The organism is Kitasatospora sp. NPDC023118, assembly GCF_055560875.1.
In genome coordinates this window covers 1-54,874 of sequence record NZ_JBVHHW010000042.1, presented here as the reverse complement: position 1 = coordinate 54,874, position 54,874 = coordinate 1, and the positions used below count along the sequence as shown (strand labels likewise).

Here is a 54,874-nt window from a genome sequence, read left to right as displayed (position 1 = left end):
GGTGCAGCTCGGTGGGCACCAGGGGTCGGGAATGTGCTGATGAGCTGACGGTTGAGCAGGTCGAGTCATGGTCCGAGGGCATAGCCGGGTTTCATGCCCGGTTCGCCCAAAGGCCAGGAGCCTCCGTGTGGCGGCTTTCGCGCCGGGTACCCGTCGACGACGTGCCGGGGCAGGGGTGTTCACGTTGTCTCGGGTGGGTCGGTGGGGAGAAGGCGGTGGAGGGCGTGACGGAGAGCTGCGAGAAGGGTGGCGGTGGTGAGGAAGGCGAGGACGACGCCAGTGTTGCGCAGGAGGAAGTAGGAGATCACCTGCACCCAGAGGCCGGGCGGGGCGAGCAGGTGGTACGAGGCTGGGGGGAGCGTGGCCGTCCAGGGGAGGACTGCCAGAGCGATGCCAGTGGCGCGCAGGCGGTCGGGCCGCCGGGCGCCGAGGTGGAGGAGCATGGCGAGGCTCATGACGGCGGCGGGCCAGGCGACGGTTGCGTCGAGCAGGTTCACTTCGGTGCGCGAGAAGGGAGCGATGGTGGGGCCTTCAGTCCGGAAGGGCGGGCGGCCCTTGGGTTCAAACAGAGGACGGTCGGATCACGAGAGCCTTCGGAACTGCGCATCGCAGCCCGCTGGATGACGCTGTCCCGGACATCGAGCGGTTGGTCGACGCCCGCACCGGCAGCGAGTACTGCCGGGCCCCCTCAAGGCCCGGGCCGACGTGGAGCTGCAGCACGCTCACCACGGCGACCCGGCCGGCGTCGAGATGGCCGACCGGGCTGTATGGGCACTGGCGTGGTGGGTTCGCCTCCTGTTACGAGGACCCACCGCTGAACGCGGGCCGCACCGGCCTCCGCACCACAGTTCCTCGTCCGCCTCGACCGTCTCCGGCTCGTCCGGCTCCGGACAGGCCCGTGTGAGGACCCCGGGCGGCGCTGTCGGCCGCCCGGGGTGGGATGGCGAGGGTGGGTTACTTGTCGTACAGGGTCCAGACCTGGTTGGCCGCCGTGCTGGCGGCCGGCACCAGCGTCACGGCCGTGTCGCTTCCGTTGCCCTGGAGGACCTCGGCGGGGTGCTTCGCACTGGCGATGGTGGTCGCCGGCTGGCCGAAATCGACGACCCAGCGCTGTGCGAGATTGGTGCCGTCGCAGGTCTGCTGTTTCACGGCGGAGCCCACGCCGGCGTCCTGGAGGCAGGTGCCGTAGGTGGTGCTGCTGATGGTGTAGATGCCGGTGCCCGTGAAGGTGGTGCCGACCTGCGTGAAGGTCCATACCTGGAAGTTCATGCTGGAGTCGCGGGTCCACACCTGCTGTCCGTAGTAGGCGTCGAGGTTGGTGTTGTCGGCGTAGTTCTGGACGGACTTGGTGATCGCGGTGCTGGCGTGCGCCGGGGCGGCGAACAGCGTCATGCCGGCCAGCGCGCTGGCCACGGCGGCGAGGGACGCCGCCTTACGTCCGATGGTCATGACTGCACTCCTGTTCAACTCTCAGGGAGAGTGGTCGATTGACTACGATGACTGCGTGTCCCCGGGCCAGATCGCCGACCAGCTGGTGCTGGCCATCGAATAGGTCCCGGAGTCCTAGTCCAGACACCCGCCGCAAAGTACGTCGCGGGTGCCGGACCGTTCACCTCGGAGTAGCGCAGGGCGATCACCGCCTTCCTGCCCATGTCCAGCTTCACCGGAGCGGGGCTGCCCTTGCCGGCCCCATGGGCCCGCGACCCCTTGTCCATGCGGATGTGGGGGCCGGAGTTGACGGCGACGAGCTGGGCGGTCACTGGGTCCATCGTGCTGGCGTCCAGGTCGACGCGGCGGGTGAGTGTCCATTTCAGGCCCTGCGTACGGCACTTGCTGACCTGGTCCCGAGCCGGCGAGCCGCCCGGGACCGCAGATGCCGCGGCCTGGGTGCCGGCGAGGCCCCGGCGGTCCGGCTCACGACCGGTGGGGCCCTACCGTCCTTCGGCGCACTGGCCGTGGAGCTGGAACTGCAGGCCGTCAGGCCGAGCCCGGCCAGCAGCGCGGATATGGAAACAGTCACCAGAAAGCGCGAGCGCACGGATCCCCCCGGATTGTTCAGGACAGCCCATGGGCAACCTCTGCCCAGCCGGACGTGTGCATGACAGCGGAAAGCTGACTACCCGGCGTGAACCGCCATGCGAGAAGCCTAGCTAACCAATCGACATATCTCAATCATCAATCTAAGATCGTCATATGGCAGACCGTCACCTCCAGGAGCCGACCCGGCTCGTACTCACCGCACTGGCCGACGCCCCCCGGCACGGCTACGCGATCCTCCAGGAAGTCCAGGCCATCTCCGGCGGCCGGACCAAGCTGCTCACCGGCACCCTCTACACCGCCCTGGACCGCCTCCTCCAGCAAGGGCTCATCCAGGTCGACCACGAGGAGATCGTCGCCGGAAAGCTGCGCCGCTCCTTCGCCCTCACCGACCACGGCCGTGACGTCCTCACCGCGGAAACGCAGCGCCTACGCACGGGCCTGGCCGAAGCAGAACGTCGGCTCAAGCTCGGCCGGCCCCAGCCGAACGGAGGAACGGCATGACCACCCCTCCCCCGACCGAGCCCGCGAACATTGCGCTGCCCGTACGGCGCCCTCTCGCGGCCAGGCTCCCGCTGCTCGGTCTCTACCCCGCCAAATACCGTGCCGCGCACGGCGAGGAGATCGCCGCCGTCTTCGCCGAAACCGTTCAGGACACAGGGCCCGGTACCGCCCTGCGCGAGTGGACCGCGCTCGCCGCACACGCCCTGCGGCTGCGCACCCGGCTCAGCTCCACCGACCCCCTCGGCCGGATCGCGGCCGGCGCCGCGCCGTTCATCCTCGCCAGCGCGGCGGGCCTGAGCATGGTCCGCTTATTGACGGGACTCTTCCTGCTCGACCACTTCGAGTCGGAAGACTGGGGGCTCCCCGTCTCCTTCCGGGCCCTGATGGTGGCGCAGGCCTGCCCCTGGGTCCTCGCCCTGCTCTGCGCCTCCCTCGGTCGGTGGACGCCGGCCCGGCTCCTGGTCCTGCTGGGAATCCTCGGGCGGATCGGCTCCGAGCTGGCGTCCACACACTCTCCCCGGTGGGCCTTTGCCCTCTTTCTCCTCCTGCTGCTGCCGGCTGGGCTCGTGTCCGGCACGCTGCTGCTGATCACCCCGCCCGATGCCATCGACCTCTCTGCGCGCGGCCGCGGCAGGCTCGTGCTCGCCTTTCTCGCCCTTGCGGTCCCGATGAGCGCCCTCGCCGTCTGCTGGCCCCGGCCCGACCCGATCGACATCTTCTTCGGCCCCACGGGCATCTCGCCCGTCGTCCAGAACCTGCTCGATGCATGCGCCGCCTGGCCCGTCGCCGTGATGAGCCTGGCCCTGCTTCTCCACCTCGGCGCCCCCCGGCCCGACCGCCTGCACGCCGCGGGCATCGCGGTGGCAGTCCTCCCCTGGACGGCCATGCTCGCCCCGCCCTACTACTTGGTGCCCTCGCAAAACTCCCATGACCTCCTGCGCAACGCCGGCGTCGTCCTCGCCTTCCTCGCCACCGCCACCCTCCTGGCCCACCTCCGTCACACCCTTCGTCGCTCCCGCCCCACCGACCCACCCACGACGACGTGAACACCTGAGCCTCAGTGGCTTTGTTCATGAGAACGGACAGCAGATGTTCACCACTTCGGGAGGCACCAGAGCGCGTTGAGGATTCGAACGGTGATGCTTCACGCCGTGGCGGTGCTCGGCTCAACAGGGATGAATAAACATGTTGGCCGGTCCACCTCGAAGCTGCGACGATGCTCTGCTGCTTCTCTGGCGGAGGACCTGAACTCCCTCATGGAGCGATGGATACAGACCTGCCGCCGAGAGCTACTGGACCGCACTCTGATCTGGAACGAGCGGCATCTACTCCACGCCCTGCGCGAGTTCGAGAAGTTCTACAACGAGCACCGGCCGCACCAGGGCATCGCGAACGCCCGACCCCTCTGCGCCCTTCCCGAGCCGATCGACAACCCGGAGCGAATCGCTCGCCTCGACATACGCCGAACCGACCGACTCGGCGGCCTCCTCCACGAATACCGACATGCAGCCTGATCAGCCTGGATGAGGTTCTCGGCAAGGGCAAGGCCGGTGAAACGTCCGGCGGGGGTGCGGTGCAGCCAGCCCCGGTCCGCCAGGCGCCGGAGCTTGTCGCGGACCGGCTCGACCTGCCCAGGTCCGGTTCCCCTGCCGAGCTCGACGCTGACGTCCTTGGCCGGAACCGGCTCCGACACCGCGGTCACGATTCTCGTGATCGCCTGGTAGTCCGCGGGCAGTACGCTCGCGTCCATGGCGTCCTCGCGGTGCGGGACCAGCAGCATCCTGCCCGCCCCCGGCGAGGCCGTGACCCGCTCGAACTCCTCGGCCATGGCCGGGTCGTCGGCTTTCCCGGCCCGCCGGGCGTCGGTGAACTGCCCGAACACCACCTCCGCGGCCTCCAGCCGGGCGACTTCGGCGTCGATCCCGGCGAGCTCCTTGCGCAGCCGCTCCGCCCGGTCGGACAACACCACCCGCCGCTGCATCACCCACACCAGCACATCCACCAGCAACCCCTCCCGGTACCTCCCACGGAGCCTACGAGCCGGGCACGACCGCCACCGCGATTCCCGTGAACCGGCCACACGACAGACAGATGATCACCTGCTAACGATCACGCCCCCGACCGGCACGAGCACCCCAGCCCCGCCCCACGCCAGCCCCGTGACCTGCAACTTCAGGATGAAAACTTCTCATTGGCGCAGCGCCGGACGTCGTTCACGCCGGCGATCTTGCGCCTCTCGCTCTTGGCGTTGAAGTTGATCGTGTTGTGGACGACGATCGGGTTCTTCATCGTCATGGAGCCGTAGGTGACGTCCTGGTGCCAGTCCCAGCCGCCATTTCCGTCGGGTGTCTAGGTCTCGGTGAGCCCGGGGGGGCAGTTGGCGACGGGCATGGTCACGATACGAATAACCCCCCTGTCCACCGGCGCCCCGGCCCGCCATCATGATCAACCGTGTCCACCTACCCCGAGCCGCCCGCCGCGGCGTCCGCCGACAGGCCTGTCCACGGTTCGCCGTGCCCGCGCTGCGTCGCCCCCCTGACCGACGACCCACGCTTCCACGTCTGGTGCCCGGCCTGCGACTGGAACCTCGTGCCCGGCGAGGACGCCGCCCCCGGGCCCACCCGCACCCGGCGCGAGCGGGCCGCGGCCGCCCGCACCGACCGGCTCTACGAGGAGCAGGCCGCCGGGGGCGACTCCCCCACCGCCCGCCGGGACTGGCTGCTGGCCTCCGCCGCGGCCGGGGTGATCCACCTCGTCACCGTCGGCACCTTCGCCCTGGCGCTCTGGCTGCTGATCACCGGGACCGTCGTGCAGCGCTGCGTCGGCGCGGTGGTGCTGGTGATCGCGGTGACCCTGCGGCCCCGGCTCGGCCGGCTGCCGAAGGACGCGGGCGTGCTCGACCGTGCCGGGGCGCCGGCCCTGTACGGTCTGGCCGACCGGGTGGCCGCCGAGGTCGGCGCCCGCCCGGTGGACGTCATCCAGGTCACCGACGAGTTCAACGCCTCGTACAGGCTGGTCGGGCTGCGCCGCCGGTCGGTGCTGCGGCTCGGCCTGCCGCTCTGGGAGGTACTGGACGACCGGGAGCGGACAGCCCTGCTCGGCCACGAGTTCGGCCACCGGGTCAACGGCGACCGCCGGCGCTCGTTCTGGCTGTACAGCGCCGTCTCGGCGCTCTGGGCCTGGTATGACATGGCCCGCCCGGGCCACGACGGGTCGGTCGTGGGCCGGGACGAGGTCTCGGTGCTGGTGCGGCTCGGCGCGGTGTTCGGCCGGCTGGTGCTGCGGGGCGTCGCCTGGGTGCTGTACCGGGGGCTGGTGCTGTTCGACCGGCTCACTTCCCGGGCCGGCCAGCAGGCCGAGTACCACTCGGACGTGCTCGCCGTCCGGGTAGCGGGCGGCGAGGCGGCCCGGGGCATGCTCGCTGCGCTGCTGCTGCCCGGCTCGGTGGACACCGCGATCCACCGGATCCGGGCCGAGGAGCGCGGACGGCCCCGGATCGGCCGCGCCCGGAGCCGCCGGACCGAGGACGCGCCCGCACCGCCCGCGCCGGACCTGCTCTGGGAGCGGGTGCGCGAGCACCTCGCCTCCGTCCCCGCCATCGAGCGGGAGCGCCTGCTGCGGCTCAGTGCCCGTGACCGGTCCGCCGTGGACGGCTCCCACCCACCGACCCACCTGCGGATCGCCCTGGCCGCCCGCGCCGGGGACGGGGACGCCGCCGTCACCGTCACCGCCGCCGAAAGCGCCTCGATCACCACCGAGCTGGCACCGCACCGCGCCCGGATCGCTGCCGAGCTGCTGGCCGGCTGACGCCGCCGGCCGGCGGTGCCGGCCGCGGGTCCGGGGCGGTGCGCCTCGGGGTTCCGTACGGGGTTCGGCAGGGGGTTCGGCACGCAGTTCCGTACAGGGGCCGGTACAGCCACCGCCGCCCCGCCGTCCGGACGCCCCTCTGCCCACCTCAGGGCCGGTGAGTTTCCAACCTCACCACCCGGACTTACCTCTCCGGGGCCCTGCTGCCGGGGTTGGTGGGGTGTGGGCGGTGGCTGGTCGGGCGCGGTTCGGTGTCCGGGCGCTGCGCTGCGCCCTCTCTTCCTCGCGTCCGGCTGGTGCCGGTCGCGCGTGGTGGTGGGGGCTCTACAGCGCCGCTACCGGCCTCACCTGGCCGTGCGTCAAGGCGTCGCCTGACGTCGGGGTGGTGTCGCTCACCGCCCCGGCGCGCCCTTGGCCATCCGGGCCGGGATTCGCCCCGGAACCCCGACCGCGCGGCCCCAGCCGCGACACCGCGCCCCATCTCGTGCTTCCAGAGCCCCGCCACCAGCCCGGCCACAACGGCACGCCAGCCGGACACTCACCCCATCACCACACCGCCCCGGACGTCATACCGATGACATTCCCGCTGGTCACCGCACTGCGGCCCCCAAATCGCCGCCCCAGAACACCGCAGCCGCCCCGATGACCCGTCTCATCGAAGTTTGACGAGTCTCAGCGAAGTTTGACTGTCGTGGGTTTGTCTCAGCGAAGTTTGACCGGGGATGAGTAGAGCTGGTGTCCCGTCCGGGTGCACCTGGCCTTGTCCGGCTCAAGTTGTCCAGATTCGCCGATCCGTCCGGCTCTAGATGACTGATTCCAATGGATAGTGTCCCGTCTCGCTGAGCTTGGATGAGTCTCACTGATCCGGGCTGGGCGGCCTCGGTTCTCAGGTCTGGTGGCTGCCGTCGAGAGTGCTGTCACTCTCTGGGGTGACTTCCGTCCCGTTCTGGGTGGCTTGTCTCACGGAATCCGTGATGGTCGTGCTCATGGGTGGGCCACGAGCGTTGAAGGGCGGCGCTCCGCCGCAGGTGTCGGATTTCGGTCTGGCCTGGCTGGAGCACGGAGTCGAGGTACGGAAGCCTCTGGACCATGCGGCCGAGGTGGCCTTCGAGAAGGCGACTCCGGTTCGGGACTTCCCGTCGTACCGAGGGCAGCGGCACTTTCCCGGGCTGTACTGGGCGGCAACGACCGGGCGGCATGTCGGGTTCGAGTCGTGGTTGGAGCGCGATCACGCGATCCTCTTGGACTTCGATCCGCAGGTCGTGGGGTTCGCTTCACAGCCGTTCTGGTTGTTCTGGCGTGATGAGGCGTCGGGCCGTGGCCGCTCGCACGTGCCGGACTACTTCGCACGGGCGGACAACGGGACGGGCCTGGTGCTGGACTGCCGTCCGAAGGATCGTGTCGATGCCCGGTCCGCCGCATCGTTCGCCGCGATGCGCCTCGCGTGTTCACAACTGGGCTGGGCCTACCGGCTGGCCGGCTGCGGTCGAGGACCTGCTGACGCGGGCCGGGTCCGGACCCGACAGGCGGGTCGCCGCACGAACCCGGGCCGCGTCCGCGGTCCCCGTCCGCCCGGCCGCCGAGCCTCCCCGGGATGAGGTCGAAGAGGCCGAACCGGACGAGGACGAGGTGATCGGCAAGGTCATCCCCTTCGGCGTGTTCGACGCCATCACTGACGGGAGCCGCTGATGACGCACGTCCTGGAGCCGGACAGGACCGAGCACCCTCTGACGACGAAGGAAGGCTGTTCCGCCTTCGTCCAGGAGAGCATCGCACCGCCGGTCGCCCTGCCGCCGGCCGTTCTACAGCGGCTGAGCGAGCCCGAACGGGCGGACTACGACCAGGCCCGCGAGGACTACCACGCCCAGCTGGTGATCGTCTCGACTCCGACGATCCGCCATGTCGCAGCGACCGGCCGCAAGCGCATCCTGCTCAACCGGCACCAGCACTCGGCCCGCCGGGGACTGATCGTCTCCGGTCTCGCCGGGACCGGGAAGACCACCGCTATCACCCAACTGGGCAAGAACTACGAACAACTGGGGCGACGTCGGGGAGAGATCCCCCCGAAGGCCCTGCCGGTCGTCTACGTCACGGTCCCGCCGGCCGCGACCCCGAAGATGCTGGCCATCGAGTTCGCCCGGTTCATCGGACTGCCGCTGCCGTCCCGCTACAGCTCCGAAGCCGTTGTTCTCACAGGATTGTTCGTCTCACCGCACTGGCGAGACCATCCCCAGTTGCCCGCAGAAGCGGCACGGCGTCTCGGCATCTCTCCGCGGCAGCTGCCACCTGACGTGACCAGGAAACCGTTACTTCAATGAGAACCCTGACGCGGCCGTCTCAGACCTCTCTCGGGGGGTGCTCAAGGCGATCCGGGCGTTTCAAGGTGCAAAGTCATGAAGCGTCAAGCTCAGACCGAGTCGTCCAGATGGTGGAAGGCTCCTTCGAACTCTCCGGACGCGAGCAGCTCGGCGATCACGCTCACCATCCCTCGGATGCCGGGATCCCGAACGATCAGCCCGTCCAAGCACCAGAAGCACCGGCCGCCTGCGGCTTCTCCCGTCTCCTCCCACCTCTTCATCAACCGGCTGACCTCGGCGACTGTGAAGATCGTCGCACTCCAGCGTGAGCCATTTGGGAGGCGAACCTCAGCATCGACGTTGCAGACCTGGTCGAGTACCTCACCAGGGTTCGGGAGGAAGAAAGCCTCGAAGCCATCGGTTCGGACGCGATAGTAAGGGCCGTCCCATCCGGCCTCGGAACGCAGTTCCGTGCTCATGCTGGTCACCTGGGGAGGATCCCAGCCCGCGACGCCGGGCACAACTGGCTTGCGGGCAGCTGATCACACGGGTGACACCCCGGCTAGTGAGCAGGTAGTTTGCGGGACGACAGAGAGAAGAGTTCGCATGGACTCCCGGATCATCCGCATCCGACGCAAACTAGCCAAGGTGCCCTACGCCGCGCTGCGAAGCCACTCCTTCGGTGAAGAGAAGCACCGGTTCCGCCTCGAATCCCCGCTGCCGGACACGAAGGTCGCCGAGTTCGAGGCCGACCACCATATCGAGCTGCCCGATCCCTACCGCAGCTTCCTGACCACACTGGGCGGGGGCGGAGCATCGCCTTTCTACGGCCTGCTGCCGTTGCAGTCATGCCGACCGTTCACGATGGACCCCCAAGGCGAGCCCAGCCGCCCTCGGGGGTTCACGTTCGCCAGCTGCCCGCCTCACCGAGGTGACATGTTCCTGCACATCATCGAGGCGGGGTGCACCGACCTGGTGCTTCTCGGTATCACCGGTCCCCTGACGGGCCGCGTCGTCACCGGAAACGCTGACGGCTTCTGGGGCCCCAACGTCTCGTCGGCCACTGACTTCCTGGCCTGGTACGAACGCTGGCTCGACCACATGCTCGCTGGGCGCGACAACCGTGACCTGGAACTGACCTCACCAGCCCTGCGAGCGCCAGTCGACCGCATCCTGAGGCAGCACCGGAACTGCACCCGAAGGGTCCATGCCGCATAGAACGCCAGCATCACTTCGATCGCGCCAACGATCATGGAGTAGCCCATGGGTGCGCTACCGCGATGTCCCGCGCGTGTCAGGACCCACAAACGCAGCCATCCGTTGCTTGGAGCGCGATCGACTGATACCCGGGATCGTCGCCACGGCCGTGAGCGTGTGGTCCGCCCGAGTCCACGGGACCCAGCGACGTTGGAAGCCATGGGAGGCCGAATTCACCTGCGCCTGCTGCGGCGAAGGCTGGGCCCGCGACAAGCTCGAAGAGACTATCTTCCTGCTTCCGCCCCGAGCCTCAGGCGAACTACGAGCACGGGTCGATGGTCTGGACTCGGTGTTGCTGCGGCGGACCCATCACGAACCACAGGCAGCTTCCGAACTGGCCTGGTGGCACCGCAGGTTCTGATCACGGGAGCTCGCGCTCGTCGCTCCTGGAAAATGCCATCTTCAATGAGACTCTCGCCACCGACGTCCCAGCAAAAATGACAAGTCGCAGGCCAGGGCCCCCTTGTCAGACCGTGATCGACGGGATGGCCATCCCCTCCTGACCAGGCACACCACCAAGGCGTCGGGCCTACCCGCCTCGAATCCCAATCAGACCTGACAATACGCAGGTTAAGTAGACATCTACATGTCGCGATGAATGAGACGGGACAGCTGGGCTCTCGGTAGCGCCGATGGTGATCACCGGATGCCCGGTGAAAGCGTTGCTGCAGGTGGTAGCTAGGCTCGCGCCATGTCTGACGATCTCGGCTTCACATGCTCTTGCTGCGGCGAACATCACGCAGAGATTCCCATGGGCTACTCAACCATGGCGCCCGATGTCTGGGACCCCGGCTTCGAGACTGATGCGGACAGCATGCTGTCGTCTGACCAGTGCATCATCAAGGGCCAGCACTTCTTCGTCAGGGGCTTGATCGAGATACCGGTGATCGGCAGTGAGGACGTCTTCTCCTGGGGTGTCTGGGTCTCTTTGAGCAGGGACAACTTCGCCCGCGCGCTTGAAGTGTGGAACACGGAGGGGCGAGAGACCGAGAAGCCGTACTTCGGCTGGCTCAGCACCGAGCTCGCGCTCTACTCGCCCAGCACCATCAATCTGAAGACCAACGCTCACACGCGGCCGGTCGGCAAGCGCCCTTTCATCGAGTTGGAGCCCACTGATCACCCGCTCGCTGTGGAACAGCGCACCGGGATCACGCGCGACCGCGTGCGTGAGATCGCCATGACCGTGCTGCATCCGGCCTGACCGCCCCACCGAGGGTTGACCACTGGGTCAGGGCACGTCGTCCTCGATGGCGTTGGGGTTCTCGTAGAGGGCGAGTTCGGCCTGTGCTGCGCGGATGTTCCTGGCGTGGCAGCGCCTTGAACAGGTGGCGCGTGGTCGGCTGGCGGCGACGACGACCGCGGTTCCGCAGCCGGGGCAGGTGATGATCGTTCGCTGGCCAGGAAGGACGCTGTGGCTTGAGGGGGCGGTGGCCAGCAAGGTGCTGCGCCGCTGGCAGCGGGTTGAGCACCACCACGGTCCCGGCTCTGGAGAGGTCTGCGGTTTCGGGGGACGTCCGCAGTATTCGCAGGTCGGATGGCCCGGTGACGGCGGTGGCGTGCGTTCCAGAAGCTCTTGGAGTTTGTCGGGGTCCCTGCCGCTGGCGACGGCGAGGCTGGACCAGCTGAGGGTGCCGGCTTCCGTGGGTGGGTCACTGAGGCGGGCAGCGACCCGGCCAAGGAACGAGGAGATCGTCTCCCCGGCGAACGGAGACACACGGAAGATCCCGGGAACCATGACCCCGGCCTCGCGGACAACAGCAGAACCCGAAGGCAGTTCCCTCCTTCTGCCCCGATCCCGGTTCCACCTGGTTCCACGACGTCGCCCGGGACCTGGCCGTGGCGGCGCTGCGCCCCGACGGCCAGGGAATCGCCGTCCTGGCCGCCACGGATACCGACTGACGGACAGCCACCTGACCCAGCACGCAAGCGGCCACCAAGGCGACCGCGGCGGTCACGACCAGGAGCACGTCGCCGTTCACGCGGGTTCCTACGCCCATCCGACGCCGTGCTCGGCGAGCTGCGCGAGCCTCCTCGCTGAGCTTGGCCCGGCGGGCTTTGGTGTTGTTGAGCCAGGCCCCCAGGGACAGCCCTTCGGCGGTCTTGAAGGCACGCGGCACCTTCGGGTGGCCTTCCCGCTCGACGAAGGCGGCGAGCGCCGCGAGATGGAGCTGGAAGCGGTCCGCGCGGGACACCTTCGGCTTCGCCTCGGCCGCGGCCTTCGCCGACACCAGGTCCTGATCCTCCTCGATCCCGATCGCCGACAGCAGGTCCCGCTGATCCGCCTCCAGGCCCGGCCGGCCGGCCCGCTGCGCCTGCACCCAGCGTCCGAGTTGCTCGCCTTCGAACACGGTGTCGGCGGGCAGCGCGGCCCAGTCGACCCGGCCGTCACACGCCAGCCACCACTGCCGCGCCGTCGCATACGTCCGCTGCCAGGTGATCGGCCAGGTGGGGCACCACCACGGGTCGATCTCCTCCAGCGCGGCCCGCCGCTCCGGCGCCAGCGCACCCGGCTGGCCGTCCGACACCTGGGCCGCGGCCCGCAGCTCCGACAACCACGCGCCAATCGGATAAGAACCGATCGAGGCCCGGGCCGGCGCCGCCAGAGACGAACCGTGCTCCTTCGCCCAGACGCGGGCCCAGTCGAGACCGGCCTCGAAGCGGGCGTCGGAGACGGACCAGATCATCCCGAGCTGGTCGAGCATGTCGACCCGGTGGCGCGCCAATTCACCATTCGAATGCTCGACACGCCGGTCCGACAGCCATTTACCGAGAGGAAACTTCCCCTCCTCCCCGACCATCGCGGAATAGGGCACGTCGAGCCCACCAGTCTCCTCATGCCACCGCCTGGCGTGGTTGATGCCCTCACGCCAGTACTGGTTCTCACCCGTCAGTACCCGGGAAGCGATGAACAGCGCTAGCACGTTCTCGTCCACCGGCGCCTGGAACCGCACCGGCAGCGTGAACGCACCCGAACCATGTGAAGGTGGACTTATTTGTCGTCAGATGTGGCGGTTTTCTGTCTTGGGGTACGGAGGTGTTTCTGCTGCTCAGTAGCGGTGGTGGCTGGTTGCGCGTCAGTTTCGTGCAGCTTTCGGCGTCATCGAGATGACGTCTTCCCTGGTCAAGTTCGTGCAGTTTTCTTAGCGCCGATGACATGTCCGGCTTGTACCAGATAGTCCTGCCGAGTGTCATCGGAATGCGGTTTCGGGCGTCGTCGTGGTGCGGCCGCTGTCTTCCTGGAAGGGCAGAAGACGGGCTCGGTCGTTGGCGGGGCTGTCGGACGGGCCGGGAGGGCGTGGATGGCGGACGGCGGCGGGAGCGACGCGGTAGGGTCCGGCGATTCGGCGCCGGTGGTGCGTGAGCAGGTGGTGTTCCGGCTCCTGGCTCTGGAGGAACGCGGTGTTCTGACTCCCGGTCATGTGCGGTTGGCGGCCTTCTCGGCGGGCCGGTCGGTGCGGACGGTGCAGCGTTGGTTACAGGTGGCTCGCGAGGAGGGTCGGACGGCGCGCAGGTCCCGGCCGCGGTTCACGGTCACGGACGAGGTCCACGCGCGGTTGGCGTTATGGTGCGGGAACGCGGCGGCGGTCCACCGGGAGCTTCTCGCGCAGGCCCGCGTGTCGGCGGACGACTTCGTGGACGGGGAAGCCGGTAGGGAGCCAGCCGCAGGCGCCGGGGGTGGCGGGGGAGTGGGTGTGCCATCGTTGGCGACGTTTCAGCGGGCGGTGCGCCGGGATCTGAACGCGGGGCAGCGTGCCGCGCTCAAGGGCGGGGAGAAGGCCCGGCGGGCGCACGCTGTGCATCTGGCCCGTCCGGTGAAGTGGCGCAACGCCTGCTGGGAGGGCGATCACAAGCACCTGCCCGTCGAGGTCGAGCTGGACGGGCAGGCGGTGCGTCCTTGGGTGACGTGGTTCATCGACTGCGCGAGGAACGCGATCACGAGTGCGGCCGTCACCCCGCACCAGCCGTCCCGGGACGCGGTGCTGGCGGCGTTGCGGATCGCCTTGTCGCGGGACGAGCCGGGCGGCCCGTACGGGCCGATCGGAGGGCTGCCGGAACTGGTGCGGGTCGACCGCGGCAAGGAGTTCCTGTGCGCCACGGTGACCCGGGCGCTGGGCGCGCTCGCGGTTCCGGTACAGGATCTACCGGCGCGCAGGCCGGAGTTGAAGGGCACGGTGGAGAACCTCAACCGCTGCGTCGTCGACATGTTCCTGGTCGCGCAGCCCGGATACCTCCACGCCCCCACCGCCACCACCGGCCCGCGGGCGCGGCGCGGCGATCCGGACGGGCTGCTGTCGTTCACCGAGTTCACCGCACGGCTTCTGGGATGGGTGCGGTGGTGGAACACCGAGCACCGCCCGCAGCCGCTCGGCGGCCGCACACCGCTCCAGGCGTGGCAGGACGACCCCACCCCGATCGAGGACGTCCCGCCCGCCCTGCTGCGCTCCTTCACCCTCGAGGACGCGGGAGGTGCCAGGGTCCTGTCCACGAAGGGCGTGTACTGGCGGGGGCGTTACTACGTCGGCCCCTGGATGCACGGCATGGACGGCACCCGGGTACGGGTGCGGTTCGTCCCCCACCACGACCACGAAATCGAGGTGTTCGACGCCGCCACCGGCACCCACCTCGGGCCGGCGCACCTCGCGGACGCCGCCACCGCGGCCCAGCGGGCCGCGCTGCGCCGGGCCATGGACGCCCAGCGGCGCACGATGGTGCGGGCGCTGGCCTCCGCGGACCGCCAGCGCCGCCGACTGGGCCGCTACGGCGCGGTCACCGGCCCGGGGCGGCCCGAGCCGCTGGCGGCGCTGACCGCAGCCGAGGCCGAGGAGCAACTCGCCGCGTCCGCCGGGAGTGACTTGGCGAAGCGGGCGCTGCCGGACCTGATCCCGCCGCGCGAGGCACCCGCGTCGTGGGCCCGCCCGATCCGCCGCCCCCGCCGGCGACACCCGGCACCGGCACCGATGCCGGCCCGACGGCGCCCGGGGCGGCACACGCCCCGGGCGGCGGTGGCGCCGTGGACGGGGCGGGCGAAGAAGAAGCAGAAGAGGGAGGACGCCCGTGACGACCGCGGACCGACTGGGCCGGCTGCCGGCCGAACGCGAAGACCACTACATGCGCCTGCGTGGCGCCCAAGTGGTCGGCACCCGCGCCCTGCTGGCAGTTCGGGAGAACATCCGCGCCGCGATCGAAGCCAGGGCGATGATCTGCATCTACGGCAGAGCCGGGCACGGGAAGTCGTTCGCGGTGAACGCCTCGCTGCGCGATCTCGCCCCGCAGATCACCCATCGCATCCAGTTCCGCGCCCGCCCCTCGACCCGGGACCTGCGCCACGAATTGTTCTACGCCCTGGGGCTTCCGGGACGTCCGCCCTCCCACGCGATCGAGTTCGACCGCATGCTGCGCGGGGCGCTCGAGGAGATCCGGGCGCTGGTGTGCGACGAGGCGCAGTGGCTGTCGAAGCTGTGCTTCGAGTACCTGCGCTACCTGTGGGACGACACCGGTACCGACCTGACGATCGTCTTCACCGGCGGCAACGGCTGCTTCGAGATGCTGCAGAGCGAGCCGATGCTCGAGTCGAGGGTCTACTGCTGGCAGGAGATCGACCCCCTGACGCTGGAGGAGGTTCTGGACACCATCCCGGCCTTCCACCCGATCTGGGCCGACGCCGACCCCGAACTGATCGCCCCGTGCGACCGCGAGGCCGCCCACGGCAACTTCCGGGCCTGGGCGAAGATCACCCACCACCTGGCCGCCGGCATGAAGGAGTCCGGGCGCGCCGAGGTGGACGAGGACCTGGTGCGCTGGGCCTACAGCAAACTCGGCCACGACAGGCAGGCGCACCATGCTGACCTGCCCCGACCCGCCGCCGGTCACCGTCGTCCTCGATCCCCACGACGACCTGCCCCACACCCGCGCCGCCCAGGCCGCCCACAGCCCCACCACAGGCCGGGCCACCGTCCACCCCACCGTCGGCACCGACTCCACGATCTGCCTCGCCTACGACATCCTCGCCGCCCTCGGCAAACCCGTCCCCGTCGATCTGGCCCTTCAGCAACGCCCACTACCGCTACCCCTGGGCCGTCACCGAGTACATGCGAGGCTGCCCGCCCCCGCCTGCCTGGCGCAGGTAGCCAGCCCCGAACCGGCCGCCCGACATCCTGGGCGCGGCTACCGGCGAGGCCTAGCAGTCCGCCCCGCCACCAAGATCAGGGAACGGTGGCGGGGTGATCCCTGCTGAGCGTCCCGGGTCATCAACGAGATCGACTTGATGCTCGCACCACCCACCACGCTGCGCACACGCAGGACAGTGCGCCGCAGCACCTCCTGCGTGATCACACTCGGGGTGCCGGAGACGGTGTGCAGCTGCGATCCCGCAGTCCGTGCCCGCCAGGCTGCGGTTGCTGAAGGGCGCGATCCGGCTGCTCGCCGCCGAGCTCGGCGTCTCGCAGCGGACTGTGCAGCGCTGCCTCAAGGGGGACCAGCAGCCCGGGGGCGGTTGCGGCGGCCGGCATCGAGCGAGCGGGTGCGGGCCGCCTGGCAGCCGCGCGTCCGACAGCGGGTGCGGCGCCAGGCCGAGCAGCAGGGCTTCGTGCTCCATGTCCAGGCCCGCTTCGGCTATACATCTGCGGCCGACTCCACCGACGACCCCCGCGAACGCCTGATCACCCAGAACCTGCCCGGCGACGTCGCCCGCGAGCTGTACGCCGCCCGTGGCGCCGGCGCTTCGGAGGCCGAGCAGCAGCGGATCCTCGCCGCCGGACTCCAGGAGCACTACTTCCGCGACCGTGGCCGCCGCGCGGACGGCCTCGACGTCGAGCTGACCGACCTCGGGTGGCTGGAGCTGGAGGTCTGACCGACCCGGCGGTTCGCGGGGCGGGCCGGGCCGGGGAACGGCTGCGGCGGCCGGACGGCGGACCCCCTGTCTCCAGGGGTCCGCCGTCCCGGCCGCCGCGGGTGTGGGAGCCCACCGAGGTGGGCCGGATACATGAAAACGGCCAGACCTTGGGGGTCTGCCCGTTGAGGGTTCCGACCGGTGTCGGCCGGTCTACTTACTTCTGGTTGTGCGTGCGGGCCGCGCGATAGATCAGCGCGATCCCGCGGATCATGACCACCGCCCCGAAAGCGACGCCGGCGATGCCGCAGGCCACGGCGCCCAGCCCGACCGCGTACCCGACGCCCGCCGCGCCGCTCGCCAGGCGTGGTGGTGGCGCGGGCGGTGGGATCAGGGCGTCGATGCCGCGGGGGAGGTGCTGACTGCCGGTCATCTGATCACTGTCCCGGTTCCGGCCGGTGGTGATCACCACGGTCGGTCGGTGGCGGGGAGCGGGGCGGGGCCGCGGTGGTGGTGGCGGGCGATGGCCTCCAGCAGCGCCTGGCGGGCCTGGCGGAGCCGGAACTCCTCGGTGCGTCCGGCGTCGGCGGCCCAGCCGGGCAGCGGTCGGCCTTCGGTCGCCGTGGTGAGGGCGCGGGCGAGATCGGCGAGGGCCCGGTCCCAGTCGGTGAGCTGCTCGATCAGGTCGGTCACCAGCTGGTCGACGGCGGCGGCCGGGTCGCGGCGGTAGATGCGGGCCCCGGTGGCGGCCTCGGCCCGGACCGTGCCGCGTTCCACGGGTTGGCGTCCGCCGTCATGCCCGTCAGCCGGGCGTCGACCGTGGCGTGGGTGCGCGGCCCTGATCGCCCGCGAGGCCGGCGCCGTCGTCACCGACGGCACCGGCTCGCGCTGGACTTCCACCTCCGACAGCTTCGTCGCCGCGGCCCCGAGCCTGCCCGGCGACCTGCCGACTGTCCTTGGTGAGGTGGGACACCCGGGTCAGTTGTAGATCGGGCCCGCCTCGACGTCGCCGTACGGGACGCCGTTGTTCATGGTCCAGGTCTTGGAGTAGTAGCGGCAGGGGCTGCACGGAGTCACACCGTCGCTCGGAAGGGTGTAGACGTAGCCGCCGCCGGGGTAGATGTGCGAGCGGTTGGTGGTCTGGGACATCCACTGCACCGGCCCGCCGTTGTAGCTGTACCCGAGCTCCACGTAGAGGTAGACGTCCGTGGTGCCGCCGGTCGCGGTGGCCTTTCCGTGCATCCGGCCGCTGCTGTCCTGGTAGAGGCACGGCAGGACGTCGTAGTTGCCGGCGGAGCCGCTGAGGTTCACCGAGGCGTACCGGCAGACGTAGTCACCGGTGTACGCCTGGGCGGTCCCAGCGCCGAGCAGGGTGGAGCCGGCGACGAGGCCGAGGGCCGCCGCAGCGAGACCGAGGGACTTGAGCTTGCGCATGGATGTGCTTCCTCTCCAGCGGTTGACTGAGCACAGTCACGCTCGCATTCGCCCGGGCCGCCCCACCAACTATTCAGCGCAGGACCTAATAGTTCAGAACTCACCCGGAACGGCTCGGCAGCGCGGCATGATCAGCTGTGCTCGAAATCGGCTTCGGGGTCGCGGACCTGGCACGCGTTCGGTTCGCCGTCTCCCCCATGGACCACGTCCTGGGCGGCGTGGCAGGGGCGCAGCACCACTGTGTCGGCGGCTCGGTCAACCGGGACCGCTGGTGGCGCCGGGTGAAGGGCCGCGTCCCGCAGCGCGCCATGCCCCTGCTCGATCTGGTCAATGCCAGCGCCGCCGGGGTGCCGGACTTCCTCGCCGGCGACACCACGACCACCCTCGCTGTCCTCACGGACGAGCTCGACGCCATGCTGGCCCTCCCCGAGGCCGAGCTCCGGCAGGACCTCGCGTTCTACGGCACGGGCCCCCGACTGCCCCGTATCGTCGACGAACTGCGCGACGGCGGCACCCGCCGGCTGCGCCGGATCACCGACGCCGCGTGGGCGCTCTTCCGCAGCTGCCTCGCCCCGGACTGGCCCGACATCCGGCGAGCGCTGCAGGCCGAGATCGCACACCGCTCACGCACCGTCGCCGACGCGGGGATCGGCGCGCTGCTGGACCGGCTCCACCCGGACCTGACCTGGCACGACGAGGGCGTCCTGCGGTACGCCGGGCCGGGGTGGAATTGCGCGTTCGACCTCGGCGGGCGGGGGCTGGAGCTGCGACCGAACCACTTCCTCCTCAGCCCCACCGCCCTGCTCACCGACCGCCGGCCGCCGGTCCTGATGTACCCGAGCGGCGCCGCACCGGCCCGCAGCGTCGACGGACTCGCCCGGCTGCTCGGCCCCGCCCGAACCCGGGCTCTCCGAGCGATCGCCCAGGGTCCCTGCACCACTGGACAGTTGGCCGAACGCCTCGGCGTCTCCGCACCGGCCGCCTCGACCCACGCCACCACCCTGCGGGACGCCGGCGCCATCACCACCGAACGCCTGGGCCGCCAGGTCCGGCACAGCCTCACCCGCCTCGGGCACGACCTCCTCTTCACCCAGGGACCGTCATAGGCCGAGCCCGGCAATTCCCGCCGGGCTTCTGCGCCGACGGCGGCTACGCTCTCGGCCTCAAGCTCTCGGCCCCAGCGCCACCGTCTACAGCTCCGTCCAACCGCATGGCCGCCGACCGCCGTCGCGGAGCGGGTGCCAGATCGGGGCGGAAGGGGCCGCGCTGCACCAGGTTCTCGATCCGGGCGGCCCCGGCCGGGAGGGCGGCCAGCATGTCGGCGGTGGCCGGGTTCTCCTCGGCGGCCAGCCGCAGATCCGCCACCGCCGAACGCACCCCCGCCGCGCCGGTGCCGACCAGGACCACCAGCAGCCGCGGGAACGCCCGCCAGCGCCGCTCCCACGTCCGGCCCCGGCCGTTCGGGCCCGCCTGCTCCCACAGCTGGGCGCAGGCCGCCAGCTGCGCCGCGGTCTCCTCGGCGCCGACACTGGGGCGGTGCCGTTCGACGAACGCCCGCAGGCGGTGCCGCTCGTCGCCGGTGCCGGCGGTGTAGGTGAGTTCGGCGGCGGGCCGGTACACCCCGCCGCTGGCGACCGACAGCTCCGGGTGGGGGAGGAGGTCGAGCGGGCCGCAGGCCTCGCCCCGGGCGCGGGCCTCGGTGACGAAGGCGGCGTGGATCCGGCCGACGTCGAGCAGGTGCTCGCGCCCGTGCCGCACGGCGAGCTGCTCGCCGTCCAGCACCTGGGCGGTCGGGCGCAGGGCCTCGGGGAAGGTGGCCGTGACGGCGGAGCCGGCCGCGGTGAGGTGCCAGGCCTTCGCCCGGCCGGCCTGCGGCAGGGTCACGAAATAGGTCAGGCCATCGGTGTGCAGGCGGGTCAGCCGCTTCTGGGTCTGCTTGATCAGGGCGGTGCCGCCATGCAGTTGGTGGAGTTGCTCGGCGGTCGCCAGCGTGAAGCAATGTCCCTCAGTCCGAAGCGCGGGCTTATCCCGTGCTCGGAGAATGGAACCCAACGAAACTCACCGGATTTCTCACCATCAAGGTTGGTAGTTCATAACGATCTGATAACTTCCACTGTCAAGGTATCTCGCGTTCTTATCGGTCCGAAATGCGGTCCGTAATCCCGTCCGCCAACCCGTCCCAACCTCAGAGCCCCCGTCGGCCCGGTCGGCACGTCTCTGACCTGCTGGGATGGCCATCAAGGTGCCTTGGTGAGTTTCCTTGATGGCCTATCAAGGAAACTCACCAAGGCACCTTGGTGGGCCTGGTGAGTTTGCCGGAACGCTTCCGTTGCCCCTGCCGTTTCCCCCTCCGATGCCCCTACCGGCCACCTCGCGCCCGAGGGGCGAATCCGCCCAGCTCAGCGCCCGAATCCGGGCCGCCGACGCATTCCGACAACCCTCTTCTCTCGTCTTTCTGCTTTTGGTTTTGGTTTGTGGTTGTGGCGTTGCCGGTTGGTCGGTTCGGGTTGTTGCACCTGCGGTGGGCTTTTCCTTTTCTCGCGTCCGGCTGGTGCCGGCCGCTCGCTGGTCGGGGGGTGGCGGTGGGGGCCGGAGAGGGGTGGTTGGAGGGGGCGCGGCGCGCGGGCCCGAAACGGGCTTGGCCGCTGTCAGGAACGCCGGATATCCCTCGAAGGCAGCAGCCGACCACGACCACCGGGAGACGCCCGTGAGCACCCGTCAGCGCCTTGCCCAGCCCGACGACAACGACGACCAGGCCTACGTCGTCGAACCGCCGCAGCCGTCCCGGCCGGGCCGTACCGCGTACCGGCGCGGCGCCGCCAACCCCAACGGCTCGACCAACGCCCTGCGCTCCGACGTCCTCGCCGCGCTCGGCGTCCAAGGTCGCCACCGCCGACCAGCTCCAGCGCCTGCTGCGCCCCGGCGCGGCGTCGAACACCGCGATCCGGCAGGCGTTGCGCGATCTCGCGCTGCACGGCCTGGTCGCCTCCGACGGCAACACCAAGGACCGGCACAAGACGTGGCGGCTGGAAGGCGCTGCCGGGCTGGACGCGGCCGCTTCGGTGCTCGGGATGGTCCGCTCGGAAATGGGAGGCACGGCTCGGGGCGCCGGACGCTCCGGTGCCCAGCACGCGATGGCGGTCAACGAGACCGTGCTCGCGTTCGTCCTCGGCGGCACCGCGCCTGGGGCCGCGGGCGGGGTGGGCACGGTGCGCTCCTGGTCGACTGAGACCGAGTTCCTGTTGCCGGGCGGGCGGCGGAAGGTGCGCCCGGACGGCGTGTGGCAGGCCCCGGAGATCGGGGTGCCGGTGCTGATGGTGGAGGTCGATCGCTCGACGATGTCGCCGGAGCGGGTGGCCGCGAAGTTCACCGCCTACCGCGAGCTGTTCCGCACCAAGGTGAAGAGCACCGACCCGGCGCTGGCCGACGAGGAGCCGGCCGACCGGATGGTCCACTGGTGGTGCAGGGCCTGGCCCGGCCCCCACACCCGGCCCGGGTACCCGCCCGTCGCCCTGGTCGTCACCGGCGCCGGACCGGTGGCGCTGGCGGGCCGGCAGCGGGTGGTGGCGGACCTGGCGCGCGATACCTGGGGCGGCTCCTGGTGGACCGTCACGCGGCACGACAACGACGGGGACGGCTGGCGCGAGTACGACGACGCTGTACCGGTCATCGCCACCACCCTGGAGCTCCTGGCCGAGCACGGCCCCCTCGGGCCCGTCTGGTGGCGCTACGGCCGTGAAGGCCGGCGCTCCCTGCTGGACGCGCTGGAGAGCCCGGACACCCGCGAGGCGTACGACGAGCGCCAGAAGGCCCGGGACAAGAAGGCCGAGCAGGCCCACCGAGAGCTGATGCGGACCCTGGCCTGCGCCGACTGCGGGAACGTGCCGAAGCAGGCCAGCAGCTGCGAGTACGGCCCCAAGGGACGGATGGAGTGGACCCGCCGCCCGGGCGGCCTCTGCTGGCCCTGCCACGAGAAGCACCAGCAACGGCAGGAAGAGGAGCGAGAGGCCAAGGCCCGGCTGGAGGCGGCCCGCACGGCCAACGCCACGCTGCGCCCGTGCTGGACGTGCCGGGGCTCCATCGGCGGCCAGGAGGGCTCGCTGCTGGAGCTGACCGAGAAGGCCGGCCCCGACCGGCTGGAGTGCCCGCGGTGCGAACGGGACCGCGCCGAGAAGGACTTGGGCCCGCTGGTGCTGCCGGCCCCGACCAAGCGCGAGCAGGTTGTCGCGCTGGTCTCCACCCCGGATGACCCGTGGTGGGAGGACCGGGTGTTGCACGCCAAGCTCTACCCGGCGAAGGACCGCCGGGTGTGACCAGCTGGCCGTCTCGGCCGCCGTCGCTTCTCCTGGTCGTCCGTTGGCCGTCCGTACGTCCGGGCGTCGCTGGGCGGCGTTCGGCCGGGCCCGCTGGCACTGGCGCGAGCTATTCGCGTACCGGCGGGACCGGACAGGTGTGGTCCGTGGCTGATCAGCGGGCGCTGGGACGGTGCGGTGCTCGCGTCGGGCCGCGTACGGGGCCGGCTCGGGACGGTGGTTCAGCACTGCCAGAGGAGGGCTGCCTGGGCGCTGGGCTCGCTGGGCTCTGCTGCCCGTGGAGGCACTCAAGGACAAAACGGCCTGCGGGGACACTCCCCGCGGGCCGCTCCGATTCCCCGCTGGTGGGACCCCGAGCGGTCGTCATTCCTGGAAGGGACTCGGCTCCCAGGCATTCCCGCCGTTCGGGAACGTGTACAGCGGCCGGCCCTTGACCGCGCTGGTGCGGAACGGCGCGCCGGCACCGGGGCCGACGGTCAGCGTGCCCTTGCGGTCGCCGCTGGACCACTCCAGTTCCAGGTACCAGCTGACGTCGTGGGAGGTGGTCTCGGCGCTGACCTCGATGACCTCCGGGTCCCGCTCGCTCACCTTGACCGGCAGGCCGGTACTGCCCTCGCTCACGACCAGGCGGGGGCGGGCCGCGTCCAGGTCGAGGTCGTAGGAGTGGAGGTCGACTCCGCCGCCGCAGCCCCCGCCCATGGAGTAGGCGTTCCAGGCCAGCGGGGCCGCGCTCCGCACGACGCGGACGTCGAGGGCGGTCAGCACCACGGTGTCGCTGCCGGTGCCCTGCACGGCGAACTCGATGGACTGGTAGTGGCCGGGGACCGCGCCGACCTGGGAGGCCCAGGCGGGGACGTCCACCAGCGCGGGCGGCCGGGGTACCTGCGACGGCGGGCGGTCGACCAGGTACTGCTCACACCCGTCCTCCCGGCCAGGCCAACGGACCGCGACGGTGATCGGGGCACTCGCACCCTGGTCCGCGGCACCGGTTGGCCCCGACGGGGTCGCGCCGGCGGACGGCCCGGCGTCCGCCGCCGGGGCGGGAACGGACCCGGGGTCACCGCCCGGATGGGTCTTGACACCTGTGGCCACAGCCCCGATGGCGGCGAGCACCGCGGCAGCCGCGACAGCGGCGAGTACACCCCGGCGCACGCGCCGCCGCGTCGGAGGTACGCGCGGGGGTGGCCGTCCCGTCCTCCGCGACGCCTCCCGCGGCCGGCCGCGCTTCCGGTTCGGCTACCGCTTCAACTTCCGGTTCCGGTTCCGTGAGGGGCTCCGGTGCCGCAGAGGGCTCCGGTGCCGCGGGGGCGGGGGCGGACGCCTGCCGGTTCCCCCGCGCCGCGTGGGCGGTGACCCACAACCGGTAGAGCTCGGTGCGTTCCTCCGGTGTCGCCCGGCACAGCCGCGCGAGGCGCTCCAGTGGGGCGAACTCCACCGGCATCACATCGCCGTTGCAGTAGCGGTGCAGGGCCGACGTGCTCACGTGCAGCCGCTTCGCCAGCGCACCGTAACTGAGCCCCGACCGGCTCTTCAGCTCCTGGAGCAGCCGCGCGACCTCGTCCGCCCCCCTCGACTCCCCGATCCCCTCTGACACTGATCCTCCCCCCGCTCGTGCCCCCGTCATCGCACCCCCGGCTCCGGCCGTCACCGACAGCCGGATCACCGGGACGCGGGCCGACGTGACCTCCGGCAGACAAGCACGCGGCAGACTGCCCCACGGTTCCCCTCAAGGGGACCGGCGGCACCGGCCGCGCCCTCCCAGCGCCCCGCTGGCGCGTCCCAGGAAGGTTACGTCTTCCCAGCTCAAACAGGGTAAAGGTGTCCCAGCATCCCTGATCGCCGGCCCACCGTTGCGGCCGGGACGAACCGGCACACAAGCTGACGGCGAACACCGAGAGGGAGCAACTGTGACGATCCGACGAGTTCAGCACCGGTCGGGTCGCGCGACTGATCGAACCCGGACCGGTGCTGCGCACAGACGGGGCTGCTCCGACTTCATGCCCGTTCGTGTGCGACAAGACTCGTTTGACTATCCATCAGTACCTGCCCACTACCTGGTAACCGGACCTCAGCCGGACCACACCACCAACACACAGACGGGGAAAGCCACATGAGCTTCAAGTCCAGGATCGTCAAGGGCGGCATGGCCGTCGCCATGGCAGGCACCGCCCTCATGGGCTTCACGACCGCCGCCAATGCCAGCCCGAGCGCCGGATACATCGGCGCCGGCTACACCAACAACTCCCACGGCGTCTGGTGCGCCCAGCACAACATCTCCTACTGGTTCCACACCTCTGGCTCCGACCACCGCCTGCCCGCCGAGGACGGCATCTTCGGTCCCGAGACCAAGCAGGCCATCAAGGACTTCCAGGAGGAGATGGGCCTCCCGCAGGACGGCGTCCTCGGCCCCCAGACCGGCAACGCCCTCATGGCCCACGGCGACCCGGCCTACACCGGCTCGGACATGCCCTACCGCGCGGGCGGCGGCACTAGCACCTCCTACTGCTACACGTACCTGCCCACCACCTGGTAACCACCCGGCACGGCACTGACACGGCCGCCCCCGCCCTCCACGCGCGGGGTCGGCGGTCCGCCGACCCGATCGCCATCGCCGATGGCGGGCGGCTGAGCCGTAGGATGCGGACCGCGTCCGCGTGTTCCAGGGATGGTCCTGGATCGGCTGCCCGGCCCGGTGCCACTCCTGCCCTGGCATGGGCAGCAGTCCCACGGGCGCTGTCACGTTGACCGAGAAGTGGGATGATCTTCGGGGCGGTCGTGGCTGGGAGGGCCTGTCGTGGGTGTCGTGTCACCGGCGTACAAGAGACACCGGTACCCGGTCGAGGTCATCTCCCACTGCGTGTGGCTGTACTTCCGCTTCCCGCTCTCGTTCCGGGAGGTCGAGGAGCTGATGCTGCAGCGCGGCGTGATCGTCTCGCACGAGACGGTGCGCCGCTGGTGCGCCAAGTTCGGCCAGGCCTACGCGGGGGGCTGCACCGCCGACGGCCCACGGCGGGCGACAAATGGCATCTCGACGAGGTCTTCATCAAGATCAACGGGGTACGGCAGTACCTGTGGCGGGCTGTCGACCAGTACGGCAACGTCCTGGACATCCTGGTCCAGTCCCGCCGGGACGCGAAGGCCGCCAAGCGCTTCATGGCCAAGCTGATGAAGAAGCAGCACCGGGTCCCGCGGGCGCTGGTCACCGACAAGCTCCGCTCCTACGGTGTCGCCCACCGCGAGCTCATGCCCTCGGTCGAGCGCCGCTCGCACAAGGGGCTGAACAACCGGGCCGAGAACTCCCACCAGCCGACAAGGCAGCGCGAGCGCGCGATGAAAGGCTTCCGCTCCGTGGGTGCGGCACAGCGGTTCCTGTCCGCGTTCAGCGGCATCTCACCCCACTTCCGCACCCGACGACATCTGCGCACCGCCGCCGAACACCGGCTTGAGATGACCATCCGCTTCACCATCTGGGACCACGTCACCGGGAACACCGGCCTGCCCGCCGCAGCCTGACCCAAGCCCCGAGACCGGCCCCACCACACCCCGATACAGCATCAGATGATCAAGCACCCGTTAACGTGACAGCACCATCGTTGGTTCTGCTCAGATGGGCTGATCCATGTCCACCCGCCGCCCGCCGGCGGATCCCCCCTGGAGGAACCTTGCGTTCTCTCATCATCTCACGGACCCGGCACCGGATACCTGCGCGGGCCCGTCGCGCGGTCGCGCTGCTCCTCGTCTCGGCCGCCCTCGGCTTCGGCTCGGTGACCGGGGCCGCCGCGGCTACCACCCCGCCGCCCGCGCTCAACCTCAACTACCCCTCGTGCCCCTCGGTCCTGTCCGCCGGCGAGTCCGACGGCTGTGTGACCGAGCTGCAGCACCAGCTCAACCTGCGCGGTGCGAACCTGACCGTCGACGGTTCCTTCGGCCCGGCCACCACCACCGCGGTGCGGAACTTCCAGACCTCCGCCCGGCTGAACGTCGACGGCCAGGTCGGGCCGGCCACCAAGAGCGCGCTGTACGCGCTCTCGCTGACGCCGGTCACGCTGACCTCACTCCGGTGCCCGGTGACGATCCACGCGGGCCAGCAGGACGGCTGCGTGACCGAGCTGCAGAACCTGCTCAACGCGCACGGTGCGAACCTGACCGCCGACGGGTCCTTCGGCCCGGCCACCACCACGGCCGTGAAGAACTACCAGGCCTCCGCCGGACTCGCCGCCGACGGCTACGTCGGCCCCGCGACCAAGGCCTCGCTGTACAACCTCCCCGCCCCGGCGACCCCGCCCTCCCAGGGCACCGGCCTGTACGCGGCGGTCGTCAGCCTCGCACAGGACGCCACCCACCAGTACATCCCCTACGCCTGGGACGGCGGCAAGGACTCGAATCCCGGGCCCACCTACGGCAACTGCGCCCTCTACACCGGCGCGATCAACCCGTGCCCGGCCGGCAACACCGTAGGCCTGGACTGCTCGGGATTCACTCGCTGGATCTACTGGCAGGCCGGCGCCGGCGACATCGGTCTGGCGACGGACAACCAGATCGCCAACCCCCGGTTCCACGTGGTCAACCAGTCCCAGGCCGTCCCCGGCGACCTGGTGTTCTTCGGCGCCAACGCGAGCTCCCCGGAGCACGTCGGCATCTACACCGGGAGCGTCAACGGAGCGCCGATGATGATCAACGCGCCCTTCACCGGCGCCTACACGCGCTCGGACCCGGTCAGCATGGCATCCAATCTGATCGGCTACTACCACTACGCACTCTGACGGCAGACCTCCTCAGGTTCCTGTGAACCCTGCCAGACGTTCGGACGGGCTGTCACCGCACTGTCGTCGGTGACAACACTCGCCCGGCCGCGCATCGCCCGGCAGTCGCGCTACCGGTACGACGCGGCGATGGCACTGAAGGCGGCTGGCTCCGGGCAAAGTGCTGGGTTGATGAGTCCTGCGGTCAGGAGCGCAGCAGCCGCCGGACGAACACATCGGGCGCCTGGTGGGTGTCGCCCTTGCCGAGGGCGCCGTTCTCCGACGTGAACACCACCGTGGTACCGGGCATAGCGACGAACGACCTGGTGGACACCCCGGGGGCCTGCGAACCGCCTGCCGTCACGCTCACCCGCTCGGTGCGGCCGGTCGACGGGTCGTACCGGAAGACGTCCTGCACCTTGTGGGTGTCGCCAGGCACCAGGTTTCCGCCGAGGGACGTGAAGTACACCCAGCGATCGTCCGCCATCATCGAAACCGGCACCGACTCCTACCGCTCCGCCGCTACCCGCGCCCGAGCCGAACACGCCGCCGCCAGCTGATCCCGGCAGGCTCATCCGGGCAGCCCGGGCAGCCCGGGCAGCCCGGGCAGCCCGGGCGCCGGCGTCCGGGCGACCCCAAGTCAGCACATCGAACGGCAGAAGGGCCACGCGCGGGAGCGACCAGCCATGACGGACCTTTGCGGCCCGCATGGACTTCGATCTCGCCCCGCCCACCAGCGTCGGCCCCTGCGAACACCATCTCGTCATTCACCACAGCGCAACTGAGTTCCTTGACCGGACCTGGCATGGCCAGGCACTGGTCCGGCTGAGATCTCAGTCTGAGACATCTCCACTTTCACATCTATCGCCGTCCCAAACCCAGGTCATCGACGTGAGACACCCTCGCCGACCCCTGGAAACAGCTCCGATTTGTCATCAACCTTCCTTTGGCTGTGTACGGTTGCGGTGCGCCGACGACTCAGTTGCGGCGCGAATTTCCATCAGGCGCATTGAGAGAAGAAAATGAAACTGAACGTGAAGTCGGTGGTTCGCGGTGGAATGGTGGCCGCTAGCGCCGCTGTTCTCATCGCTGCGAACGCAACTTCGGCGGCTGCGGTTGGAACCTACAGTAACCTTCCCTACATCAGCGGTAGTGGCGATATCTCGGACGACTGGAAGGACGAAGGCATCCTTTCGGTCAACCCGTACAACGGCCATGCCCGGTCCAATGCCACGTGCCTGTGGCAGAAGATCCTTTGGGCAGACGGTTACCTCTCCAGCACCAAGGACATCGACGGGATCTTCGGAGACGGAACCCTCAATGCGACCAAGGCCTGGCAGCGTGACCTCGGTCTGGACGCAGACGGGGCGGTTGGCCAGGGAACCTTCGGCACGGCCAATGCCGTTCTTAGTGGCACCCCTAATGCTCCGTCTGATGGTAACGACCACCTGAGGTACTACGGGAAGGTCCACGTCTTCGACATGATTCGCGAGTCCAGCACGGGACATTACCTGTTCTGGGACGCCGCGGGCAATCAGCGGGCAGCCGGCTACGACTACCTGTCCTGCACGGCAATCTAAGCGGCTGGTCCTGGCGGACGGACGCCGCACGGGCCGGGCGTGCCCAGGCCGCACGCTGCAAGGAGACCGTTCAGTTCGTCCGGCGTGCCTAGCCGCCGCCCATGCCGGTCAGCCCCCACGTCCGGGAAGGGCGTGGGGGCTGTCGCAACTTGCCTTTACTTACTCAAGCGGCGGCGCCTTCGCGCCGCCGGGCGGTCCCAGCCGCCTCGGCCGGGCTGCGGCCTGCCGGCCGGTCCCGGCCGGGCGTCTGGCCGCGGGCCGACGAGAACGACACCACATTCGAGGGTCTCTACCCGGCGGCGGCGGTCCGCTCGGCCGCCGCCGCCATCGCCGGGGTGGGCGTGCGCGACCGCTCCCCCGAGATTCGCGAGGCGCACCTGAACGACATCATCAAGCAGCGGACGGCCGTGGACTCCTCCGCCGATGAGACGCTCGTGGTGATCGGCGACGAGGTGGTGGAGCTCTTCGACTACGCGGCCGAGCGCATGCCCGGGTGGTCCGGGATCGTCACGGGCGAGCTGAGCGTCGGCGAGTTCCGCCAGCAGTACCTTCACTCCGCGGCGGCCGGCCTGCACGTCATCGCGAACACCATCGCGGCGGCGAAGATCGCCGGTGTCTCCCCGCGCAAGGTGGTGGACGCGCTGGCCGAGCTCCCGTGGCGGCGCGACGACCTCCAGATCGACGCCGCGGCCGAGGACGGTTCCCTGGACCTGGAGAACCGCGCCGCTACCGCCACGCACCTGCTGTTCGAGGGCACCCTGGCCAAGACGGCCTGGGACGAGCGCGGCGGGCGCTGGCGCTCCAGCGCCTCCGGGGCGACCCGCGCCGGATACGAGGCCGCCATCAACACGGTGCTGCACCGCATCGCCCTGGAATGCCCGGAGATCGCGGCCATCGCTTCCGACACCACGTTCACCGAGCTCGGCCTGATCGCCCGCAAGCGCGGCCCCGGTCGGCCGAAGAAGGTCACCACTGCCGTGGAGAGCGCTAAGTAGTCCACCCCCCGTCCGGCCTGGCCCCCGCACCCACAGTGCGGGGGCCTTCACCGTCCCCGGGTGGCGCAGCGGGTTCGGACGGGGCGGCATCACGTAGGCGGCTTGACCCGCGAGGGCGCCAGCCTGCTCCGGTCCGACGCGAAGCTCGAGGCGCTGCGCCCCGAGCGCGACGGCCCAGGCACCGCCTGGTTCGGCCGCTGCAGCTGGCACACCCTAGACCAAGCGCTGGCCAACCCGGCCGTAGGGAGAACGCCGGCCCCGACTGGCTGGGGTGCCCCGAGTGCGTGCAGGCCCGCGTCGCACAGGATCTGGGCCCGTTGGTGTTGCCGGTCCCGACCAAGCGCGAGCTGGTGGCCGCGCTGGTCTCCGCCCCGATGACACCCCGCACCACCCAAGAACACATCCTCACCCTGCTGAAGCACTACGCCCACGGCCAGGGGCGCGTCGTTCTTGCGGATTGCCCGGGTTGATCACATGATGCCCAGGGCGGTGAGCGGTCGGTTGGCATCGCGTGCGTGGTGGCGGAGTCCGGCGGCGACGTTGCCGCGGCCTGTCAGCCGAAGAGCACCACTGGCCGGGTTCCGCAGTGCAGCCAACACGCGGGGAGCGTTGCCGGTGCGAGCACGGGAGGCGTCCTCGGGGAAGGTGCGTTCCTGACGTGGTGGATCTTGTTCTCGGTATCCCCAGAGCTCGCGGATGCGGCGGGCGCTCTCGGGCACGGTGGCCTGGTGCATGGTCAGGCTGGTAGCCGACATAGGGGCACCCCCGATAGGTAGGCCGGCCATCTGCGAGTATTCCTGACCATGAGCACCCTCGTCCGCCGATCAGCGGGAACCCAGACCATGTCCGACGTGCTGCTTTCCTGGCTGCGCATCCGGCGGCTGACCACAGAGAAGGACCTCGCCGACCTGGCCGCGGGCACCACGCTGAAGGTGGTCTGCTCGAGCCCGACGTTGGGCACGGTCAGGACGGCCCCGATCGGCAAAAGCCGCACCATCCCGATCGCGGCCATGGGCTACCTGTACCTGACGTCGGAGCAGGTCCGCTGGCAGAACCGTCGGACCAAGGAGACCGTCACCGTCCAAGGACCGTGCACGCTGACCCCCTCGGAGAGGAAAGCCGGGCACTGGAAGATGGCCCGCCTGGACCTGCTGGCGGACGGTCGACAGCACGTGATTGTGATCCCCAAGGCCGACGTCCCGCTGGTCACCCGGGTGCTGGAGCGGGCTGAGCAATAGTGCCGCAGGCCCGCTGGAGGGCCATCGAGGGTCCGCGCGGAGGGCGACGGCGAGTTCATGCGGGGCGATGATCGGGCAGGCACGGTCTTCCGTCGTGGTGATCAGGGACTCGACACCTCGTGATCACCCGGAGGCCGTGCCTGCCTCCGCTCCAGCCCGGCCCCCGAACTGGCTCAGCCATGTCAGCTGCCTGAAGCGGCATCAAAATGGACACTTCGACTGAACGACGCCGCCCTGTCGGGCAGCCGGGCCTCGCCGACCGGGACGGCCTGCTCCTGGTGCCGCCGCTCGCCCACACCCTCCCCCTGCCCGCCGGCATCCGCCCGAACCCGGCGCCGGCCTGTGTCATGCCTGTAGGGCCTGTAGGGGTTGTGTCATTGACCGGCCATTTCTCCAGGTGGGAGTGATTCACAGAAAGGCTGTGTTGCCTGTGTTCGGGCAGGCGGCCCGGCTGGCTGACCCGTCTCACCGGAGTTTGACCAGTCTCAGCGAAGTTTGATCGCCTGCCGGATTCCGATGGCAGGCGTGCCTGTGCTCGAATGCAGCCACGCGGGGATCTCCGGCCCACGAGGGGGTCGCGAGGGCGTGAGCTGGACAAGGGAGTCCTGGTGACTGGCCAGACGGTGAAGATCGCGTCGCTCTGCGAGTGCGGCGACATGGCGGTGCGGCATGTGAACCAGTTCATCGACTACGGCGAGCTGTGGTGGGATGCCGAGTTCTACTGCGATAGCTGTGGTGCCTATCGGTGCGAGCACTCCGGGCCGGGGGCGGCACCGGACGATGAGTGGCGACGGGCGCTGCTGGTGGCGAACGGACCCACCCGGCTGCGGCTGGCCGGGCCGGTACCCAGCCTTGTCCCGGCGCTGAAGGTCTTCCGTGAGGTCTCGGGCGTGTCGTTGCTCCAGGCCCGAAGGCTCGTCGAAGAGCTGAGCAGCGACGGTGTGGTGGGCACCCTGGCAGAGATGGAGTTCTTGAGGGCGCGGCTGCAGCTCCGCGGGCTTCCGGTAGATATCGACAGGTAGCGGGGCCGGTAGACCGCCCGGTCAAGCTTCGGCTGAGACTGGTCAAACTCCGGTGACAATCACGGCGGCGTCCATCGTGGCGGCCAGGGCGGGCAGCTCGCGTTCCAGCTCGCCGAGCACTGCGCGGGGCATCGCTGCGGCGAGCGGCGCAGACCGCGACCAGTGCGATCCGTTCGCCCATCGCCAGCTCCGGCAGCGCCTGGGCGTACGGGCTGCCGGTGACGACGTAGGCCGCCAGGTCGTAGGCCAGCTCCTCGTCCAGCTGCCCGCCGCCGCCCGGACCACCTCCCGGCCGGCAGCCTGCTCGACGGCGTCGGCAGCCCGCTCCAGCACCATGCGGTGCCTGCCCTCCGCCTGCCGGGCCGCGAGCTCGCGCACCCACCCGCCCGCCCGTCGGCCCGCCTCGCCCGCCTCGGCGAGCAACACGTTCACCGCGTGCTGCTGCTCCCGCTGCTCCTGGTCCTCGTCCTCGGCCACTGGCTCGCCCACCACCGGCAGGACGGTCACGTTCGTCATGCCCGGTGAACTCGCTAGCACCAGCAAGGTCACGCACGGTCGGTGAGTTTCGCCCCGCCAAACCTTTCGCCGGCGGGTCCTGCCAGCCTGTGTCACGTGAGCGGGGGGCGCCGGTTGCATTGAGACTGCCCAGGGTCGCCTAGGACTTGTCCGGGCGATCACGTACGAAGCCAGATGATGAGGGTTGCTGCTGTGACGGTGCCGAGGTAGACGTAGCCGCGCTTGATGCCCCTATGGATGTCAAGCCTCCAGGGATCGGGTTTGTGAGCCTGTATTGGGGCTGGCGATGAGTCGGTGGACCTCGCGAGCGACGTATCGCTTGAGGCACCGGAGCGCTTCGCGTCGGGTCTTGCCCTCGGCAATGCGTCGTTCGATGTAGCCGCGGGTGCGGGGGTCCCAGCGGAGACGGGCGAGAACGATCGTGTAGAGGGCAGAGTTGGCCTGCCGGTTACCGCCACGGTTGAGTCGCCTTCGCTGGGTCTTGCCGGAAGACGCCTCGACTGGGCTGACGCCGCAGAGGGCGGCGAATGAGGCTTCGCTGTCCAACCGTTCGGGGTTGTCGCCTGCGGCGATCAGCAAGGTCGCGGCGGTGTCGGGCCCGACGCCGTAGCAGGCGAGAAGCTGCGGGTTGTGCTGCGTGATCACGTGCGTGATCCGCTCGGACAGGTCCTCGATCTCCGCGGTGAGGTGCTGGATCCGTCGGGCGAGGATCTTCAGGGTGTGGGCGGCGGCTCCGGCGGTGCCTGGTGCCGTGTCGTCGAGCTCGGCGCATGCGCGGATCAGCTTGGAGTTGCTCAGGCCGGTCAGCGACTCGCGCAGTCGGGGGTCGGTGGCGACGAGAACGGCCTTGAGCTGATTGATGGCCTGGGCGCGGGACTTGGTTGCGGATGTCTTGGCCATCTTGAAGAGCCTGAGTGTTTCCACGGGCCCGTCGCCGGCCTTGGCGCTGGCGGTCGCCCGGCCGGTGATGACTGCGCGGGCGGCGGCCTCGGCGTCGATGGTGTCGGTCTTGCCGCGGCGGCGACGGGTGGCCTTGTCAGGCTGGTTGACCTCGAACACGGTGACCCCGTGGCTGCGCAGATGACGGCTGAGAGCAGCTCCGTAGGAGCCGGTGCACTCCACTCCTGCCCAGCTGAGCTGGCCGAACGAGCGGGCCCAGTCCAGCAGTTCCTCGTAGCCGGTGGTGGTTGTTTGAAAGCTCCGGTTGGCGACGAAGGCGCCCGAGGCCGTGACCAGGGCGGCGACGTGGACGTCCTTGTGGGTGTCGACGCCCAACACGATCTCGTGGGTGCTTTGGTGGAGCGGAATGGGCTGGGCCATCCTGGTCACGGTCACCTGTCTCCTGCAGCGATGGGAATCGGGTGGCCATCGCTGGATCGGCCAGGGCGGTCAGGACTGTGACGGTGCCTGTCGCGAAGGCCCCTATCGGGACACGCCCGCCGATCCAGCGGCAGCAAGTGCCGCTCCGGACAGTGGCCGACAGATCAAACGCAAGGCACGAGGGCCAGTCGTATCGCGGGTCAGATCACTGCCCGAAGCGGCACCCACATCCTCACAGTCATACCGTGTGGCAACGGCTCTGGCGTTCTTGAGCTTGTTGATGGCCCGTCCCTCCAGGCGGGAACCACCGATCCGGGCACCGCCCCGGCGACCCGCGCCGGCCGTTCACCGGCCACCCCGGCCGACGGCGTCCCCTCGCCTGCGGGAGGTTCCGCCAGGACCTCGGCCACCGTCTGACGGGCGATCACGAACCGCTCGCACAAGGCTTCCACCTCCTGCAGCTCGGCCTGCAAGACCTCCACCCGCTGCCGAGCAGCACGCTCGCGCTCCTTCAGCAGCCCCATCACCGACGGCATCCGGCACCTCCACCGAAGAGATGACACGACACCCCCGTCCCTGCCACCCGGGCACCAGCACTATGCCTGACCAGCGAAAACGCACCCGTCACTATCGGAACAACGGCTTCTGAGCGGTCCTCAGGCGTGCCGCACGCCACCCAACAGCCGCTCACACCGTCCGGCAACGACGGGATGCACCGATGGCGAGGTCGGCGCGGTGAAACCGGGCTGCGGGTTGGGGGCCGCCCCTGCTCGTATCGGGGCTTCCATCTCGCAGCCTGCCCGCCCGCCGTGGGAGCGACATAACGGGTGACATGACGCCCCCAGCCCGTGAAACCGACGTCACCCCAGGTCAGAGCAATACGAACGCGCATGTCACCCGCCATGCCACCCGCCCGGGTCACCTGGCTGCCGGTGCTCGGCGGATCGCCCCGCCCGGCCTACCTGCGCAGACGCGGGATCAAGGCGGTGATCCCGGAGAAGGTCGACCAGGCCGCGACCCGCAAGAAGCGCGACCGCCGACGGCCGACCCGTCTCCCACGACGCCGAGCAGTACAAGGAGCGCAACACGGTCGAGCACTGCATCAACAAGATCCGGGCCTGGCGGGGCCTGGCTACGCGATACGACAAGACTCCCGAGAGCTACATGGCGGGGCTCCAGCTGCGCGGAGCCATCATCTGGATGCGCAGCCTCGGCCCCGCCTCTTGATCACGACTCCAAACAGGCCCGGGAGCGTGGCAGCGGCGCGACTTTCGCGGGGCGGGAGGTTATGGGGATCTGGGGCATGAACGTGCGCCTGTCAGCCGCCGGTACGTTCCCGGACGTCGGTTCGGTGTGGTGTCCGGGGGGTCACGCGACTGTGACCGCGACGCCCGGTAGGACCAGGCGGACGTCGATGTCGGGGGCGATCCGGGCGACGGCGTCGGCGTAGTGGCGGGGGTCCTGGTCGGCTTGGTGATCATCTGGTCACCGAGCCTGCCGCTGTGGAACGCGTAGTGGTGCGGCACGGCCAGGGTGGGCCGGAGCACGGCGGTGAGTCCGGCGGCGTCCTCGGCGTTCATGACGACCTGGGCCAGGTCCATCGGTCGGATGCACAGGCCGTTGATCGGCAGGATCGCCAGGTCGATGTGGCCGAGTCGCTGCGGGATGGCGTCCAGTTCGGGAACCCGCAGTGAGTCGCCGCCGAAGAAGACGGTGCGGCCGTCGGCCTGGATCACGAAGGTGACCTCGTGGACGCCGTGAGCGCCCGGGGTGGCCGTCACGGTGAGACCGGCGACCGCGGTGGACTCCCAGGCCTCGATGGCGCGCACGTCGCGGAAACCCTTCTCCCGCGCGAGGGTCGCGACGGTGCCTGGTCCGATCAGGGGTGTGGCCAGGTCGAAGCCGGTATTGACGAGGGCGTCGAGGTCGCAGTGGTCGTAGTGCTCGTGGCTGACCACGAGCGCGTCGATCGGGCCCAGGGCGTCGGCGGTTGAGTGGAGCGGCTCGCCCGGGTAGTAGCTCGCGGTCTGGGTGAACCACGGGTCGGTGAGGATCCGGATGTTCCCGATCTCGATCAGCTGGCAGGCGTGAGCGATCCGGGTCACGGCCAGGGGAGTGCGCATGCTCGACTTTTCCCTTCCTGGGTGGAGGTCATCAGTGGCCGAGGTCGAGCAGCGCGCCGAGCAGTTCCTCGGACGTCTCGACCTGCGGCAGGTGTCCGGTGCGGGGGAGCGCGGTGAACGTCGCCATCGGGATGGCCGCGGCGTAGGCGCGGCCATAGGCGGGGGTGACGATGCGATCACTCTCGCCCCACAGCACATGGACCGGCAGGTGCAGGTCGCCGAGCCGTCCGGCGAGCGTCGGGTCGGACATGGTGGGACCGGTGTAGCCGATCAAGGCGCGTACGTCCGGACTCGGGCCGTTGCCGCTGCCGTTGGCGTTCGGCGCAACCGGTGCCTTGTTCGGGTCGTGGAAGGAGTGGGCCTGGAGCTGCGCCGGGGTCAGGCCGGTCACGTCGGTCGGCGGTTCCCCCTCGACCTCGATGCCGATGCCGTCGATGATTACCGCGCCGCTGACGCGGGGGCTGCGCAGCAGGGCGATCTCGGCGGCCAGCCAGCCCCCGAAGGAGTTGCCGACCAGCGTCACGTCCTGCAGGTCGAGTTGGTCCAGCAGCGCGACGTAGGCGCGGGCCAGTGCGGTGACGTGGCTCAGCGTGTCGGCCTTCGGCGTGCCGCCGAAGCCGGGGTGGGTGGGCAGCAGGACGCGGGAATGGGTCCGCTCGGCGAGTAGGTCGGCGAAGCCCGCCGTGGTCGCTGCCCCGCCTCCGCCGTGCAGGAGCAGGAACGGCCGGGTGCGGTCGCGGTCCTGGAGCGTGATCTCGGCCGGGCCGTCGGATTCGACGTGGAGGGTGCAGGTGCGGGTGGGCCGGAGGGTGCCGGCCGGTACGGGTGTGCTCATCGTTCCATCTCTCTTCCAGAGGTGCCGGGGCCAGCAGCGAGCTATATAAGGAACCTTAGATCAGGTTCCTTATATACGCAAGCTGATTCTCCCTGGGTTACGATCTCCCACATGAAGCACCGCCCCGCAGATGTCGCCTTGGCCGTCAAGCGCCTGCAGTATCGTCACCACCGCGCGCTCAGCCGCGCCCTGGCGCCGCTCGGACTCTCACTCGTGCAGTGGGACACCCTTCGCCACCTGCGCCAGCAGCCGGATGCCTCCCTGCACGACCTGGCGGTGCTGACCTTCCAGACCGACCAGTCCTTCGGCTCCCTCGCCGCCCGGATGGCCGACCGCGGCCTCATCGAACGTGTCCCGGGGCCCGGGCGGGCGGTCAGACACCGGCTCACCGAGGAGGGCGAGCGCTTGCGCGCAGCAGGACAGGACGTGGCCGAAGCCGTCGTCGAGTCCTCGTTCAGCGCCCTCTCGCCCGCCCAGATCGACCAGCTCGGCGACCTGCTGGACGCCGCCCTCGGCCCCGACCCCATTGCATAGCCACGCCGTCAGCAGGGCCTGGCGGCCCTGGCTGCGTTCGCGGGGCGGTGAGGGACAGGTGCGGGTCCCCCGCGCCCACCAGGAGACCCTCTAGGACTTGTCCGGGCGATCACGTACGAAGCCAGATGATGAGGGTTGCTGCTGTGACGGTGCCGAGGTAGACGTAGCCGCGCTTGTCATACCGTTTGGCAACGGCTCTGGCGTTCTTGAGCTTGTTGATGGCCCGTTCGACAGTGTTGCGATTCTTGTACCGGTCCTCGTCGAAGCCTGGTGGCCGACCTCCGCGTGAGCCCTTGCGCAGGCGGGCGGCCTGGCTGTCGGTCTTCTCCGGGATCGTGTGCCGGATGCCGCGTCTGCGCAGGTAGTCGCGGCACGGCCCATTGCTGTATGCCTTATCGGCGGCCAGGCTGTCGGGTTTCTTGCGGGGTCTGCCCCGACCGATCCGCGGGACTCGGATCTTCTCCAGCACGGGTATGAACTGGGTGCAGTCCGCTCTCTGTCCTGGTGTGACGATCAGGGACAGCGGGCGGCAGCAGCCGTCCGCTGTCAGGTGGATCTTGCTGGTGAACCCGCCCCGCGAGCGGCCCAGGCCCTCACCTCCTGCACCACCTCCACCAGGCGGGCGACGAGGCTCTGCCACGGCGTCTCGTCCTGGTGTTCTCCCGACCCATCCCCCTTTGAGGAAAGGGATGGTGGCGGATCAGTGCGAGCGCCGGCCGCGTGCTGGTGGGCTCGCACGATGGTGGAGTCGACCGAGATGTCCCAGTGGACCTGACCGGCCGCGTCTGCTTCAGCCTGGACCTGCTGAAGCAGGCGCTCCCAGGTCCCGTCGGCCGACCACAGCCGGTGGCGTTCATAGACCGTCTTCCACGGCCCGAACCGCTCAGGCAGGTCGCGCCACTGCACACCGGTGCGCACCCGGTGCAGTATCCCGTCGATCACCTGCCGATGGTCCCGCCACCGGCCACAACGCCTGTTGCTGACCGGCAGGAACGGCCTCAACCGTTCCCACTCGGCATCTGTCAGATCACCCCGCCCCATGCCCAGACCAACGAGCAAGGCAGGCGATAGTCACATGATCGGGCGGACAGGTCCTAGCTCAGTGAGGCTGGCGCTTTTTTGGTCATGCCATCCGAGCGGGCCTCGCATGACTCTGGTTCACCAACCGCCCGACTCGCGAGTGCACCGGTCTCCTTCGCCGGGTTCGCTGGGCTGTGCGCCCGGAGGTTCGGGTGCGCGCCCCGGGGTGAGCTTCGTCGCCGCTCGTACGGGGGGTTTGCCGCCGTAGAGCCCCCACCGAGTAGTGCGTGTCCCTACTGTCCTTTGCGGTCGAGCTTGTTGGCGCCGACCGATCCGCACATGGGAGAGGACTACGCATGCTCAAGAACAAGAAGATCCGCGTCGCCGTCTGGACGGCGACGGGGCTCAGTCTCATCGCGGGCGGCGTGTGCGCGGGAGTGGCGGCGGCCGCCCCGGCCGGGACGGTGACGGCCCCGTACGCGCAGGCCGCCGCCGTGGTCAACGCCGACGGCAGCGTCAACCGCTCCAAGGGCATCGTCGACGTCACCAAGCCCGCGGTGGGCCGGTACTGCGTCGAGCTGGCCGACAAGAGCCTCGACATCACCAAACTCGTCCCCACCGCCACCCTGTGGCTCCGCTCCTTCGACGAGACCGTCCAGATCTCCATGTCGCCGCACCCCCTCTGCGGGAACCGCACCGACAGCTTCCTCGTCGGCACCGGAAAGCCCGGCGTGTGGGCCGACGCGGCGTTCTCCATCGTCATTCCCTAACCCGCAACACCTCCGCCGGGCGCACCAGCAGCCGCGTTGCGTCCGGCCGCCAACCAACAGTGCCCTTCCGCACAGGCCGCGGGAGGGCACCCTGCTATAACACTGTCCGCCAACTTCGCCACCATTACCGAGACGAGTGGCGCCGTCGTCGCCGCCAGTTTCACCGAGACCGGACAGGGGTTGTAGGGGTCGTGGCCCGCTGGCTGCCGGTGAGTTTCGCCCCGCTGAAACTCCCCGTCGCAGGTCAGGGCCTGTGCGATCCCCGTTGCACCCTGCGAGCCTGTACCTGTCCGGCCGTCCTGCAGAACGGTTGCCGGTTGCAGCGCTGCACGATGGTGGCGCTGCAACCGGCTGCTACCCGTGCAGCGCTGCACGCTGCTACCCGAGCAGCGCGGTGCAGCGCTGCGTCAGCTGCGAGCCCTTGTCCCGGTGGCCGGCCGCTGGAATTCGCCCCGTTGCCGGGGGCCGAGGCGAAACCCGTCCGGGTGCTGATCTTGACGGCTACGATCCGCCGACCAGGCGACGGCCGAACCGGTGGCCGTCGAACCACCCACACCCGCCCTGACCAGGTAATCACCACCTCCCGCGCAGCGGGGGAAGCTCAAACCGCCGCCCCGGCCCGCGCCGACTTCTGGTCGCGGCACGCCTGGCGACAGGCGCACCGGCGTATCTACGGGTGATCTTCTGTGGGGCGGGGCCGGGGATCCTTCTAGATGACTGATGCCAAGGGCTCGCTGGCACGCATGACATGAAGCGAGGGAGTCCAAAGATCGGTTGTGACGCCTGATCTGGACTCCCTCGCGACCGCACTCTACGTGAAGACCGACGACCTGCTGAAGGAATCGCCGCATCTGGTGCCGTGGCGTCCCGAGATCGGCATCGAACCGCAGCTCAGCGATGCCGAACTGGTCACGCTGTCGGTGATGCAAGCACTGCTCGGCTTCGTCTCCGAGCGCCGCTGGATCCGCTACGCCCACTCCAACCTCCAGCACCTGTTCCCGTACCTTCCAGGGCAGTCCGGCTACAACCGGCGCCTGCGCAAGAGCGCGGACCTGATCGCCCGCGTCAACCGGCAACTGGCCACCGACACCAGCCTGTGGACGGACAACGTCTGGGTGGTCGACTCCACCCCGATCGAGTGCGGACGCTCCCGGGAGACGGTCAAGCGCTCCGACCTGGCCGGATGGGCCGAGTACGGCTACTGCGCCAGCCATTCGCGGTTCTTCTGGGGCCTGCGGCTGCACCTGGTGTGCACCCTGCACGGCCTGCCCGTTGCGTTCGCGCTCACCGGCGTCAAGGCCGACGAGCGCACCACCCTGCTGGACATCCTGGACACCGAGACCGCCCTCGTGGCCGCCCGGCCCGGCCAAACCCTGATCGGGGACAGGAACTACTACGGCGCCGCGTTCGAGCGTGAGCTCGCCGAGCTGGAGATCCGGCTCCTGCGACCGGCCCGCAAGGGCGAATCCGTGCGGGCCGGATCACAGCTGTTCAAGCCGCTACGGCAGGTCATCGAGTCCGTCAACGACACTTCAAGGGCCAGCTCGACCTCGAACGCCACCACGGCCGCACACCCGGCGGCGTCATGGTCCGCGTCCTCCAGCGGATCATCGCACTGACCGCCGCGATCTGGCACAACGACCACACCGGCCAGCCCGTCATGCGCTCGCTGACCGCCTACGACCACTAAACCCCTTGGCATCAGTCATCTAGCGGAGGCTGAACAGATTCTGCGCGTTAAGGGAGTGGCAGGACCACTTGACCATCGCCCAGTAGCAGGCTTCACCCTTGACGGAGAAGGACGGGCCAGGGCTGGTGAAGCCCATGGTGAGGCTGGCTTTTGCCACCAGGGCTGAGGGGTTGATGGTGATGGTGGGGGTGGTGTGCGAGAGCCTGACACGTGTCGGACCCCCGGCCTCCTTGCCGAAGATGGTGGTGGCGACGGTGAGGTCGGCCTTCCAGTCCTCTCCGGGCTGACCATCGATCTCAAGCCGGAGTGACAGAACGCCGTCAACGATGGTGACGTTAAATGCCGCTGCCGCAGCGGCCTGGGCCGTGGACGGCGTGGCTGTCGATGTACCGTCACTGATCCTGGGCGCCGGCATGCTGTCAATGGCCGCCAGGTATTGGCCGCGGAGCTGATCGACGGGGACGTCAATGATGAACGCTGAGGCGACAGCTTCCAGCATGTCGTCGAGGTCCACCGTCGGGTTTCCGGAATCCACATGGAGCTCCTTTCAATCGAGCGCAGGACAAACCCCATGCGGGGGTACTGACCGCCGGGGAGCAATCGCATCACTGCCCCACCTGGCGGGCTTAATTGCCTAGGGCCGCTCCTTCGGCCGAAAGCAGCCTCACCTGCAAGTTCGAGTGTGCTGTGGTACCGCTCAACCGCCCCTCGCCCTGCGCAGGTGCGTGCCCGCCGGCGAGGTGCCGTGCACTCCCGCCTATCCGCCACCGGCACGAAGTCCCCTCACGCCCTCGACCCGGATCACTCAAACTTCGATGGCACACGCTTAAGGTTCGGTGGCACAGGACATCCCCATCCCGGCCGCCCGGACCACCAGCCCGGTGATGCCGAGCGGGCGCCGCGCGAGCTGATGTCCGGTCCCGGCCGCAGCTGGGACACCGGGCCGCGCTGGCGGTGGGTGCGGATCCGCATCGGCGGCCAGTGGCGGTCCGGCCGGGTGGAACGCTGGCGCCTGCACCACGGGTCCACTACCTGGGTCGCGCTCGTCCGCTGGGGCCCCGGCCCGGACGACTGGGGCTGGTACCTCCACCACCCGCGCACCATCCGCCAGGCCCCGCGGCCCACCGACCCTCACGGCCCGGCGGGCTGGTGAACACCGGCCATGACAGCGAGGCGGCCGCCGCCGACCTCGCCGACGCCCTGGAGGCCTTCGCCGACCACGCCGCCACACCCGGTGTCGGCGCCGACGTCTGGCTGACCATCGGCACCCCGTACGAAATCGAACAACGCACCCTCCGCTTTCCCGCCGGCGTCGCCGACTGGATCACCGAGCTGCTCCGTGAGGAGACCCAGGCACTGGAGGCCGGCCACCGGGTCGCCGGGCGCGGCCAGGACGACGACCAGGACGCCGACGTCGAACCGGCCTGGTGGTGAACCGGCGCCCTCGATCCGCCCGCGCGGTGTCGGGGCCGGCTGGGATGCTGGGCGCCATGGACGACGAGGCGCTGCTGCGGGGCCGGGTCTACGGCGCCGATCACGACGACCCCGACCCGGGTCCCCGGCCGGGGAACGAGTACCGCGAGCTTGTGGGCGGCCCGCTCGACGGTCTCCTCCTGGACGTCAGCGGCTGGGATACCGAGCAGTTCGCCGACGGCGCCGCGCTGGCCACCGAGATCGGCCGGTACGGCGCCGGCGGCCGCGCCCACTACGAGCCCCGCCCCGCGGATCTGTCCCGTTGGGACGGGTCGGGCGACACTTCCTGACACCACCGGGACCAACCCCGGCAGCAGCGCGGCGGATGCCCGCCCACACTGGAAGGAGACCGGTCCGCGCCTGAACCCCCGAGCGGGTGGCGGACCGGTTCCACGGCGCACGAGCGGTCAGGACGTCACCGGCTCGCCAGGCCGAAGGCCGGAGTGCCTGTCAGTCGTTCGACGCCTCCTCGATGCCGCGCAGGACCGCTTCGGTGTGCTCCTGCTCGCTGCGCTGCTGGGCGGCCCAGTCCCGCATGCGATGGACCGCGGTGACGTCGTTGGCAGTGGTGGGTGTGGTGACGGTCACCGGGGAGGTCGTCACCGTTACGCACGGGAAGGTGATCGTCAGGCTGTCCCCGGACTGCCTGGTCGTGACCGCCGTGCTGGTGCCGCCCGGGAAGAAGCGGTACCCGCCGCTGTTCAAGCCCGGAGACTGGAAGCCCTGCCGGCCGGGGAACGGGGCTGTCCGGGTGAGGGTGTCCTCGTCCGGGTGACGGCTCTGGTCCGGTTGCCGGACGTGGCGTCAGGAACGGCTCCTAGGCTGCCCGCCATGGAAGAGTTCGTTACCGAAACACCTGTACGGCTGCGGCTCTGTGTCGATCTGCGGACGGCCGCGCTCGCGGGCCGGGCCGCTGTGCTGCTGCGGGAGTTCAACGAAGCCGCGATGACAGGCCCGACGCTCGATCCGCCCCATCTTGCCCAGGCGCTCGAAGGCGTCATCGCGGTGGTGGAGCGGCTGCCGAACACCCTGCGGCACCTGAGTGGCCACCTGCTGAGCATTCAGCGGCAGGGATCGCTGCTCGACCCACAGGAGCGGGATACGGACGAGCTGACCGAACGGGTTCGTCAGCGCTGCCACGACGCCGCCGAAGCGCTGGCCCCTATAGCGGTGAGGCTCAGGGAAGCACGCGAGCTGGTGGCCCCGCTGACAGCGGTCGAGCACCCGCTCCGGACCGGAGCCCGGGACCTGCCGGACTCCGGCGTCGGCCCCACCGGTACCGCTGACCGGCTCGGGGGCCTTGCGGGCCGGGACTGCGCCGCGATGGCCGAGGCCGTGGGCGTCCGGCCGGGCTGACCGGCGGGCAGCGACCCGTTCTGTCACGGCAGTGGGCTGGCGGGGTGGTCAGCAGGGCTTGAGGGTACGGCGCTTGTCAGCGGCGTGGCGGGCCTGGGTGCGGGCCTGCTGGTAGTGGTCGAGCGCCTCGCGGGTGCGCTGCGTGATGACGAGCTTGGTGGTACCTGAAGGGCCGATGTAGGAGGCTGCGCCGGCACCGTAGCGGCCGTTCTCGGTGTCGCTGTCCCTTTTGTACCGAAGGGTGTCCTTGACGCCCAGGGCCCGTAGGCGGGTGAGGGTGTGCTCGACCTCGGGGACGTCGCGCCAGTCGGGGGTGTAGATGCAGATCGGGCGGCGGGTGCCGTCCGTGAAGCCGCGGTGGTTGGACAGGGTGCCCGCCTTGGCGGCGAAGCTGAGCCGGTCGCTCTCCACGGCGGCCCGGATTCCTGCCCAGGCGTCATCGAGCTGGCTCAGGGGTACGAACCACAGCCACTTCCCGATCCAGGGATGGTCGCTGGCCGGCGAGGCGATGGTGCGGGCTCTCGCCCACAGCCAGGGTCTGGTCTGTTCGAGGGAAGGAGTGTGGCGTCCGGGCGGTGAGTACCGATGGTCCGTTTGAGCGGTTTCTGTGTCCACGTCAGCACTGTATACGGAGCATCCTGGTGGGGGCTGGTAACACTCCCTCATGGCTGTCAAGGAACGCGGTACCAGCCGCGAACGGCGGGATCTGGCGCTGACCGCATGCTGCGCGGCGGCGATTGCCGAGACCGACCTCGAAGGAGAGCCCCTCCGGCGGGCCGGCCGGCTGATGGACTGCCTCGGGCTGCTGCGCTCGGCCCACCCCGCACCGGTGGCGGAAACCCTGGACATGCGGGCTCTGAGGCGCGGGCTGCGCGAAGGCATCGGCGCACTTGTGCCCGCCGACAGCGCCGGCCACGAAGCCTTCGCGACCACGGTGCTGATCGACGAGCAGGGCCTGCTGCGCGGGGAGGTGGAGGACCTGGGCCGCGAGCACCTGGTACCCCGTCAGGCACTGGAAGGCTACTGGCCGTGGGCCCAGATCAGGGCAGAACAGGAGGAGCAGCGCCTGTTCGAGGAGATCCGCCGCCTGCAGCCCGAGGACTACGAGCGGGTGCGGGTGCTGCTGGCCACCCACCCGTGCGGTGACCTGGACGAGCTCCTCGAGGCCTGGGGCGGGCTATGGGGGCGCTTCGCCCTGTTCGAGCCGGTCGCGTCATGGCCGTGGTGCAACGTGGCCGGGTGGTGCTTCCCGTGCCCGCGCTGCCGCTGGCCGATGCGTGCCCAGCGGGGTACCGACGGCGTGGTGCTGCTGTCCTGCGACGCACACTCCGGCGACGGCGTCAGCTACGCCTGCCGCCCCGGCCGGGGCGCCGGCATGCCGCAGCTTGAGGGCACCGGGAGGAACTCGCCGCCCATTTCGGGGTTTCCCGCCGCCGGAGGCCACCTCGCGGTGTCGCGCCCGGTCTGGCGCTTCTTCACTTTGCCCGGGCAGATGGAGGTCGGATTCCGGGACGAGCTCGCCGGGATCAAGGACTTGCTCATCGTGATGTACCCCGGCGGTGACGCCTACGACCTTCACATCACCGCCTGCCACCCCCTGGTGGCGAAGGAGTGGAGGATCGACGCAAAGGCCTGGCAGTCGCTGCCGGCCCTGGGCGACGCACTCCTGAAACGCGAGCCACTGCCCGGCGCCAGCCCGCTGATCATCATGGTTCCCCACCGGCAGAGAGCCGAGATGCCGGTGCTGCGCGCACAGCTCTCCCGCCGCCCGGACCTGCGGGTCGCCACCGACAAGGAACTGCTGCGCGAGATCCGCCAGTGGTGTGCTCTCGGCAGCGCCGAAGGAGCCATTTCATGATCCGCTCCACGGAGTCCGAGGCCATTCGGAACGCCGCCATCACCGCTGTCCTCGCGCTGACCCAGGAGTACTTCTCCTTCACCGCCCCCACCGGGGTGACCGGCGTGCCGCTCGACCAGGCGCACGCCTTCGCCGCCCGGCGCGTCGACCTTTGGGAGCGGTGGCCCGGCCTGCCAGATGAGATCCACGGCCTGTTCGGCCGCCTGTGGCAGGTCACCGAGGACGAGACGGACCTCGCCCAGCACGAGGCGTTCTTCGACGCCGCACTGGAGTACGCCGTCGAGTCGACCGCACTGTTCACCGTCCCCGACGGCGCGAGCACCGATGAGGTCCGCTGGGTCCAGGTACGGCACAGCCAGGAACCCCTGGCCCTGGCCGCCCGCCTGATCACCGAGGCCGAGGCTTACCGGGAGGCGATGGACACACCGCTGCCCACCGCCGCGCCGGGCCTGTGGTCGTTCGGCCCGGACGGCGAGTCCACGGTCGAAATCCCCGACAGCGAGAAGCACACCCCCACCACACCCATCGCGCTCGCCACCGCCCCTCTCCTCGCCCAGGCCCACCTGCCCAGTTCCGCCGTCCTGGACTTCGTCCAGGAACAGGCCCAGGCCATGCCCGGCCGCTTCGGCTGGAAGCCCGGCCTGTTGAGAAGCTTCTTCACCAAACTCACCGACGCGTTCGGCCGCGACGTCGCCACCCTGACCATGCCCGCCGGCATCCTCAGCCTCCTCAACGCCCCGACCGGAGTCGGCAAGAGCGTCCTGATGCGGGATGCGGCCCTGATCCTCGCCCGCGGCGGGCAAGGCCCGGTCTTGGTCGTGGTCGGCACCATCCGCGAAGGCCTCGGCTGCGCCGAGCAGATTGCCGCCGACGACGCCCTCGCCGAGTCCACCGCCGTCGCCCTGCAGCACACCGCACAACGCGGCTCCGGCACCCGCCCCCTACAGGTCACCGCATGGGTTGCCCCATCCCGCCAGCGCGAACAGGCCGCACTCGCCTACTCCCAAGGCAGGGCTGACCGGTTCGAGACCCTCGCCGCCGGATGCGAGATGACCGGCTGGCAGATCGACGGACCCCCCGTTGACCCCGCCCGGCCCCCATGCGACCAGCTCCAGTGGGCCGGACCACCCGACCGCAACTCACCTACCGGCCGCCACACCTGCCCCAGAATGGCCATCTGCGGCCGCTTCGACCACGTACGGCGCGCGGCCCAGGCCGACGTGATCGTCACCAACCACCACAACCTGCTCCGTGGCCGCGTCAGGACCCCGGTCCGGATCGACGGCCACCGCACCGTCCGCGAGATGAGCGTCCTGGAATTCCTGCTGCGCCGCTGCCGCGTCGTGATCATCGACGAGATCGACTCCTTCCAGCACAAATGGTGCGAGACCGGGGCCACCACCTTCCTGCTCGCCTCACGCAGCAGCAGCGGACACGGCGGCCGCCTGGCCGAAGTCGACCGCCAGCGCGGCGAGCGCAACCTGTCCTCGCTGTCCAACCTGCCGCTCACCCCCGCCCTGCTGAAAGCCCGCGAACTCGCCGAGACCCTCGTCGACAACCTCATCGAGAAAAAGCTGTGGCTCGACAGTGCCCAGGAACGCAACAACCGGCCCGGATCGGGGTGGTACCTGCCCGGGATGAAGGACGCCGGCCTGTGTCGCGCCCTGCTGAACCTCCCCGACGACACCGACATCCCCGACGAGGTTTACCGGAGCTACCTTGCCCTGTTCCCCAGTGAACGAGCGGGAAGACTGCCCGAGGCCTGGGACGACCTGGCCGCCCTGCTGGCACGGGCCGTCGACGGCCGCGGCAAGGCCCGCAAGCTGTCGGTCATCAAGTTCGACATGGTCCGAATCCTGCGCGGCACCACCTTCCGAATCCCCGCCCACCAGATCCCCGAAATCGTCAATGACCTGCTGATCCGCACCTGGCTCGGCAGCCTCCAAGCCGCCCTGCACGACCTGAAATGGGCGGTACGCCCACTGACCGCCCAACTCCCCGCCGCCGGCGACCTGCTCCGCGCCATGGGCGCGCTCACCAGCACCGAACCCCTGCCGTTCGGAGCCCTGGGCTCCCAACTGTGCGGATTCAAATTCGACCAGGGCCGCACCGGCGGCAGCCTGTCCTACCAAGCCATGTCCGGCGACCCGCACACAAGCACCGTCCACCTCGGCAACACCGTCGCCCTCGCCACCGCCGGCACCAGACGCGCCGTCCTCGGCCTGTCCGCCACCGGTTACTTCCCCGGCGCAGCCCGCCAACACATCCACACCCTCCCCGCCTACGTGATGACCGACGCCGCCCCCGGAGCCGTCAGCGCCCACGCCGGCCACGTCTCCGCAAGCCCCGACACCTGGCAGCCCATCAGCATTGGAGGCCTGGAAGAACGCCTCAAGCCCGGCGAGATCCGGCGCCTGGCTGAACGCCTCTGGCAGGAACACCTCGCCGCGCACCTAGCCAACCTGGCACGCAACGACCCCCAGCGTGAACTCGCTCTCCTCGCCGGCAACTCCTACCGCCACGGCCTGATCCTCGCCGTCGGAACCGCCAAGGCCTGCCAGCACCCCGAATGGGTCGCAGTCGTCGTCCAGGACAAGAACAACCCGCACACCGACATCCCCCTCCCGCCCGGCATCATCCTGCTCACCATCGACGAACTCGAAGACCTGCCCCGCCTCCACCCCCATGTCAAGGTCGTCTGCGCCCCGCTGGCCCTGGTCTCACGCGGCCTCAACATCCTCATCCCCGACTCAGAGTTCTCCGCCCTCGCCTCCGTCTGGGTCGGCGTACGGCCCGTCACCCAGCTCCACTCGCCAGCCGACTTCTACGCCAGCATCAACGCCGCCGGCACTGCCGCCGCAACCCCGGGCCCGGACCCCGCAGCCATGCTCCAAGACCAGCGCCGCACGGCCCGCTCCCGCAAGAACCTGCTCCTGCGCACCGACCCCCGGTTCTCCCGCATGCCGCGCTTCCTCAAAGCCGAAGTCCTCGCCGGCATTCTCGTCGAACTGATCCAGCTCGCCGGACGAGCCCGCCGCGGCGGCACCCCCGTCGAGCTCTACCTCGTCGACCACGCGATCTTCAACACCGGCGTCGGCTGCGACTTCCCCTCGATCCTGCGCGCCTACTACGCCAACCTCGACCCCGGGCAGCAACAGATGCTGCAACGCATCTACGGCTCCACCCTCACCGCCTGGCTCGACCTCGCCCACAGCCCCGACCTGCTCCCCAACCAGGTCACCCTGCTGCCCGCCCCCACAAGGGACGACAAGGACACCCTCCATGAGTACGCCTGACACCGGCACCCGCATGTCCCTGCTCGCCTGCCCGCTCACCCCCGACCTCATGGGCACGGTGTGGCTCTACCGCCTCCCCGACAAGATCGAAAACGTATGGAAAGACCTCCGCGACCAGTACCGCTTCACCACCGGATCCCGAGGCAACCTGCCCTACGAAGGCCTGCTCATGGTGCTCCGCGCCAGTGCACACACCAGCGCCTCCCTCTACCCCACCAGCAAAGACCACCCGCCCCGCTTCCTCGCTCTCTCCCGCAAGATCTCCCCGGCCCAGCTGCGCGCGGCCATCGTGCTCTGGCAACAGGCACTCCTGACCACACGCGACGAGCAGGCCGAACAGATCAGCATCGACCACCCCAGCGAACTCGCCGATCTCATCGCCTCCGTCGATCCCGAACACGTCGCCCTCTTCGACCACCTGACGATCGGCAGCAGCACCATCGACGCCGACTCCTGGGTCTGGGAAGCCACCAGCTGCAACCTCGCCCGCCGCCTTGGCGCCACCCCCCTGAAGATCGACAACCGCGAGATCAACCTCCGCCCGGACACCGAGAACAACCTCCTCGTCTGGCACCCAGACCAGCTCTGGTCCAGCAGCTGGTACGCCGCCCGCCCAGGCAAGGACAAAGACGTCGACCCCACCACGCTCGACGAGTGGAAGACCGACCTGCGCTATGCGGCCCTGCGCGTCACCGTCGCCATGAAATCCCTCCCCGGCATCCCCCACCCCCTGGCCGTCCTCCACCCCAGCGTCTCGCGCCTCAGCAACACCCTCCGCAGCGCCCGCACCGCCTGGCTCGCCCCCAAAGACCCCAACGCCCCGCTCCTCTCCCTCCACCTCGGCGGCAAGGGCGACCACACCCACCTCGACCACACCAGCCGCCTCGCACTCGACGCCTGGGTCCGCCTCCGCAGCGAAACCGCCTTCCCCCGTAAGGACGGCGAGACGGAATTCCTCCCCCGCAGCGCCATGGACCTCTCCGGCCCCCCAGGAAACCTCCGGGCACTCATCCCCTACTCCACGCGCTACCCGATCGGCAAAGGCCCCGGAATCCACACCGTCACCGCCCTCGCCGACCACCTCGCCACCGAACTCGGCCAGCCGCTCCTCAAAGCCTGGAAGATCTCCGCCCCCGCCGCCTACGGCGCCCGCAAAACCGACTACGGCCGAGACACCGCACTCCTGGACAACCCAGACCTCCACGGCATCCTCACCGCCGCCGGGTGCACCAAGCTACGCATCCTCGCCCTCTACGTGCACCAGGAACAGCGCACCCGCATGCAGCGCCTCCTCGCCTACCACTTCAACCGCCCCGACCTCGCAGACGGCATGCCCGAGGACACAGTCATCGACCTGACCGAACACGTCGAAGTCCTCATCCACCACGCACCCGAACTCCTCACCCACGGCAGCCACCACCGGCACCGCGGCGAACTGACCGCCCAGATCCCCGGCCTGACCGCCCCGAACACCGGCGTCCTCGCCCTGTGCGAAACCACCTACGACGCCAGCCAGTGGTCCCGCGACCGCCGCGCCGCCAACCGCCCCGAAAGCCAGACCACCGACCCCGATACGCTCGACGCCAAGCCGCACGTCTCCCGCCACCTCGCCCAGCACGGCGTCCTCGCCCAGTTCCTCAACGCCAACGTCACCCTCGGCCGCTCAAAAAAGCAGCCACGCGAGACCACCAACCCCCTCGACGTCCTCGGCGCCGAACTCGCCACCGACCACCCCGGCCACCACGCCATCGCCGACATGCTGCGCGCCGCCGGCCTCGTCCCACCCCGGCTGACCCGCGCCATCTCCTACGGAGGCGGACTCAAAGACCGCTGCGCCCACGTCGGCCTGCATCTGCGCGTTCAGCGCGGAGACAAGTGGAAGGACCGTACGGAGCAGCAGCCCAGGCTGATGTGGACCCTCGTCGCCTTCATCCCCCGGGGCGACTTCTGGGAAGCGTGGGCCTACATCCCTCCCGCCCACAACGAGCGCTCAGGCTGGTTCTCCTATGCGATGGCCCAGACCATCCACCGAGGCGCCCCACTGCCTGACGGCTCCCGCCAGGACGACGCCCTGCCCCGCCAGATCGACCACGCTCTCTCCCTGCTCGGCCAGCAGGACTACATCCTCTACATCTCCGGCCGAGGAACCCGCTCGCTGTGGCCACTGCTGGCCAACAAGAACCTCGACCTCACCCCCGACGACCTCGGCCACATCAAGGGCAGGCCCGCCCTCCCCGGCATCAGCCTCCCCGACGGCAGGCGCCCCCGCGCCATCATCCGTACCACCGCCGCCGGCCCTGACCTCCCGCTGCCCGCCTTCTTCGAAGAGGTCGCCGCCGACAGCACCGTCACCGACGGCGACAAGACCAGCAACTCCCTCTTCCGGCTCCAGGACACCGACCGGACGTTCATCCTCTCCAACCGCCCCCACCAGATGGACGGGAAAACCTACTTCGCCAAGGCCGGACGCGACCGCAGCCGATGGTCCCCCCAGAACGGCGAGGAACAGGCCGAGACCTGGTACACCCTCAACGCCACGGAGATCACCGTCCTTCACTGCCCGGACCACCACGACCCAGCCACCTACGCGATCACCGCCACCCGGCTCTGCAACTACCCGCTTGCCGGGGAACACCGCACCCAACTTCCGCTGCCCATCCACGCTGCCATCCAGATGGACAAGGACCACCCCGACTACCGCCGCAGCATCGACTGGGAGACCGAGGAAGACGACGGTTGACAGACGGCCTGATCCCGGCCCGCCGCCTGTGCCGTTCGACCCGGTGCCCGCCACTCGTCCCGGTTGACGCTGGGAGGCCGCCACCCCGCAGGATGACGGCCTCCCTGTGCCTTCCCAGGGCCCCGGCAGCCCAGCGCCCCCCTGCGGACACCAGGCCCGGCCGTGCCGGACCGCTACGCCCGCTCTTCGCCGCGTCCAGCGAGCTCCGCGAGCCGGCCCGCGCGTCGGCTGCACCCCCTTGCCTTGGCGTCATTCAAGGATGACGGGGCCACCTGGCGCACTACGGCCTGGTCCTCGCGGACGGCCGATCCTCGGTGTTTGCCCAGCTAGGCTTTCGCGGACCCGTGCTCGTCGGGCTGGCCAGCTCCGGCGGTATCGAGGTCGTTCTGCTGCTTGCGGAGCAGGACCTCGCCGCAGAGGATGTAGGTGTTCAGCGCGCACATGTTCGCGGCGCGCAGCGCGACCTCGGCGTGCACGCCCTTGCTGGTCAGCTTGTCGAACGCGGCGAACCTGTCGTGCAGGCCCTCTGCCATCGCGATCGTCGCGGCGGAGACGTTCTCGCTTTCGCTGACCTCCTTGATGAACTCGAACAGCCGACTGCGGTAGGAGCGCTGGTCGAGCTTGAAACCCGCCGCGGAGGGCTCCGGCCGGGCTGTGAAGACGTGGTCGACCACAGCCTCCAGGATCCGGCGGCAGGTGGTGAGGGCCTGCGACAGTTCCTCGCCGGCCGGAGCGCCGCCGTCTCGAGTGGCCGCTTCATTGAGGCGGCGGTAAACCGCGTTGAACCGTTCGACGAGGCCCGGCGCGTGAGTGCTGAGCAACCGGTCCGTTACGGCCTTGTAGTTGCCGAAGATGGACTCGTTGATGGAGCTGTAACCGAAGCGACGTTCCCACTCGCACAGGTAAGAGAAGGTCCGGTGGCGGGTCCGGTCCTCGATCTCCCGCATCTTCAGGGAGCCCTGGAACTCCTGCAGATCGAGGTGCTCCTGGAGGGGCGCCGAGCGTTCCTTCCAGAAGTCCAGCTGGTCGAGCGAGTGCGCCAGGAACAGCGACTTCTCGGGATCGAGAGGTCCGGCCGGGTCATCCGACTGCAGTCGATCACGGACGTACTCGTCGAACGCGGCCTCCGACTCCCCATCCGCACGACCCCAGGACGACGGATCCGGCATAAACCTCCTGGTGGTGGCCGCGTTGGCCCAGGGCGCGCCCCCGGCCGGCCGCAGTTCGTGCGCAAGGCGCACCGCGGTCCGGGTATCACCGATTAGCCCGGCTATTCGGACCGCGCGGCGAACGGAGACCTGAAGCGGGCGCTCGTCGAACTCGTCGAGCGCCTTACGGACAAGGGAGAGGATGTCGTCTGTGGAGGCCATCCGCCGAATGTAGCCCGCACGTCGGACGGAGAGTATTGGCTACGTCCACGGGAATGGACAGCGTTTGTTCACCGCTTTGGGAGTCATCCGGCCACGGCTGGTGACTCGAAATGTTCACGACTCTGGACAGCAGGCAGGCTGTCGAGCGGTAGCCGGGGGTAGATCCCGGACGTGGCTGGGCCAGTCTGGTGATCTATGGTCACGGCCATGACCAAGACCACGCCGCCACGACCGCTGGATGTCGAAGGGCTCTTCCCGAAGCTGTCTGGCTACCGTGGGGTGACGACGCGGCTGCACCCGCGAGCCGGGCGCCCCGACGTCTCGGCCAGTTCGGTCGGCGGTCCGCTGCTCTGGCCCGCGGACGAGCCATGGCCGGCGTGTACCGAGCCGCACCGACGAGGGCGCGGCTACCGAATCGCGGGCATCCGTCGGCGGCGTCAGTTGCTCGCGGAGGCCTGGGCGCGCGACGCGGCCCCGGGTCCGACGGACGACGAGCGGGTCCTGCTGAAGGAGCTGGGGCGCAAGCACCGTCTGCCGGACGTCGTGGACACTGATCCGGTCCCGCTGATCGGCCTGGTCCAGCTGTACCGGAGGGACGTGCCGGGCCTGCCTGCCGGACCGGACGGCTGCGATCTGCTGCAGGTGCTCTGGTGTCCGTTCGAGGCCCACGGTCCGAGCGGTTGCGGCCTGGCCCTGCACGTGGTCTGGCGTCGGTCCGAGCAGGTGGGCGAACTGCTGGGCGCCGCACCGGAGCCGCTGTTGGTCGGCTTCGAGGGCTCGGTGCCCGAGCCGTGCCTGCTGCACCCGGAGCAGGTGACCAGCCATCCCTACGTCGGGACGCTGCCCGCGCGCCTGCAGGCCGGGATCGACGCCTGGGAGGAAAGGCAGGAGCGGAAAGCGGACAAGGACCCGGACGCCGACGTGGTCACCTACCACCACGACCTGTCGCTCCCGCCCGGCTACCGCGTCGGCGGCTTCGCCTCCTGGCACGGCACTGACCCGTACGCCATGACCTGCACGGCCTGTGGCACGTCCATGGCCTTGCTGCTGACCCTGGACAGCCGCGAATGGGACGGCGGCTGCATCAGCTGGATGCCGGTCGAGGACCGCAGCCTCCCCCAGCATCTCCAGGACCCTAGCCCCACCGGACTCGTCTTCGGCAGGCACGGGCAGCTGAACGTATTCACCTGCCCCACCGGGCCGAAGCATCCGCACCAGTGGAGCATCCAGTAGGCCCTGCCGAGGCTTCTGTAGAGGGCGCTGTCGCTTCTGCTGAACATCGAACAAGGCGCGGGGCAGGTGACTCCCAAAGAGTTGAGCACTTGCTGCCCAAACTCCTGAACACAGCCAATGTGCTGAATAAGAACCTCAGGAATGCGCTGAAATATAGCGATGACTTCTCCTTTTGGCTGTATGGCGAAGGGTATTTCAGCGGCGACCCCAGCGGATACCCGGCCCTGTTCGACGCCTGGATCAAGCGGCAGGCGGACAAGAGTAACGAGGACACCAGGCTGTCCGGGAACCGCGCCTGGGAGGTTTTCGACGACCTTGCCGCCAAGGGTGGAAGTTGCTCACCCGGCGACTTCGAGGAATTCGGATTCAACAACCAGCCTGCCATGGTGCCTCATATCAAGGCGTTGGAAGACGTGAATCTCGTCCTCAGCTCCACGTCGGATGCGGACAGGCGACGCAAGACCATCTCGATGACACCGCGAGGATGGCTTGTCCGATATGCAAGGACCGGCTATTCAGTGGGCCAGTAGGCGACGCCCCGATTCGAGGCAGCTCTTAACCTCGATCTTTCGTGACGGCCCGTCGGTTCAGGCGAATTCGAGGGGTCGTTGCAACACCGGTTCGGTTGTTCAGGCAGCGAGCAGTTTAGACAGACACTCGGCTGGGGTTTCCCAGCCGAGTGTCT

General features: G+C 69.7%; 53 protein-coding genes and 6 pseudogenes (1 of these 59 cut by a window edge). 34 read left to right on the top strand and 25 right to left on the bottom strand.

All coding sequences use genetic code 11. The features are described 5' to 3' along the window. The 3 genes and pseudogenes from ACZ3UD_RS34355 to ACZ3UD_RS34345 all read right to left on the bottom strand — a co-directional run. A pseudogene (locus ACZ3UD_RS34355) lies at positions 1–22 on the bottom strand (phosphoenolpyruvate carboxylase); its annotated part reaches 275 nt to the left of the window's first position; the annotation flags it as partial. Between the two features lie 157 nt (positions 23–179). Continuing rightward, a complete protein-coding gene (locus ACZ3UD_RS34350) occupies positions 180–497 on the bottom strand; it encodes a hypothetical protein (protein ID WP_465596846.1) in 318 nt (105 codons plus the stop codon). A 457-nt stretch (positions 498–954) separates the two neighbouring features. Beyond that, positions 955–1,449 (bottom strand): ricin-type beta-trefoil lectin domain protein, encoded by a 495-nt coding sequence (locus ACZ3UD_RS34345; RefSeq protein WP_465596843.1) that lies wholly within the window; start codon positions 1,447–1,449, stop codon positions 955–957. Positions 1,450–2,193: 744 nt separating this feature from the next. On the opposite strand from ACZ3UD_RS34345, the gene ACZ3UD_RS34340 reads away from it, so the two are divergent. The 3 genes and pseudogenes from ACZ3UD_RS34340 to ACZ3UD_RS34330 form a co-directional block, all read left to right on the top strand. Continuing rightward, positions 2,194–2,541 carry a PadR family transcriptional regulator gene (locus ACZ3UD_RS34340; RefSeq protein ID WP_465596840.1) on the top strand — a complete coding sequence of 116 codons (348 nt, stop codon included), beginning with the start codon at positions 2,194–2,196 and terminating at the stop codon, positions 2,539–2,541. Continuing rightward, a complete protein-coding gene (locus ACZ3UD_RS34335) occupies positions 2,538–3,587 on the top strand; it encodes a hypothetical protein (RefSeq protein WP_465596837.1) in 1,050 nt (349 codons plus the stop codon). Before ACZ3UD_RS34340 ends, ACZ3UD_RS34335 begins: the two co-directional genes overlap by 4 nt. A gap of 93 nt (positions 3,588–3,680) precedes the next feature. Further along, positions 3,681–3,884, top strand: a pseudogene (locus tag ACZ3UD_RS34330) (hypothetical protein); the annotation flags it as partial. 14 nt (positions 3,885–3,898) lie between these two features. Here ACZ3UD_RS34330 and ACZ3UD_RS34325 read toward each other — a convergent pair. Then, on the bottom strand, positions 3,899–4,543 hold the full coding sequence (locus tag ACZ3UD_RS34325; protein WP_465596861.1) for a hypothetical protein: 645 nt from the start codon (positions 4,541–4,543) through the stop codon (positions 3,899–3,901). A gap of 170 nt (positions 4,544–4,713) precedes the next feature. Then, complete coding sequence (locus tag ACZ3UD_RS34320) at positions 4,714–4,836, bottom strand: hypothetical protein (protein WP_465596834.1); 123 nt, start codon at positions 4,834–4,836, stop codon at positions 4,714–4,716. 156 nt (positions 4,837–4,992) lie between these two features. Between ACZ3UD_RS34320 and ACZ3UD_RS34315 the strand changes: the two genes are divergently transcribed. From ACZ3UD_RS34315 to ACZ3UD_RS34305, 3 genes are all read left to right on the top strand, one after another. Then, positions 4,993–6,348, top strand: coding sequence for a M48 family metallopeptidase (locus ACZ3UD_RS34315; RefSeq protein ID WP_465596831.1), 1,356 nt, complete (start codon positions 4,993–4,995; stop codon positions 6,346–6,348). A gap of 974 nt (positions 6,349–7,322) precedes the next feature. Continuing rightward, positions 7,323–7,946 carry a TnsA-like heteromeric transposase endonuclease subunit gene (locus ACZ3UD_RS34310; protein ID WP_465596828.1) on the top strand — a complete coding sequence of 208 codons (624 nt, stop codon included), beginning with the start codon at positions 7,323–7,325 and terminating at the stop codon, positions 7,944–7,946. Positions 7,947–8,036: 90 nt separating this feature from the next. Further along, complete coding sequence (locus tag ACZ3UD_RS34305; protein ID WP_465596825.1) at positions 8,037–8,666, top strand: ATP-binding protein; 630 nt, start codon at positions 8,037–8,039, stop codon at positions 8,664–8,666. An 89-nt stretch (positions 8,667–8,755) separates the two neighbouring features. Here the strand turns inward: ACZ3UD_RS34305 and ACZ3UD_RS34300 are convergent, their stop codons facing one another. Then, positions 8,756–9,124 carry a hypothetical protein gene (locus ACZ3UD_RS34300; RefSeq protein ID WP_465596822.1) on the bottom strand — a complete coding sequence of 123 codons (369 nt, stop codon included), beginning with the start codon at positions 9,122–9,124 and terminating at the stop codon, positions 8,756–8,758. A gap of 127 nt (positions 9,125–9,251) precedes the next feature. Between ACZ3UD_RS34300 and ACZ3UD_RS34295 the strand changes: the two genes are divergently transcribed. Next, a complete protein-coding gene (locus tag ACZ3UD_RS34295; RefSeq protein WP_465596819.1) occupies positions 9,252–9,863 on the top strand; it encodes an SMI1/KNR4 family protein in 612 nt (203 codons plus the stop codon). 730 nt (positions 9,864–10,593) lie between these two features. Next, entirely contained in the window at positions 10,594–11,103 is a 510-nt protein-coding gene (locus ACZ3UD_RS34290; RefSeq protein WP_465596816.1) for a DUF2199 domain-containing protein, read from the top strand. A 448-nt stretch (positions 11,104–11,551) separates the two neighbouring features. On the opposite strand, the gene ACZ3UD_RS34285 is transcribed toward ACZ3UD_RS34290, so the two are convergent. Next, positions 11,552–12,835: a helicase associated domain-containing protein gene (locus ACZ3UD_RS34285; RefSeq protein ID WP_465596813.1), complete on the bottom strand. Its 1,284-nt coding sequence runs from the start codon at positions 12,833–12,835 to the stop codon at positions 11,552–11,554. A 435-nt stretch (positions 12,836–13,270) separates the two neighbouring features. On the opposite strand from ACZ3UD_RS34285, the pseudogene ACZ3UD_RS34280 reads away from it, so the two are divergent. From ACZ3UD_RS34280 to tpg, 3 genes and pseudogenes are all read left to right on the top strand, one after another. After that, a pseudogene (locus ACZ3UD_RS34280) lies at positions 13,271–14,854 on the top strand (transposase); the annotation flags it as partial. 103 nt (positions 14,855–14,957) lie between these two features. Further along, positions 14,958–16,127, top strand: a complete 1,170-nt coding sequence (locus tag ACZ3UD_RS34275; RefSeq protein WP_465596810.1) for an AAA family ATPase — start codon at positions 14,958–14,960, stop codon at positions 16,125–16,127. A 295-nt stretch (positions 16,128–16,422) separates the two neighbouring features. After that, positions 16,423–16,752 (top strand): telomere-protecting terminal protein Tpg, encoded by a 330-nt coding sequence (tpg, locus tag ACZ3UD_RS34270; RefSeq protein ID WP_465596807.1) that lies wholly within the window; start codon positions 16,423–16,425, stop codon positions 16,750–16,752. A 196-nt stretch (positions 16,753–16,948) separates the two neighbouring features. On the opposite strand, the gene ACZ3UD_RS34265 is transcribed toward tpg, so the two are convergent. From ACZ3UD_RS34265 to ACZ3UD_RS34255, 3 genes are all read right to left on the bottom strand, one after another. Then, complete coding sequence (locus ACZ3UD_RS34265) at positions 16,949–17,203, bottom strand: hypothetical protein (RefSeq protein WP_465596804.1); 255 nt, start codon at positions 17,201–17,203, stop codon at positions 16,949–16,951. Next, positions 17,197–17,508 carry a hypothetical protein gene (locus ACZ3UD_RS34260; RefSeq protein WP_465596801.1) on the bottom strand — a complete coding sequence of 104 codons (312 nt, stop codon included), beginning with the start codon at positions 17,506–17,508 and terminating at the stop codon, positions 17,197–17,199. The genes ACZ3UD_RS34265 and ACZ3UD_RS34260 overlap by 7 nt, the downstream gene beginning before the upstream one ends. Positions 17,509–17,709: 201 nt before the next feature. Beyond that, positions 17,710–18,165, bottom strand: a complete 456-nt coding sequence (locus ACZ3UD_RS34255) for a hypothetical protein (RefSeq protein WP_465596798.1) — start codon at positions 18,163–18,165, stop codon at positions 17,710–17,712. A gap of 197 nt (positions 18,166–18,362) precedes the next feature. Between ACZ3UD_RS34255 and ACZ3UD_RS34250 the strand changes: the two genes are divergently transcribed. Then, positions 18,363–19,271: an ArsR/SmtB family transcription factor gene (locus tag ACZ3UD_RS34250; protein WP_465596795.1), complete on the top strand. Its 909-nt coding sequence runs from the start codon at positions 18,363–18,365 to the stop codon at positions 19,269–19,271. Between the two features lie 43 nt (positions 19,272–19,314). Here the strand turns inward: ACZ3UD_RS34250 and ACZ3UD_RS34245 are convergent, their stop codons facing one another. Next, on the bottom strand, positions 19,315–20,217 hold the full coding sequence (locus ACZ3UD_RS34245) for a hypothetical protein (protein WP_465596792.1): 903 nt from the start codon (positions 20,215–20,217) through the stop codon (positions 19,315–19,317). Between the two features lie 674 nt (positions 20,218–20,891). Between ACZ3UD_RS34245 and ACZ3UD_RS34240 the strand changes: the two genes are divergently transcribed. After that, positions 20,892–22,478, top strand: a complete 1,587-nt coding sequence (locus tag ACZ3UD_RS34240; protein WP_465596789.1) for a replication-relaxation family protein — start codon at positions 20,892–20,894, stop codon at positions 22,476–22,478. Positions 22,479–22,841: 363 nt separating this feature from the next. Here the strand turns inward: ACZ3UD_RS34240 and ACZ3UD_RS34235 are convergent, their stop codons facing one another. Beyond that, entirely contained in the window at positions 22,842–23,570 is a 729-nt protein-coding gene (locus ACZ3UD_RS34235; RefSeq protein WP_465596786.1) for a hypothetical protein, read from the bottom strand. Beyond that, a complete protein-coding gene (locus ACZ3UD_RS34230) occupies positions 23,536–24,102 on the bottom strand; it encodes a helix-turn-helix domain-containing protein (RefSeq protein WP_465596783.1) in 567 nt (188 codons plus the stop codon). The genes ACZ3UD_RS34235 and ACZ3UD_RS34230 overlap by 35 nt, the downstream gene beginning before the upstream one ends. Before the next feature lie 486 nt (positions 24,103–24,588). Between ACZ3UD_RS34230 and ACZ3UD_RS34225 the strand changes: the two genes are divergently transcribed. From ACZ3UD_RS34225 to ACZ3UD_RS34215, 3 genes and pseudogenes are all read left to right on the top strand, one after another. Further along, positions 24,589–25,011: a peptidoglycan-binding domain-containing protein gene (locus ACZ3UD_RS34225; protein ID WP_465596780.1), complete on the top strand. Its 423-nt coding sequence runs from the start codon at positions 24,589–24,591 to the stop codon at positions 25,009–25,011. A 261-nt stretch (positions 25,012–25,272) separates the two neighbouring features. Beyond that, a pseudogene (locus ACZ3UD_RS34220) lies at positions 25,273–25,991 on the top strand (IS6 family transposase). Between the two features lie 149 nt (positions 25,992–26,140). After that, a complete protein-coding gene (locus ACZ3UD_RS34215) occupies positions 26,141–27,241 on the top strand; it encodes a C40 family peptidase (RefSeq protein ID WP_465596777.1) in 1,101 nt (366 codons plus the stop codon). Between the two features lie 184 nt (positions 27,242–27,425). Here the strand turns inward: ACZ3UD_RS34215 and ACZ3UD_RS34210 are convergent, their stop codons facing one another. Further along, positions 27,426–27,689, bottom strand: coding sequence for a hypothetical protein (locus tag ACZ3UD_RS34210; protein ID WP_465596774.1), 264 nt, complete (start codon positions 27,687–27,689; stop codon positions 27,426–27,428). Positions 27,690–28,242: 553 nt separating this feature from the next. Between ACZ3UD_RS34210 and ACZ3UD_RS34205 the strand changes: the two genes are divergently transcribed. From ACZ3UD_RS34205 to ACZ3UD_RS34195, 3 genes are all read left to right on the top strand, one after another. After that, entirely contained in the window at positions 28,243–28,800 is a 558-nt protein-coding gene (locus ACZ3UD_RS34205; RefSeq protein ID WP_465596771.1) for a peptidoglycan-binding domain-containing protein, read from the top strand. 149 nt (positions 28,801–28,949) lie between these two features. Further along, positions 28,950–29,795 carry a hypothetical protein gene (locus ACZ3UD_RS34200; RefSeq protein ID WP_465596768.1) on the top strand — a complete coding sequence of 282 codons (846 nt, stop codon included), beginning with the start codon at positions 28,950–28,952 and terminating at the stop codon, positions 29,793–29,795. A gap of 317 nt (positions 29,796–30,112) precedes the next feature. After that, positions 30,113–30,265 (top strand): hypothetical protein, encoded by a 153-nt coding sequence (locus ACZ3UD_RS34195; RefSeq protein ID WP_465596765.1) that lies wholly within the window; start codon positions 30,113–30,115, stop codon positions 30,263–30,265. Here ACZ3UD_RS34195 and ACZ3UD_RS34190 read toward each other — a convergent pair whose 3' ends face one another. Further along, positions 30,266–30,529: a hypothetical protein gene (locus ACZ3UD_RS34190; RefSeq protein ID WP_465596762.1), complete on the bottom strand. Its 264-nt coding sequence runs from the start codon at positions 30,527–30,529 to the stop codon at positions 30,266–30,268. It abuts the gene before it with no gap. A 108-nt stretch (positions 30,530–30,637) separates the two neighbouring features. On the opposite strand from ACZ3UD_RS34190, the gene ACZ3UD_RS34185 reads away from it, so the two are divergent. Both ACZ3UD_RS34185 and ACZ3UD_RS34180 read left to right on the top strand, forming a co-directional pair. Further along, entirely contained in the window at positions 30,638–31,033 is a 396-nt protein-coding gene (locus ACZ3UD_RS34185) for a hypothetical protein (RefSeq protein WP_465596759.1), read from the top strand. 608 nt (positions 31,034–31,641) lie between these two features. Continuing rightward, positions 31,642–32,055, top strand: coding sequence for a hypothetical protein (locus ACZ3UD_RS34180; protein WP_465596756.1), 414 nt, complete (start codon positions 31,642–31,644; stop codon positions 32,053–32,055). 42 nt (positions 32,056–32,097) lie between these two features. On the opposite strand, the gene ACZ3UD_RS34175 is transcribed toward ACZ3UD_RS34180, so the two are convergent. The 3 genes from ACZ3UD_RS34175 to ACZ3UD_RS34165 all read right to left on the bottom strand — a co-directional run bounded on the left by ACZ3UD_RS34175 (position 32,098) and on the right by ACZ3UD_RS34165 (position 34,427). Further along, complete coding sequence (locus ACZ3UD_RS34175; RefSeq protein ID WP_465596753.1) at positions 32,098–32,571, bottom strand: hypothetical protein; 474 nt, start codon at positions 32,569–32,571, stop codon at positions 32,098–32,100. A 240-nt stretch (positions 32,572–32,811) separates the two neighbouring features. Beyond that, positions 32,812–33,891 (bottom strand): IS110 family RNA-guided transposase, encoded by a 1,080-nt coding sequence (locus tag ACZ3UD_RS34170; protein ID WP_465596858.1) that lies wholly within the window; start codon positions 33,889–33,891, stop codon positions 32,812–32,814. 200 nt (positions 33,892–34,091) lie between these two features. Continuing rightward, positions 34,092–34,427, bottom strand: a complete 336-nt coding sequence (locus tag ACZ3UD_RS34165) for a hypothetical protein (protein ID WP_465596750.1) — start codon at positions 34,425–34,427, stop codon at positions 34,092–34,094. A 420-nt stretch (positions 34,428–34,847) separates the two neighbouring features. On the opposite strand from ACZ3UD_RS34165, the pseudogene ACZ3UD_RS34160 reads away from it, so the two are divergent. Continuing rightward, a pseudogene (locus ACZ3UD_RS34160) lies at positions 34,848–35,118 on the top strand (IS5/IS1182 family transposase); the annotation flags it as partial. A 59-nt stretch (positions 35,119–35,177) separates the two neighbouring features. Here the strand turns inward: ACZ3UD_RS34160 and ACZ3UD_RS34155 are convergent. Both ACZ3UD_RS34155 and ACZ3UD_RS34150 read right to left on the bottom strand, forming a co-directional pair. After that, on the bottom strand, positions 35,178–36,014 hold the full coding sequence (locus ACZ3UD_RS34155; RefSeq protein WP_465596747.1) for an MBL fold metallo-hydrolase: 837 nt from the start codon (positions 36,012–36,014) through the stop codon (positions 35,178–35,180). Positions 36,015–36,045: 31 nt separating this feature from the next. Then, positions 36,046–36,849 (bottom strand): alpha/beta fold hydrolase, encoded by an 804-nt coding sequence (locus ACZ3UD_RS34150; protein ID WP_465596744.1) that lies wholly within the window; start codon positions 36,847–36,849, stop codon positions 36,046–36,048. Between the two features lie 111 nt (positions 36,850–36,960). Here ACZ3UD_RS34150 and ACZ3UD_RS34145 point away from each other — a divergent pair, with 111 nt between their 5' ends. Continuing rightward, positions 36,961–37,383 carry a MarR family winged helix-turn-helix transcriptional regulator gene (locus ACZ3UD_RS34145; protein ID WP_391492093.1) on the top strand — a complete coding sequence of 141 codons (423 nt, stop codon included), beginning with the start codon at positions 36,961–36,963 and terminating at the stop codon, positions 37,381–37,383. 109 nt (positions 37,384–37,492) lie between these two features. Here the strand turns inward: ACZ3UD_RS34145 and ACZ3UD_RS34140 are convergent. Then, positions 37,493–38,424, bottom strand: a protein-coding gene (locus ACZ3UD_RS34140; RefSeq protein WP_465596855.1) for an IS5 family transposase whose coding sequence is annotated in 2 segments (ribosomal slippage) — positions 37,493–38,076 and positions 38,076–38,424 — 933 coding nt in all. Because the reading frame shifts where the segments join, the coding sequence is not laid out codon by codon here. Between the two features lie 335 nt (positions 38,425–38,759). Here ACZ3UD_RS34140 and ACZ3UD_RS34135 point away from each other — a divergent pair. Together ACZ3UD_RS34135 and ACZ3UD_RS34130 are read left to right on the top strand one after the other, a co-directional pair. Continuing rightward, entirely contained in the window at positions 38,760–39,173 is a 414-nt protein-coding gene (locus tag ACZ3UD_RS34135) for a hypothetical protein (RefSeq protein WP_465596741.1), read from the top strand. A gap of 776 nt (positions 39,174–39,949) precedes the next feature. Further along, positions 39,950–40,863, top strand: a pseudogene (locus tag ACZ3UD_RS34130) (IS982 family transposase). A 19-nt stretch (positions 40,864–40,882) separates the two neighbouring features. On the opposite strand, the gene ACZ3UD_RS34125 reads toward ACZ3UD_RS34130, so the two are convergent. Beyond that, entirely contained in the window at positions 40,883–41,398 is a 516-nt protein-coding gene (locus ACZ3UD_RS34125) for a hypothetical protein (protein WP_465596738.1), read from the bottom strand. A 375-nt stretch (positions 41,399–41,773) separates the two neighbouring features. Here ACZ3UD_RS34125 and ACZ3UD_RS34120 point away from each other — a divergent pair, with 375 nt between their 5' ends. From ACZ3UD_RS34120 to ACZ3UD_RS34110, 3 genes are read left to right on the top strand one after another with little or no spacing between them, the layout of a single operon-like run. After that, a complete protein-coding gene (locus ACZ3UD_RS34120; RefSeq protein WP_465596735.1) occupies positions 41,774–42,016 on the top strand; it encodes a hypothetical protein in 243 nt (80 codons plus the stop codon). Further along, positions 42,013–42,297, top strand: a complete 285-nt coding sequence (locus ACZ3UD_RS34115; RefSeq protein WP_465596732.1) for a hypothetical protein — start codon at positions 42,013–42,015, stop codon at positions 42,295–42,297. The genes ACZ3UD_RS34120 and ACZ3UD_RS34115 overlap by 4 nt, the downstream gene beginning before the upstream one ends. A 56-nt stretch (positions 42,298–42,353) precedes the next feature. Next, complete coding sequence (locus ACZ3UD_RS34110) at positions 42,354–42,626, top strand: hypothetical protein (protein ID WP_465596729.1); 273 nt, start codon at positions 42,354–42,356, stop codon at positions 42,624–42,626. Between the two features lie 160 nt (positions 42,627–42,786). Here ACZ3UD_RS34110 and ACZ3UD_RS34105 read toward each other — a convergent pair whose 3' ends face one another. Continuing rightward, on the bottom strand, positions 42,787–43,041 hold the full coding sequence (locus tag ACZ3UD_RS34105) for a hypothetical protein (protein ID WP_465596726.1): 255 nt from the start codon (positions 43,039–43,041) through the stop codon (positions 42,787–42,789). Positions 43,042–43,167: 126 nt separating this feature from the next. Between ACZ3UD_RS34105 and ACZ3UD_RS34100 the strand changes: the two genes are divergently transcribed. Continuing rightward, positions 43,168–43,692 carry a hypothetical protein gene (locus tag ACZ3UD_RS34100; protein ID WP_465596724.1) on the top strand — a complete coding sequence of 175 codons (525 nt, stop codon included), beginning with the start codon at positions 43,168–43,170 and terminating at the stop codon, positions 43,690–43,692. Positions 43,693–43,740: 48 nt separating this feature from the next. On the opposite strand, the gene ACZ3UD_RS34095 is transcribed toward ACZ3UD_RS34100, so the two are convergent. After that, a complete protein-coding gene (locus ACZ3UD_RS34095) occupies positions 43,741–44,358 on the bottom strand; it encodes a putative phosphothreonine lyase domain-containing protein (protein ID WP_465596721.1) in 618 nt (205 codons plus the stop codon). Between ACZ3UD_RS34095 and ACZ3UD_RS34090 the strand changes: the two genes are divergently transcribed. Genes ACZ3UD_RS34090 through ACZ3UD_RS34080 form a run of 3 tightly spaced genes read left to right on the top strand, consistent with a single transcriptional unit; the run spans position 44,357 to position 51,586 of the window. Further along, a complete protein-coding gene (locus tag ACZ3UD_RS34090) occupies positions 44,357–45,550 on the top strand; it encodes a restriction endonuclease-related protein (protein WP_465596718.1) in 1,194 nt (397 codons plus the stop codon). The genes ACZ3UD_RS34095 and ACZ3UD_RS34090 overlap by 2 nt on opposite strands. Continuing rightward, positions 45,547–48,846: an ATP-dependent DNA helicase gene (locus ACZ3UD_RS34085; protein ID WP_465596715.1), complete on the top strand. Its 3,300-nt coding sequence runs from the start codon at positions 45,547–45,549 to the stop codon at positions 48,844–48,846. The genes ACZ3UD_RS34090 and ACZ3UD_RS34085 overlap by 4 nt, the downstream gene beginning before the upstream one ends. Then, positions 48,833–51,586 (top strand): RNaseH domain-containing protein, encoded by a 2,754-nt coding sequence (locus ACZ3UD_RS34080; RefSeq protein ID WP_465596712.1) that lies wholly within the window; start codon positions 48,833–48,835, stop codon positions 51,584–51,586. The genes ACZ3UD_RS34085 and ACZ3UD_RS34080 overlap by 14 nt, the downstream gene beginning before the upstream one ends. A gap of 326 nt (positions 51,587–51,912) precedes the next feature. Here the strand turns inward: ACZ3UD_RS34080 and ACZ3UD_RS34075 are convergent, their stop codons facing one another. Continuing rightward, positions 51,913–52,956 carry a hypothetical protein gene (locus ACZ3UD_RS34075; protein WP_465596709.1) on the bottom strand — a complete coding sequence of 348 codons (1,044 nt, stop codon included), beginning with the start codon at positions 52,954–52,956 and terminating at the stop codon, positions 51,913–51,915. Positions 52,957–53,163: 207 nt separating this feature from the next. Here ACZ3UD_RS34075 and ACZ3UD_RS34070 point away from each other — a divergent pair, with 207 nt between their 5' ends. Beyond that, on the top strand, positions 53,164–54,189 hold the full coding sequence (locus ACZ3UD_RS34070; protein WP_465596706.1) for a hypothetical protein: 1,026 nt from the start codon (positions 53,164–53,166) through the stop codon (positions 54,187–54,189). 89 nt (positions 54,190–54,278) lie between these two features. After that, positions 54,279–54,719, top strand: coding sequence for a hypothetical protein (locus tag ACZ3UD_RS34065; RefSeq protein ID WP_465596703.1), 441 nt, complete (start codon positions 54,279–54,281; stop codon positions 54,717–54,719). Positions 54,720–54,874: the final 155 nt, after the last annotated feature.

What these genes read in the sequence shown, in the direction of transcription:
- ACZ3UD_RS34345 (WP_465596843.1), bottom strand. Translation starts at nt 1,449, where the DNA reads ATGACCATCGGACGTAAGGCGGCGTCCCTCGCCGCCGTGGCCAGCGCG.
- ACZ3UD_RS34340 (WP_465596840.1), top strand. Translation starts at nt 2,194, where the DNA reads ATGGCAGACCGTCACCTCCAGGAGCCGACCCGGCTCGTACTCACCGCA.
- ACZ3UD_RS34335 (WP_465596837.1), top strand. Translation starts at nt 2,538, where the DNA reads ATGACCACCCCTCCCCCGACCGAGCCCGCGAACATTGCGCTGCCCGTA.
- ACZ3UD_RS34320 (WP_465596834.1), bottom strand. Translation starts at nt 4,836, where the DNA reads ATGACGATGAAGAACCCGATCGTCGTCCACAACACGATCAACTTCAAC.
- ACZ3UD_RS34310 (WP_465596828.1), top strand. Translation starts at nt 7,323, where the DNA reads ATGGTCGTGCTCATGGGTGGGCCACGAGCGTTGAAGGGCGGCGCTCCG.
- ACZ3UD_RS34305 (WP_465596825.1), top strand. Translation starts at nt 8,037, where the DNA reads ATGACGCACGTCCTGGAGCCGGACAGGACCGAGCACCCTCTGACGACG.
- ACZ3UD_RS34300 (WP_465596822.1), bottom strand. Translation starts at nt 9,124, where the DNA reads ATGAGCACGGAACTGCGTTCCGAGGCCGGATGGGACGGCCCTTACTAT.
- ACZ3UD_RS34295 (WP_465596819.1), top strand. Translation starts at nt 9,252, where the DNA reads ATGGACTCCCGGATCATCCGCATCCGACGCAAACTAGCCAAGGTGCCC.
- ACZ3UD_RS34290 (WP_465596816.1), top strand. Translation starts at nt 10,594, where the DNA reads ATGTCTGACGATCTCGGCTTCACATGCTCTTGCTGCGGCGAACATCAC.
- ACZ3UD_RS34255 (WP_465596798.1), bottom strand. Translation starts at nt 18,165, where the DNA reads ATGCGCAAGCTCAAGTCCCTCGGTCTCGCTGCGGCGGCCCTCGGCCTC.
- ACZ3UD_RS34250 (WP_465596795.1), top strand. Translation starts at nt 18,363, where the DNA reads ATGGACCACGTCCTGGGCGGCGTGGCAGGGGCGCAGCACCACTGTGTC.
- ACZ3UD_RS34230 (WP_465596783.1), bottom strand. Translation starts at nt 24,102, where the DNA reads ATGACGGGGGCACGAGCGGGGGGAGGATCAGTGTCAGAGGGGATCGGG.
- ACZ3UD_RS34225 (WP_465596780.1), top strand. Translation starts at nt 24,589, where the DNA reads ATGAGCTTCAAGTCCAGGATCGTCAAGGGCGGCATGGCCGTCGCCATG.
- ACZ3UD_RS34205 (WP_465596771.1), top strand. Translation starts at nt 28,243, where the DNA reads ATGAAACTGAACGTGAAGTCGGTGGTTCGCGGTGGAATGGTGGCCGCT.
- ACZ3UD_RS34190 (WP_465596762.1), bottom strand. Translation starts at nt 30,529, where the DNA reads ATGCACCAGGCCACCGTGCCCGAGAGCGCCCGCCGCATCCGCGAGCTC.
- ACZ3UD_RS34185 (WP_465596759.1), top strand. Translation starts at nt 30,638, where the DNA reads ATGTCCGACGTGCTGCTTTCCTGGCTGCGCATCCGGCGGCTGACCACA.
- ACZ3UD_RS34175 (WP_465596753.1), bottom strand. Translation starts at nt 32,571, where the DNA reads ATGACGAACGTGACCGTCCTGCCGGTGGTGGGCGAGCCAGTGGCCGAG.
- ACZ3UD_RS34170 (WP_465596858.1), bottom strand. Translation starts at nt 33,891, where the DNA reads ATGGCCCAGCCCATTCCGCTCCACCAAAGCACCCACGAGATCGTGTTG.
- ACZ3UD_RS34165 (WP_465596750.1), bottom strand. Translation starts at nt 34,427, where the DNA reads ATGCCGTCGGTGATGGGGCTGCTGAAGGAGCGCGAGCGTGCTGCTCGG.
- ACZ3UD_RS34155 (WP_465596747.1), bottom strand. Translation starts at nt 36,014, where the DNA reads ATGCGCACTCCCCTGGCCGTGACCCGGATCGCTCACGCCTGCCAGCTG.
- ACZ3UD_RS34150 (WP_465596744.1), bottom strand. Translation starts at nt 36,849, where the DNA reads ATGAGCACACCCGTACCGGCCGGCACCCTCCGGCCCACCCGCACCTGC.
- ACZ3UD_RS34145 (WP_391492093.1), top strand. Translation starts at nt 36,961, where the DNA reads ATGAAGCACCGCCCCGCAGATGTCGCCTTGGCCGTCAAGCGCCTGCAG.
- ACZ3UD_RS34135 (WP_465596741.1), top strand. Translation starts at nt 38,760, where the DNA reads ATGCTCAAGAACAAGAAGATCCGCGTCGCCGTCTGGACGGCGACGGGG.
- ACZ3UD_RS34120 (WP_465596735.1), top strand. Translation starts at nt 41,774, where the DNA reads ATGTCCGGTCCCGGCCGCAGCTGGGACACCGGGCCGCGCTGGCGGTGG.
- ACZ3UD_RS34110 (WP_465596729.1), top strand. Translation starts at nt 42,354, where the DNA reads ATGGACGACGAGGCGCTGCTGCGGGGCCGGGTCTACGGCGCCGATCAC.
- ACZ3UD_RS34100 (WP_465596724.1), top strand. Translation starts at nt 43,168, where the DNA reads ATGGAAGAGTTCGTTACCGAAACACCTGTACGGCTGCGGCTCTGTGTC.
- ACZ3UD_RS34090 (WP_465596718.1), top strand. Translation starts at nt 44,357, where the DNA reads ATGGCTGTCAAGGAACGCGGTACCAGCCGCGAACGGCGGGATCTGGCG.
- ACZ3UD_RS34095 (WP_465596721.1), bottom strand. Translation starts at nt 44,358, where the DNA reads ATGAGGGAGTGTTACCAGCCCCCACCAGGATGCTCCGTATACAGTGCT.
- ACZ3UD_RS34085 (WP_465596715.1), top strand. Translation starts at nt 45,547, where the DNA reads ATGATCCGCTCCACGGAGTCCGAGGCCATTCGGAACGCCGCCATCACC.
- ACZ3UD_RS34080 (WP_465596712.1), top strand. Translation starts at nt 48,833, where the DNA reads ATGAGTACGCCTGACACCGGCACCCGCATGTCCCTGCTCGCCTGCCCG.
- ACZ3UD_RS34075 (WP_465596709.1), bottom strand. Translation starts at nt 52,956, where the DNA reads ATGGCCTCCACAGACGACATCCTCTCCCTTGTCCGTAAGGCGCTCGAC.
- ACZ3UD_RS34070 (WP_465596706.1), top strand. Translation starts at nt 53,164, where the DNA reads ATGACCAAGACCACGCCGCCACGACCGCTGGATGTCGAAGGGCTCTTC.